Raw genomic sequence first — 57671 nt, forward strand, 5'->3', positions numbered from 1 at the left:
ACGTGCAGGCAGCGAAGGAGCTCGACCGATGACGGGACCGATGAGCAGCAACGAGTTCGGTGGGATCCTCCTGCGCTGGCTGAGCGAGAGCCGCAGCGGCAAGGCGTCCGTACTGCGCGACGGGGTTCGCAGCCAGGCCCAGGCATGGGGCCTGGAGCTGAAGGAGTACGCCGACTGGGACTGGATGCGCAAGGCCGCCGCCCTCGGCTTCATCGACGTGGACCTGCGGGCCGACCGCTGGTCGGTGGCCCCGCCGGTATTGACCCGACTGCCCCACGCCGACGGCCTCGCGTTGCTGACCGGTGCGCGTACCGCGCAGATCAGCGCGCGCGTCGAGGAAGCGGCACAAGAGTGGATGGAGCTGATCACCGTCCCTCACCGTCCGGAGGCCGGTGAGGCCCCGCTGCCCGACACCCTCCTGTGCCAGTACGAGGACCCGCGGTCCCTGCAGAAAGCCGCGGAGTTCCTCGGATCCCGCTACGTTCCCTGCGCCGCCATGCAGTTGACGGAGATGCTTCCGCAGGCGGTGCCGGGCCCCGAGTCCGCACCGCCCGGTGGGAGCACCAACACGCTGGAGAAGTACGAACTGCGCCTTCAGCGGTTTGTCCCCGTGGGAAGGGACGACGAGGACGGCCTGTACCGGTGGCGCGGAGCCGACTACGCACGTCTGACACGGGTCCGCCGCAACGGCGTCTTCCATGCAGTGGAACGCGAGACGGGCATCTATCTGGAGCTCGCCCGCCACCGCACTGGCGCGATGCGCTGGCGGCCGGAATCCGGCAAGGGCCGTGGCGGCATCGGCCGACTCTTCGTCGACCGGTACGCGCCCCTGCCTGCCCTGCACGAGCGCGCGGCCGTCCTGTGCAGCGGCTTTCCGCCCTCGGTGGGCAAGCAGTCGCAGACCCGCGCGTACGACAACGTGCCGAGGGCGCTCGCCGAAGCGATCGCCGCCTCGTTGCAGCAGAACCTGGAGACCATGCCGCGACCGGTGGCGGCCACCGGCGGGAGGACCCAGTGAGCGTCGAACAGCAGACAGCGGCGGTGACGAACATCGACGTCCAGGACGTCATGGGCACTTTCGGTGACCTGCGCAGCGCGCTCTTCCGCTACTACGACACCCCGTTCAGCGTCGATGATCGTTCCATCATGGAGGAACGGCGCAACCTCCTGGACCGGGACAACGGGGCTTGGCGCGACCCGCTGATCGAGCTGCGCCCGAGGTATGCCTCCCGGGGCGTCAGCATCGCGGAGTCCTTCGCCGAAGCAGGGGCGCACCCCGACGCGGCCGAGTTCGCACGCTTTACGCTCCCGGGTGGCGTGACCAGCCTCTACCAGCATCAGCACGACGCCTTGGTCGCAGCCTGCGAGGGCAAGGACTTCGTGGTCACGGCAGGCACCGGTTCTGGAAAGACGGAGTCCTTCCTGTTGCCGGTCCTCGCCGATCTGATCGCCGAGTCCGCCCACTGGCAGGGCACCCGAGCGGTGCAGCACGAATGGTGGCAGGGAGACGCCGACTACGCGCCCAGCCGACAGAGCGAGCACGGGCACCCTGCCGCCCTTCGTGTGCTGATCCTCTACCCCACCAACGCCCTCGCCGACGACCAGCTGGTCCGGCTCCGGAAGTCGCTGGACAGCCGCGAGGCCCGCGCATGGCTGGACCGGAAGCGCAACGGACACCGCTTCTACTTCGGCCGCTACACCGGAGCGACCCCCGTCTCCGGCAGCCGGGATTCCGGGCCGGCGAACTTCCGTCTCCGCCAGTACCTACGGGAAGTCCAGGAACGGCAGCGCAAGGCCGACGAGAAACTCAATGAGGAGCTTCAGTCCTTCATCCCGCGCCTCGGCGGAGCGGAGATGCACGCTCGCTGGGACATGCAGGCCGCGCCGCCGGACATCATGGTCACCAACTACTCGATGCTGAACATCATGCTGCTCCGCAAGCAGGAGGAGCACATTTTCCGTGCCACGAGGAAATGGCTGGAGGAGACCCCCGACGCCCGCCTCACCCTGATCCTCGACGAGCTCCACATGTACCGCGGCACGGCCGGCACCGAGGTGGCCTACCTGCTGCGCAACCTCCGGCACCGCCTCGGCCTCGACAGGAACCCCGAGAAGCTGCGTGTGCTCGCCGCCTCAGCCTCCCTGGAGGCCGGCCGGGACGACGAGTTCCTTGACGGGTTCTTCGCCCTGCCCGGCTCTCGGCGCGTGATCATTCCGGGAAAGGCGGAGGAGATTCTCGGCGAGGGCGACCTGGCCGCGCACACCGAACGCCTTGCGCAAGCCGCGAAGTCCCCCGTCACTCAGGACGAAGCCGTCGCCCTGGCTCGGGAGACCGGCCTCGGCCCGGCCCTCCAGCGCGCACTCACGCCCGGCGGCAAGCCTCGTGCTCTGCCCGCCCCCGAATTGGCGAAGAGCCTCTTCCCGGACGTGCCCGAGGAACAGCGGCAGGACGCTCTCCACGGAGTTCTGCGCACGCTCGGCTCCGCCCATGACCCCGAACTTCCCCAGCTCCGTGCCCACTTCTTCTTCCGGAACATCGAGGGCATCTGGGCCTGCTCCGACCCGCAATGCCCCGACATCGCCGTGGACCACGGCTCCGAACGGCGGGTCGGCCGGCTCTTTGCCGAGCCGACCTCCCGCTGCACCTGCGGCGCCCGCGTACTTGAGCTTCTCTCCTGCCAGGCTTGCGGCGACCTCATGCTCGGCGGGTACGCCAGCCCCAAGGACACTCAGCGGCGTAAGTTCACCGGTGCTCTCCACACCGACTTCCCGGACTTGGACCTGCTCCCCGACGAGGCCAGCGGCGCACCCACCGCGGCGAACTACGTCGTGTACTGGCCGCGCACCAAGGGCCTCGGACTCGATGACCCCGGCTGGCACGCGGGCCTGTCCGACGGGGGACCGCAGGTCGAGTTCGAGTTCCGCCGCAGCGCTTATCAGCCTGCCACCGGCCGTCTGGAGAATCGGGACGTCCAGCACACCGGATGGTCGTTCCACATCTCGGTGCCCCTGGACAAGGAGAGCAAGAAGCCGGCCTACGACCCGGCCCGGCTGCAGTCCTTCCCCACCCGCTGCCCCGCCTGCGGCGACGACTGGGAGATCAAGCACGACAGAGACGGCCGCTTCATCCCGCTGGAATCCCCCGATCGGCTGCGCAACGCGCCGGTCCGGCGGATGCGCACCGGTTTTTACAAGATCAACCAGGTGCTGGTGACCGAAGCCCTCGGCCACCTTCCCAACGGCCGGCGCAAGGCGATCGCCTTCTCCGACAGCCGTGACGACGCCTCCGAGCTCGCCAGCGGTCTTGCCCTCCGCCACCACCAGGACCTTCTCCGCCTGCTCACCGCCCAGGCCGTCGAGAACCAGGGGGATCCCTTCGGAGACCTTCAGCTGGTGAAGGCCCACTATGCCGGGGAAGCCGTCGATCGTACCGGTGCCCGTGCCGCCATGGAACGGTTGCGCGACCGCAACCCGGTGGACTGGGGGCGCCTGAAGGCGATCCTCGCCGACGACCTTGACGCCGAACCGGAAATCCTGCCCGACCTGGAACGGAAATTCTCCGAACTGCCCTCCCTGGACGACCTGGCCTCCGACCTTGAAGGCGTGCTGCTGGAGTACGGCACCAACCCCGCCGGTCCCGCGGCGTCGCTCCAGCAGACCTCGGCCGGACAGCCCTGGACCGCGCTCTACAACTGGGAGCGGGACAGGGAAGCGGTGGTGGAGACCCAGGCACAGGAGGAACTGCTCAACCGCATCCGCTCACGCCTCCGCCTCGAGACCATCGGAAGCCTCTTCTCCGGCGGTGGCCGTGACTTCGAATCGCTCGGACTCGGCTGGCTCTGCCTGCGCGACGACCGCTCGCCCGTAGAGATCGGTCCGGACAGCGATCAGGCCGTGGCCCGTGCCAGTCTGCGGATTCTCGGCTTGATGCGGCGCTTCTCCCGGATACGTGCCTCTCTGCAGAGGCCACCTGCGCCTCTGAAGCGTTTCTGGAAGCAGATCGCCGAACATCAGGGCACAGAATTGCAGGCGGTTGAGGACCGGGTGCTCGGCGTTTGGAAGGACGCCGTGGTCGACTACGTCATCAAGCCGGAGAAGGTGGCGTTCCGCCCCGGCGAGAACAAGACCTGGACGTGCCGCTCCTGCCACCGGCCACACCTTCACCCGGGCGCGGGGCTGTGCACCAAGTGCCTGACCTCGCTGCCCGCCGTGCCCCAGCAGTACAGCGGAGTCCTCGAAGACGACTACTACGCGTGGAAGGCCGCTCACCGCACCGGTGACTTCCCCCTGCGCACCGCGGAGCTGACCGGCCAGACGGACCGGCTGGAGGCCCAGCGTCGGCAGAGCCTCTTCCAGGACGTCTTCCTCGGCGACAACGACGTCCCGCAGGCCGACGGCCTGGAACTTCTCTCCGTGACCACGACCATGGAGGCCGGCGTCGACATCGGGCCCCTCAACACCGTGATCATGGCCAACATGCCGCCCACCCGCTTCAACTACCAGCAGCGAGTGGGGCGCGCAGGGCGACGCAACAGCCCGGTCGCCGTGGCCCTCACCGTCTGCCGCGGCCGCAGTCACGACGAGCACTACTTCGCTCGCCCGGAAGCCATCACCAACGACCCGACTCCGCCGCCCTACCTGGTCCTGGGCATGGTCTCCGTCTTCCGGCGGGTCCTGCTGGGAGAAGTCCTGCGGCAGGCATTCGAACCCCTGCAGCCGGAGGAGCGACGGAAGGGGGCGGACATGACGACCAACGTCCACGGACAGTTCGGTCTCGCCGCCGACTGGCCGACGCATCGTGGTGCCGTCCGACGCTGGATCGCGGAGCACCCGGACCGCATCAGAGCCGCTGCCGCCGCCTTCCGGGCTGGAACGCCGGAGAGCATCGCCGCCATCGATCCGGTGGCCGCCATTGACGAACTCCTCGGCCAGGTCGACGAGGTGGCAGCCAGGGCGGTCGGCCACTCCGACCTCAGCCAGCGTCTGGCAGAGGCGGGTCTCCTGCCGATGTTCGGCTTCCCGACCCGCTCCCGTCTCCTCTACCGGAGCATCCCGCAGAAGACCTTTCCCTGGCCGCCGGCGGACTCCGTCAACCGTGATCTGGCCGTCGCCCTCAGCAAGTTCGCTCCGGGCAGCGAGACCCCGCAGGACGGCCGTCTGCTGCGCTCCAGGGGAGTGGTCTCCCTCGTCCCGAGTGGTCGCGGAGTGCAGGCCGCCGAGGACCCGTTCGGACCGGAACAGTTGGTCGCCATGTGCCGGATCTGCTCTCACGTGGACCCGCAGGCCGCTCTCGACCCGGAAACCGGGAGCGCCGGCATCTGCCCTGCCTGCGGCGCGGAGAGCAAGTACTACAGAGCTGTCCACTTCCGGGAGCCCGCCGGCTTCCGGGCTGCCCACGAAGCACGGGACTACGACGGCTACCGGGAGTTCGGCTCCAACGCCACCAGCGCACGGACTGCCACCGACCTGGAGAAGACCGCCCCGCGCATCCACCGTGCCGCCGACGACTGGATGGTCGTTCACACCGGCAGCGGCGACCGCTACATCGTCAACACCAACGCCGGAAAGCTCTTCCGGTTCGTCAAAAATGCCGGCCCGTGGCGCGGATACATTGCTCTGGACAGCCCCAAGGCGGAAGCCGACCTGGAGATCGCCCTGGGCGCCACCCAGCATACCGACATGCTCTTCATCGGGGCCAAGGGTGCCCTCGACACGAGCCGGGGCCTCCGCTTCGACATCTCGAAGTCCCGGCAGATCGACGGCTTTCCCGAGGCCTACCACGGCCGGCGCGCTGCCTGGTACTCGCTGGCAGCCCTGCTGCGCCGTGCCGCCGCCCCGCATCTGGACGTGCAGCCGGAGGAGCTCCTCAGCGGCATCCACGGCTCGGACGCCCCGGTGGCCGCTCCCGTCATGGCCTACCTGGCGGACAGCCTCGACAACGGCGCAGGATTCAGCACCCACCTCGGTTCGGAGGCACACATCGAGAAGTTTCTCCAGGCTGTCGACCGGTACGTGCACGACCTGGAGACCGACCATCATGCACAGAACTGCCGCAGCTCCTGCTACGCCTGCCTGCGTGACTACTCAAACATGCGCCTCCACCCGCTGTACGACTGGCGGCTCGCCCGCGACCTGACCGACGCCCTGCGTGGCCGGAAACTGCAGATCGACGCGGACGAGCACACCGTCCTGCTGAAGGGCTGGGCGGATGAGGAGCTCAACGTCAGCCTGAAGGAGACCGCCGCCGGACCGGTGGCGCTCTTCACGTCGGACTTCACGGGCGATCCCGTCGCGGTCGCCGTCAAGCATCCGCTGGAGTCGGCCGGCGAGGAGTGCGAGAACGAACGGCTCCGAGCCTTGCGTAGCGAAGTCCGTGCCCATGGTCTCGCCACCAGGATCGCCTTCGCCGATTCCTACAGCTTGGACCGGACCCCTGCCGCGGTGATCGAGCAGGTGCGCATCTTCGCTGAGGAGCTCTGATGATGGCAGGAAACCCACTGGGGGCGGCCCAGGACGAGCAGGCCCGTCTGGAGGAACTGCGGCAGCGCGAGATCGCCCGCCGCCTCGCCCTCCGCCAGGCCCGCGCCCAGGGCCAGGCCGTTGCCGAAGCTCCGCCGGTCGCGGAAGCTACTGGCAGCCCTGCCCCGGTCGACCCGCAGCAAAAGCAGCCGGAGCCGTCCGTGGTGCAGCCGGTCCCCGAAGGATTCGCCGACCGGCAAGCCTGGGAGCGCGCCCGCTCCTTCGTCGAACTCATGCTGCCCGACGCGCTGGAGGCGGAGACTGGAACGCTCTCCGCACGGAAACTGACCCGGGCCGCGGCCGATGCAGCGTGCCGGCAGGACGACCCGGTCAAGGGCGTCTCCCTGCTCGTCACGGCACAGGAACATGGGCTGGACGTCTTCGATGGCCGGCTCAACGACCGCGCCCGCGCCCTTCTGGAGGACAAGCCGCTGCCGCTCTTGGGGCAGCCGGGAAGCATGTGGCAGATCTACCAGGACGACCGTCGCCTGATGGAGAGCAATCTGCCGGCTGCTCGGCAGAGGGCGCTTCTCGCGAAGCTTCCCCGGCCACTCCTCGACGACTACATCGAAGAGGAGTGGATCGGCACGCTTCCCGAGCGTGACGGCACCTCCCGTGCCGCCTACTTCCGTGCCCGCCTGGACCCGGCTTCCCTCACGGACGAGGAGATGGAACTTTTGGCCTGGCCGCTGGAACGGGAGCGCCGGGAGGCTGGCCCGGAAACGGAGCCTGGCCGTGACTGGCCGCAGGACTGGCGCCTGTTGGTGAGATTGCAGGCCAACGACGCCAAGGCCGTCGCCGAGGAGTGGACCGACCTGCTGCCGCCGATGCAGAAGCTCCTCGACGCCTTGCGCGAGGTGCGGCGAACCGGAGAGGTCCCGGACGACCTTGTCGCCGACGAGCGGCTATGGGTTCTTCTCGAGCGGATCCACCCTCGCGTGCTCAGCGCGAGCAACAGGAAGTTCAACGGCTGGATCGGCGTGCGGACCCTGATCAGGGCCGTGCGACAGATGCACGGTGCCTTCCTGCGCGGGGACGAGGAGACGGTGGAGCAGCGGAGAGCGGTGGCCCTCACCGTGGCCGCGAGGCTCCGGCACCACTCGCAGCCGGTGCGCTGGGAGGCCCAGAACATCCAGGCTTACCTGCGCGCCGACCAGGAGATGACGGAGGCTGTCGGATTTCTGAGGCAGGATGCCGAAGGCCGTCCCCCGGTGCAGGACGAGCTCGGTGGAGGTGCCGTGGCCACGCTGCGGAAGAATCGGACGTTCCTGGAGGGCCGTTTGCTCGGAGAGCGCGACCAGCCGCTCAACCCGTATTTGGTGCTTGGCGTGCCCGACGGGGCGGACAGCTGGAAGAAGGCCTGGCGTGCCTTGAGGAAGGAACTCGACGACAGCGGCCGTGTGCGGATCAATCGCGCCAAGGACATGATCGAAAAGGCCGAGCGGGAGCAGCAGGGAGTACCGTGGTTTGCCGCCCCGCTCGCCCCACACCGCTGGAAGGACCCCAACGGCGTGAGCCACCGGCTGGAACTCCCGCCCGCGCCTCTGCAAAGGCTCACCGGGCCGCCCACGGACAGCGACCGCGAATGGTCTCGTACCGAGGCGGCTCGCGAAATAATCATCAAGGCAACAGAACGCCTTTCCCCGGCTGCTGAAGACACCGCAGCCCTTGAAGACCCAGAGAGCAGCGCATCGTGAGCAACGGAGCCGGTAGGGGCGACAGTGGTTCTGGCCCCCGTGACGAATCTCGGCCGCACCGGGGACGCGGGCCGAACAACGGAAGCGTGCGGAATCGTGGGGAGCTCAGGGCAGCCGAGGTTGCTCCTTGGCGGTTTGCCGAGAGTCACCTGCCCGAGGTTGCCCCAGGGACCCTGGACGCTGCCGCGATCCTGAAGTCGGTCAACGAGACGCTCCTGCCCGTGGTGGAGAAGGAGCTGGAGGCGGCAGCGGAGAAGTTGGGGGCAGCTCTGGTCGGCATGGAGACCGAGGCCGATCTGGTATCGGCCTTTCAGGCCGAGCTGATGCGTCGAGTGCTGCCCCAGTTCACCGAAGCAGTGCGCAAGGGAGTGTTGGAGAGCATCCGGATGCGTCAGATGCACCTGGCCCAGCTGGCCGTCCTGCACCGGCAGGCGCTGGACGCGAAGTCCTTGAAGATGGTGCTGACCCGCATAGATCACGAGGTGGCGAAGGCAGGTCTGCAGATCGTCGGCGACGCGAGTGATCTGTCTCTGTTCAATGTCCTGGAAGATCAGTCCGGCGCGGTGCAGGCCCCGGTGGCCTTCGAGCTCCTCGTGCCGGCCTATGTCGACAGGGAGTCAGGGAAGCTCGTCGAACGCGGCTGGCTGAGGGCTGTCCCGGGCGAGCAACCAGTTCCTGCAGCGGGAATCAGCGGTCCAGGTACGGAACAAGCTGAAGATCCCGATGTTTTGTCAAGCGCAGAAGGCACGGCCTCGGCGTTGACCTACAGGCAGATGCTGCGCGCTGCAGTTGGCCGGCGGATCGGAATGACTTGGAGTGAACGGCGATGACTTTCGGTATCGACTTCGGCACCAGTAACTCCGTGGTGGCTCACTGGAACGGGCACAGCACCGAAGTGCTGCCGGTCGACGGCGACAACGTGCCTGCTCAGTGGCAGATGTCGGAGTTCGAGCAGCTCTTCCCCTCGGTGCTCTCGGTCCGCGACATCCAGCGCACCCTCTGCTTCGGTTGGGAAGCCAAGACCGGCACCAGCGAGCCGCTCGACGCCGTGAAGCGCATGCTTGGCACCCGCTCCGGTGCCGAGAAGGACGGCGACATCGGCGGCCTTGAGGTCGCAGCCCAGCTAGAGGAGCACCACGTCTGGATCGGCCCTGAGAAGTTTCACAGTACGGTCGCGGCCGCCTCCCTCTTCAGCCGTATGAAGGAAGGCGTCTCCGCTCAACTACTCGACCTCTCAGACGCGGTCGTCACCGTCCCCGCCAACGCCACCGGGGGTGCCCGCTACCGCACGCGCGCCGCGGCAGCGCTCGGAGGAGTGCGGGTCCGGGCTTTGCTCAATGAGCCCACCGCGGCGGCGATCTCGTACGTCCACGACGTACCGATCCCCGGCCGTTTCCTTGTCTTCGACTGGGGTGGCGGCACCATCGACGTCACCGTCCTCGAATACGACGACGGCCTTTTCGAGGAGCAGACCTCCCGCGGCATCACCGCCCTCGGAGGCTTGGAGTTCGACAATGCGCTGGCCCAGTCGATTCAGGAGAAGATCGGTCTGAACACGGACCAGCTCACCAAGGTCGAACGACGCCGCTGGCGCCGGTCGGTTGAGTTGACGAAGATTGCTCTGTCCTCCGTGCCCATCGACGGCGCGCTCTACTTCGACCTCCCGGTCGGCCTGGCCCCCTCGATCTCGAAGCGCGAGGTCAGGATCACCGTGGCTGAGTACACCGAGGCGATCGCCCCGCTCATCACCCGCGCTCTGGTGCCGGTTAAGCAGGCACTGGAAGACCTGGCCATCACTTCGGACGACATCGAATCGGTCCTGATGATCGGCGGCACCTCGCAGATCCCCCAGGTGCGTCATGCCCTGGGCACGCTCCTTGGCCATGACCGCATCGTCGACAGCGGCTTGTGCCGGCCGATGACTGCTGTCGCCCGGGGCGCCGCCATCTATGCGGCCTCCCTCGACGGCGAACTCGGCGACCACAGGGACTTCTCCCTGGTGACCAGCTACGACCTCGGCACGGCCGTGAGCGCTGGTGAGCAGAAGGGCTTCCGCACCATCATCCGGCGCAACGCCACGCTCCCCGCTGAGGGTTCGGCCAAGTTCTACCCGGACAGACCAGGCGCTTCCTCCGTACGGGTGCCGGTGATTGAAGGCGAGGTCGGCTACCCGGCCGACAGCGACCGTGCCTTCCCCCTCGCCAACATCGAGGTGCATCTCCCCACCCGTGAACAGGACATTCGCCGGAACAAGATCGAGATTAAGTTCCGCTACAACGAGAGTGGCATCCTGCGCTTCACCGCCACTCACGCAGAGAGCGGCGTCGTGCTTGCGGAGCGGGAGATCGACTCCTTCGGACCTGACGGCACCCCTCTGCAGCACGGCCTCGACGACGAACTGACTCGCCTTCTGGCGCACACAGTCCGCCCGTTCGCCGAGGCCTCGTCCAACGTAAGAAACCTCTCGGCAGCCGAGCTGGCCAACACACGCCCCGCACCTATTGACGTGTCCGTGCGCGTGGTGGAGGCCGACCCTGCGGTAACGGTCAATGGCGAGCCGCAGGGAGTGGTGACAGGGGGATTCTGACCAGCTCTGGGCTGACGAAGAATCGAGTGAGTACCCCGCACAGGGCCTCGTGTTGGTGCTCTGAGATTGGATTCCAACGAGCCGATCAGGACGTTCTACTCGTACATGCCGGGCACGTCGCCACCACATTGGGTGGCGGCGAGTTCGTACGCTTCCGGTCGTGTTGCCTCATGCTGCTTGAGAGCCGATCGTTCTGGGTCCCACACGCCACTGAATAGGGCCAACTCCAACGAGTCGGGGGTCTCAGACCACAGTGTCGTACAGGCGAGTTGCTCTGCTGCGCCATGAGCCCATCGCAGGTAGACGTTGTAACGGTAGGCGGTCCATCCGCCGTCGCTCCACAACCACTTGGCGAGCCTCGCCGGCTCCTCAAGACCGAGCTCCCCACCCAAGCGGGTCGCGTACGCGCGCACAACTCGGGCAATGCGCTGGTCGAGAATGAGTGGAGCGGGTCCAGCCAAGTCGGAAATTGCGCTACCGGCAAAATAGAGGAACTTGGTGAAGAACGCCGGCCCAAGGCCGCAAATTGCGCCGCGCAAGGCGTTGTACGCAACCACCGCACCGTCATTCGCGAGTACCTTGGTGGCCTCCGTCAGTACCTCCTCGGTTGCTGGGCCAAGGAGTTGACTCAACCGATAGGCGGCGTAACCGTTGCTCCCTTGCCCCCAGATGTAACTGGCTACGAACGTCTCCGTCCAATTGGATGTTTGCCACCCGGCGCGTGCCACCATCAGCACTTCAGCGCGGCTCAGGAGAGTTCGCTGTTTTTGAGTCCTGTCGGCCAATGACGCCGGCCATGCTTCGATGTCGGCCCAGGCAGCCGGTATATAGCCAACGGCGTGTGTACCGGTCCCGTGCGCGTAGAACGCACCGTCCCCGGCTAGCCAGGACTCAAGCGCTACGACCGCGTCTGGTGGCAGCGGACGTTCAAGCATCCCCGCGTCCAACGCCCTTGCACCTTCTCGCCACCCCATACATCCCCCTTCGTGATCAGACAGTGTGTCGCACTTTGGAGGAATGCATCGGCCGCATCGCGGATTTCGACCGGTGGCTGGTGAACTGCGGGCCGAGTGCCGTGCGGGCAAGCCTGCCCTTGCACGGCGCTTCGATGGGATGGGAACTCTCCGTTCCTGACCGGTCTCAGCGGTGCCCGCCGTCACTCCCCGCCTGTCGTGCCGGGGAGTGACAGCGGGCCGCGCCGGTGCTACGACAGGCGGAAGTAGTCGATGTTGAAGCCGCCCGTTTCGCAGAAGAGCCTGACCGTCTGGTCGCCCGCCGCGAGGGTGACCGGGACGTGGACCGACTGGTACGAACCCCAGCCGCCCGTGTTCGGGACGGAGGCCGTGGCCAACGTCGTGCCGGCGGCGTCGCGGAAGGAGAGGGCGTTCGGGACCGTAGTGCCGCCGCCCGTGGCGACGCGGAGTTCCAGGTCGTACGTGCCGGGCTTCGGGACGTCGACCCCGTAGTCCAGCCAGTTGCCTGCCGCCGTCCAGCCGACGTTCGCGCCGCCGCTGGCCCCGGGGTTGGACTCGATGAAGTTGGCGCCGCCCGATGTCCAGCCGTGCTGGGCCGCGTACGATTCCGCCTCGACCCGGACCCCTACCGGTGCGCTGTGCGGGCGCACCGTCACGTGCAGGGTCGCCTTCGTGCGCGCCGTGCCGTCGGTGACGTACACCGTCACCTCGTGCTCGCCCGCCACGGTCGGGTTGACCGTCACCACTCCCGTGGCGGCGTCGACCGTGATGCCGTCCGGGAGGTCGGTCGCGTAGAAGGCGAGCCGGTCGTCGTCGCGGTCGGTGGCCTTGAGGGGGACCTGCAGCGTGGCGTACTGGTCCGCCACCACGTCCGGTACGGGGGCCACCAGCGGCGCCCTGTTGTGGGTGTTCCGGGGGACGTGCTGCTTCCACTGGTACGTGGCGTACGAGCGCGCCGGGACCTTCACCGCGAACGACCTGTCGGCCAGCACCACCCGCACCGTGGAGTCCGTGCTGTTGGCGTTGCCCAGGACCGCCGTGAACCGGTCCGCGCCGTGCCGGTAGACGACGTTGCTCACGCCGTTCGCCGTCGTGCTCGACTCCAGCCGGACATCGCCGGGCGCCAGGTACTTGGCGAACTGCCCCATGGTGTAGAGCTCGTCGCGGACGGTGAAGTCCTTGGTCGTCGTGTTCACCTTGACCAGGCGGTCGGGCCACTTGGTGGTCGCGGCGACCTCGTCCCAGTCGATGTTGTTGTCCCGGGCGGGCGTCCAGTGGAGCGTGCCGCCGTCCTGGTCGGTGGTCTGCGCCCACAGGACGTACGAGCTGGCGTCGAGCCGGAAGTAGTTCAGGATGGTGGCCGCGGACAGGTCGCTGGTCTCCGTCATGTGGACCGGCTTGCCCGTCTGCTCGAACGCGTCGCGCATCACCGTCGGGTCGCCCCAGTAGGGGTGGAAGGCCACGGCGTCCGTCGCGTTCAGGACCTGCCGGCCGGTCACGGAGCCGTCCGGGGCGTCGTTGAAGATGCGGTAGTAGTTCTTGGTCGCCGTGCTGTTCGGGTCGCGCCAGTCCCAGAAGTTGAAGTCGTGGACGTACAGGCCGGTGTTCAGGTTTGCCTTGTGCAGCGCCTTCTTGATCGCGAGGGCGAGCTTCTGCTGCTGCGCGACGCTGATGTCCATCGCCGGGTACACCACGTCCATGCCGGGCTCGTTCAGTAGGGTCAGGGCGTCGACGCGGATCCCGTGCCGGGCGTACGCCTGGACGAACTTGACGTAGTAGCGGGCGAAGACGTCGATGCAGTCGTCCCGGAGCTTGCCCACCTGGTAGTAGTCCGTCGTGCTGCCGGGCTTGAGCGCGACCTCACCCGTGAACTGGTTGTTGGTCTTCATCCACGCCGGGGCGCTCCACGCGGACCCGAAGAAGGTGGCCTTCGGGTTGTAGCGCTGGATCAGCTTGATGGTGTCGATGATGTGCAGGTCGATGTCGCGCTGGATGGAGAAGTGCTTCAGCTGGAAGTCCTCGGTCACGCCGGGCGGAAGGTCGTCCTCGGACCAGAACGGCAGGTGCTCGATGAGGTCCGGGCTGCCGATCGTCAGGCGGAAGCGGTTGAGTCCGGCTCCCGTCTTCGGGTCGACGAGCAGCCGGACGGCCTTCTCACGCTCGGCAGGGGTCAGCTTCCACAGATTGGACACGCTCGTCTCGTCCAGCGAGAAGCCGATGCCCGAGTACTTCTGGCGGGTGGTGCTCGGGTCGACGACCACGGTCGCGTCGGCGGGCGCGCCCGGGCTCACCGACGGCAAGGGTCGCCACGCGTGGCCGGCGCCCGTGGAGTAGGTGCCCGTCACGGAGGAGTCGTGCTGGGGGACGGCGGCCGGGGCCGCTGACTCCGTGCCGACGAGAACGACCAAGGTGAGAGCTGCGGCTGCCCCGATGAGGGAACGTCTCACGATGTTCTTCCTTTCTGCTGGGATGCGCCGGTGGTCCGGTGACCCACTGTTGGCGAGGGTGGGTTCGGACGGTTCCGCCCTGTGCTGGGGAGCTCTCCTTCCTCGGGACGCGAGCAGATCCCAACAGCTTGTCGGTGTTCTGTCAAGACGTGAATTAAGGCGTGAGGAAAGTCTTCGTAAGCTCTGTGCGTACGTGCATTCCGCGTCAGGCCTTGTGCGCCAAGGCCTCCGGCCCTGCTCGCGACGCAGCCGCACCCGGCGCCGGTGGCCCCCTCTCAGGCGGACCGTGGACAATGGCCGGGCCGCTCCGGGCCGTCGTCCCGAGGCCGAAGCGGGGACAGCGATCGCGGTTGACGAGAGGCCCGGCGACATGGGTGCACCACCACTGCTCGAACTCAGCGGCGTCAGCCGGGTCTACGGCAAGCGCACCGCGCTGGCCACGATGAACCTGCGACTCCGGTCCGGGAAGTGCGTGGCGCTGCTCGGCCACAACGGCTCCGGCAAGTCGACCTTGCTGCGCATAGCGGCCGGCCGGGACAAGCCGAGCACCGGCACCGTGAAGTTCGACGGCAGGCCCATGAACGAGAACGACCCGGCGGTCCGGGCCCGGGTCGCGGTCGTCGGCGACACCGCGGCCTGTTACCCCGACCTCACCGTGCGCGAGCACCTGCAGCTGGTGGCGGTGGCCCACGGCGTGGAGGACGCCGGCGACTGGATCGGCCACGTCCTGGCCGAGCGCAAGCTGACCGACCACGCCGACGCGCTGCCCGGGGCCCTGTCCTCCGGGCAGCTCCAGTCGCTGCTGCTCGCCTCCGCGATGGTCCGGCCGCGCGACCTGCTGCTCCTCGACGAGCCGGAACAGCGGCTGGACCCGGGCGCGCGCCGGCAGCTGGCGGACCTGATCAAGAAGGAGACCGCGGAGGGCGTCGGAGTGCTCCTGGTGACCCACCACGGAGAGCTGGCCCGCGCGGTCGCCGACCAGGTCCTCGTCCTCAGCGACGGCAAGGTGGTGGCCGACGGCCACCCGGACAAGGTGCTCGCCACCGGGACCGACGGACTGACCTGGCTGGCCGAGAGCCCGGACGGTGCCCGGTGAGCACCCTCGCAGAGGAGACGGAGGAGGCCGGCGAGCACGCCGCGGCCTGGTCCTACGAGGACGACTGGACCCGGGAGACCCTGCGGCTCGTCCGCGACCTGCGCACCCCGCACCGCCGCAAGAAGGCCGGCCAGATCGGCTACACCGTCTACTGCGTGGCGCTGCTCCTCGCGGTGTGGGGCGGGCTGCCGAGCCTGGGGCTGTTCCTCGAGAAGTCGATGGGCGCCGACTACTCCGGTCACGGACCGGCGATCCTGGCCGCCCTGCCCGCCGGGTCCTGCGCGCTGGGGCTGGGATGGCTGCTCGTCGCCGCCTGGGACGCCCAGTGGCGCGGCCCGGTCGTGCCGCCGCGCGAAACCGTGGACTGGCTGCTCGCCCAGCCGGTGGACGCCGGCCGGGTGCTGCGGCCGTGGTTCTGGGGGGCGGCCGCGATCTCCGGCGGAGCCGGGCTGCTCGTCTCGGCCATCGGCACAATCGCGCTGGGCCTGACGGTCGGCGTGGGCCTGCCGGCCGCGTTCGGCTGGTGCCTGCTCGGCGGCGTCGGTCTGCCCCTGCTGGCGACCGCGCTGGCCACCGCGGTGGAGGGCAACGAGCGGGTGGCCCGCTGGGCCCGGCTGGCCACTCCCTACGTCGGCATGGCCGTGCTCGCGCTGGCGGCACAGACCGTGATGGCGGTCAACGGTCACCGGCTGCCGGGACTGGAACGGGTGGAGCTGTGGTCCGGGCCCTGGGGCTGGGCCGGGCTGGCCGCACTGGCCCCCACACCGGCCGCGCTGCCGGGCGGCCAGGTCGCGGGAGTCCTACTGGCGGTCGTGGTGGCCGGCGCGCTGATCGCGGCCCATCGCTACGCCGGGTCGCTGGCGCTGTCCGCCGTACGACGGCGTTCGCGCACCGCGACCGGGGTGATGGCCGCGCTGCGCACGGTGGAGTTCCGTACCGCGCGGCAGGTGGTCGCCGGGGTCACCGGCGGGAGCCGGTCGGCACGATGGCGGTTGCCCGCGCCCCGCTGGGCGCAGCTGGCCGTGCCGTGGCGGGACATGCTCGCGCTGCTGCGGGCTCCGGGCCGGCTGGGCCGGGCACTGGTGCTGGGGACCCTGGCCGTGCTGGGTGCGGTGCTGGCCGCCTCCGCGCACGGTGGCACGGGCGTGACGGCAGCGCTGGCCGCGCTCGTCTTCGGCTACTGGTCGCTGACCCAGCTGATGGAGCCGGCCCGCCTGGAGACCGACGACACCCGGCGCGCGTCATGGGCGCCCTACCCCTATCGGGACCTGATGCTGCGGCACACCGCGGTGCCCGTCGCGCTGGGGCTGGTGGGAACGCTGGTGGCGGCCGGGGTCCTGGCCGCGGAGGGCGCGGGGGCCCGCGCGCTGCTGGCGCCCGCCCTGGTGCCCGCGCTGGTGGGCGCGTCGCTGGTGAACGCCTGCCGGGGTGCGACCAAGCACCACCTGCTGATGTCGTCGGCCCAGTCTCCCGCCGGCAGCCTGGGCCCGGTGCTGTTCCTGGGCTGGTACGGCTCCGGGATGCTGGCGGCGGTGGCCCTGCTGGTCGTCCCGCTCCTGACCGCGCTGCATTCCGGCTCGGCCGAATCGATTGTCACCGCTGTCGCCGCGAGCGGCTTCGTCACCGTGATCATGGTGCGCTGGGCGGTCACGCGGATCGGGAACCTGACGGCGCCCTTGACGGACTGACGGGCGTGCCGGTGGCCTGGGTGGTGAACCTGCCGGCGTCCTTCATACCGGGGTACGGCGCGTCGATGGGCCCGGTCGACGGATCGGAAGGCACGTCCTCGCCCTTCGCCGAGCGCACGCACTCGCGGACCCACGACTACGGCAAGCTCCGGCGCTGCCCGGAGGGAGCCACCGGCCCGCGGGCGATCAGGACGTCGGCTGCGTGGTGCCAGCCGAGGGAGGAGTAGAGGCGCTGGCCTTCCTCGCTGGCGATGAGCAGACCGGTACGGGCACCGTGGGAGACGGCGGAATCCGCCAGAGCGCTCATGATGGCGCGGCCCAGGTCGCGTCGGCGGTGCCCGGGGTCGGTCTCGATGCGATCGGCGATCGCATCACCACCGACCACGGCGATGGATCCGTGCGCCGCCACCTCTCCTGAGGGGCCACGGAGGGAGACGACCGTGACGGATCCCTCCGTGCGTACGTCGCGCTCGTACGGCGCGAGGGCAGCGTGCCGCGGGTGCTCGGTCAGGTCGGTCGTCATGAACCACTCGGACCGGTGGAGCAACCCCAGTCCGGCGGCGCCCACGACGGCCTCGACTGTGGCCGGGCGCAGCGTGGGCACCGTGAGCCAGGTGATCTGCCGCGCGGCGGCGACTGCTGCCGCCAGTCGTGCCACGGACTCGGGTTCCTCGTCCGCACGCAGTGCGAACACCTCGACCTCGCGGCCGGGTTGGTCGCATGTGGACCGCAGGCCGTCCCCGGCAGGCTCGACCGGCTCGGCCTCGGGCAGGGAGCGGGCAACAGTCCAGCCATCCACCCAACGTCGTATCAGCTCTGATTCGATCTTTGTCATCCGGAGATTAGAACATGACCGCACCGGGCGGCCCGGGGAACAGCGGTCCCCCATGCGGCCAGGCCGGCCGCCCGATAGTCACGTGCGGCGCGGCAGGCTCCAGTGGTGCGGCGCGATCAGCTTGCGGACGCCCGGCTCCGGGCCCCATGAACCGGGCGCGTACGGCTCCACCGGTGGCGGGTTCTCCAGGAGCGGGGCCGCTGCCTCCCACAGGCGCTCGATGCCGTCGGAACGCGTGAACAGCGACTGGTCGCCCAGCATCGCGTCCAGAATCAGGCGTTCGTAGCCCTCCAGCGCGTGCATCGAGTCGAAGGACTCGGCATAGCTGAAGACCATCTCCGCCTCGCGCAGGCGCATCGCGGGGCCGGGGTCCTTCGCCAGGAAGCAGGCCGTGATGCGGCCGGGGTCGTCGAAGTCGATCATCAACTCGTTGCTCCGGACGCCGGCGCCCGCCCGCGCGGCCAGCGGGAACATGCGCAGGGCCGGTTCCCGGAAGCCGAGCGTCACCACGTGCCGCGCCTCGCCCAGCGACTTGCCCGAGCGCAGGTAGAACGGCACCCCGGCCCAGCGCCAGTTGTCGATTCCGACGCGCAGCGCGATGAACGTCTCCGTGTCGGACTTCGGGTCCACGCCGGGCTCGGAGCGGTATCCCTCGTACTGCCCGCGGACGACATGGGCCGGGTCGACCGGCTTGAGCGACTGGAAGACCTTCTCCTTCTCGTCCCGCATGGAGTGCGCCTCGAGCGCCGTGGGCGGCTCCATCGCGACGAATCCCAGGAGCTGGAACAGGTGCGTGACGATCATGTCCCGGAAGGTGCCCGTGCCCTCGAAGAACTGCGCGCGGCCCTCGATGCTGATGCTCTCCGGCACGTCGATCTGCACATGGCTGATGTGGTCGCGGTTCCAGATGGGCTCGAAGAGGCCGTTGGCGAAGCGGAGGGCGAGGATGTTGTCGACCGACTCCTTGCCGAGGAAGTGGTCGATGCGGAACACCCGCGACTCGTCGAAGACCGCGTGGATCGACGCGTTCAGCGCTCGCGCAGAAGCGAGGTCCGTACCGAAGGGCTTCTCCACGATGATCCGGGCGTTCTCGGCCAGCCCGCTCGCCCCGAGCGTCTCCACCACGGAGACGAACGCGCTCGGCGGCACCGCCAGGTGGAACAGGCGCCGCGGGCTGCCCCCGATGGCCTTCTCGGCCTCCTGCACGGCCGCGAGCAGCGGCCCGGCGGCTCCAGGGTCGCACGCGCCGAAGGAGAGCGTGGACTCGAACTCCTGCCACGCCTTGCCCTCGGGCTTGGACCGGCCGAACTCCGCGACCGCATCCCGCGCGTGCTTGCGGAAGTCCTCGTTGCTCAGCGTGCTCTTGGCCGGAGCCGAGCCGACGATCCGGTAACGGGCAGGCAGCAGCCCCGCCTTGGCCAGGTGGAACAGTCCGGGCAGCAGCTTGCGGCGGGCGAGGTCTCCGGTCGCACCGAACAGCACCACCACGTGGTCGTCGGGCACCGGGCCATGACTCGGCGAGGGGGAGTGGCGGGTCATCGCGCCCTCACCCGGTCTTCTCGACGTGGCCGCCGAACTCGCCGCGCATCGCGGACAGCACCTTGTCGCCGAACTCGCCCAGTCCGCGCGACGCGTACCGCTCGGCGAGCGCGGCGCTGATGACCGGGGCCGGGACGCTCTCGTCGATCGCCGCCTGGACCGTCCAGCGGCCCTCGCCGGAGTCCGAGACCCGGCCGGTGAAGGAGTCCAGTTGCGGCGAGCGGGCCAGCGCGTCGGCGACGAGGTCGACCAGCCAGGACCCGACCACAGAGCCTCGGCGCCACACCTCGGCGACCTCGGCCACGTCGATCTCGTACGGGTACGCCTCTGGCTCGCGCAGCGGCGCGGTCTCCGCGTCGACCGTCCGGTGGCCGAGGCCCGCGTCCGCGTGCCGGATGATGCTCAGGCCCTCGGCGATGGCGGCCATCATCCCGTACTCGACCCCGTTGTGGACCATCTTCACGAAGTGCCCGGAGCCGCTCGGCCCGCAGTGCAGATAGCCCTCCGGCGCGGTCCCGTCGGACCTGGTCCTGCCCGGTGTGGGCTCGGCGTTGCCGCGGCCGGGGGCGATGGTGCGGAAGATCGGGCCCAGCCGCTCCACGGGCTCGTCCTCACCGCCGATCATCAGGCAGTAGCCGCGTTCGAGCCCCCAGACACCGCCGGAGGTGCCGCAGTCCACGTAGTGGATCCGCCGCGGGGCGAGCTGCTTGGCGCGGGCCATGTCGTCGCGGTAGTACGAGTTGCCGCCGTCGATGACGGTGTCGCCGGGCTCCAGCAGAGGCGCGAGTTCGTCGAGCGTCGGCTGCACCACCCCGGCGGGCAGCATCAGCCAGACGTTGCGCGGCGTTTCCAGCTTCTCCACGAACTCCTGGAGGGAGCCGGCGCCCGTCGCGCCCTCCTTCTCCAGTTCCAGCACGGCATTGCGACTGAGGTCGTGCACGACGCACCGATGGCCGTCGCGCATCAGCCGGCGCACGAGATTCGCGCCCATCCGGCCGAGCCCGATCATGCCGAGCTGCATGGGTGAGTCAGTGGCCATGGTCGGTCTCCCCGTTCGTCAGCGGCGGCCTGCGCGGGCCGGACGTGGGTCTCGCGGTCGATGCCTGTGCGGGCGTCCGCGGTCCGGGCACCCGAGGCGGAATCTACCTATTCAGGGTGTTTGCCGCTCAGGGGATACCCGTCCCGGGACGGCGGTCCGCGGTCAGGCCCGGCCCGCGATCCCCCTCCGCGCCGGGGGCTTCGTTCTGCGAGGGACGCCCATGCCGCGCTGCGCCGTCCTGGTGACGTGTGACCGCGCAAAGACTCGTGCCGAGCGCCGAGCGCCGAGCGCCGAGCGCCGAGCGCCGAGCGCCGAGCGCCGTCGGCGTGGGCGGGTACTCCGGTGCGCGGTCGCCGTGCACGTGCCGCATCCGGGTGGGTGCCCCGACCCGATGTGACGGCGGCGGGAAGCTTGCGCCGCGCGTGGCGCCGGGTCCGTCCGGACGGACCCGCTCGGGCTGATTCCGGTGGACATCAGCGGCGCGGTTCCGCGGCCCGTTTTTCAGCTCGGCCGGGCGGGCGATTTTCGGTTCTTCAAGGTCGGCCCGCCGTGGCCGGTGCGGCAGTCTGAGGATACAGCACCGCGAAGATCCGTTCGAAGCGTGCCGTCATGTCGTCGGCGCTCTGCTCGGGGTGGTGGCGCCACCAGGCGACCGCGGCGCTCACGGTTCCGTACCACAGGTGCGTGGCGAGGTCGGTGTCGAGCGCCTCGCCCGCCTCCGAGGAGCCGAGGAACTCGGCTACGCCGACCGCTCCGAGGCGGTTCAGCTCCTGTCGGTAGACGGCAGCCGCCGCATGGAGGGGCCCGTCGGCCGGCAGCGTCGTGTCATAGACGAGAGCCCAGTCGTCGACACGGGGCTCCAGCCTCCGGAAGATGGCCTCGAGAGTGCGCGCGGCACGCGTGATGTCGGACGGACCCTCCTGCGCCGCAGCGACGGCTTCAACGAGGCGGGATCCGGCGTACTCCAGGCACGTCAGGTAGAGGCCGTCCTTGGAACCGAAGTACTCGTAGATCATGGGCTTGCTGATTCCGGCACGCGCTGCCACCGCGGCGGTCGACCCGCCTGTGTAGCCCTTGGCGCCGAACTCGTGTGCCGCCGCGTCCAGGATCAGCCTCTCCCGGTCGGCGCGGGGCATCCCCTTTGTCCCGGCCGTGCGGACGGCTTTCTCCTGCTTGTCCATGGTCCCATCCTATGCGAAAGTGACCGACGGGTAATTTACCCGGCGTTCAGATCGGGGGTGCGGCATTGGGCAGCAAGACGCGGTCGTGGTGGGGATGGGGAAACGTCGAGGACGCGGTGACGGGCGCGGAGCGTGCGGAGATCACCCGGCGCACCGCGGAGATGCTGCCGGGCGCCGACCTGACGGTGCACGAGGCCCCGCCGATCGAATCGTTCGAAGTGCGGGCGAGCCGCGTCCAGGCGCCGCCGGCTCTGGCGTCGATCGCGTCCGCCGATGTACGCGACCGGCTCGCACATAGCCACGGGCAGGCGTTCCGCGATGTCGTGAGAGCGCTGCTGGGGCGCCTGGCCCATGTGCCCGACCTCGTGGTGCGCCCGACATCCGAGGCACAGGTCGTCGATCTCCTGGACTGGTGCAGTGGCGCCAACATCGCGGCCATTCCGTTCGGCGGTGGTTCCTCGGTGGTGGGAGGCGTCGAACCGAGGGTGGGTGACGCCTACGCCGGGGTGGTCAGTTTGGACATGGGCGCGATGGACCAGGTCCTGGAGATCGACCGCACCAGCCGGGCCGCGCTCGTCCAGGCCGGGGTCCTCGGCCCGCACCTGGAGGACCAGTTGCGGCCCCACGGCTACAGCTTGAGGTTCTTCCCCCAGTCGTTCGAGTTCTCCACCCTCGGCGGCTGGCTGGCCACCCGCGCCGGCGGCCACTTCGCAACGAACCTCACCCACATCGACGACCTCACCGAATCGATGCGGGTCATCGCTCCCAGCGGGGTCATCGAGTCCCGCCGTCTCCCGGGCTCGGGAGCCGGACCGTCCCCCGACCGGATGTTCCTCGGCTCGGAGGGAGCGCTCGGCGTCATCACCCAAGCCTGGGTCCGCCTCCAGGACCGGCCGCGGTGGCGTGCGGGAGCCTCGGTGGGCTTCGCCGACCACGACGCGGGCGTGCGCGCGGTGCGCGCCCTGTCGCAGTCCGGCCTGAACCCCGCCAACTGCCGCCTCCTGGACCCCATGGAGGCGTTCATCAACGCCGCCGCCCCGACAGCCGTCCTGGTACTCGGCTTCGAATCCGCCGACCACCCCGTCAACGGCTCGATGGAACGCGCGCTGGACCTGTGCAGGGACCACGGCGGCACCCTGGCCGAGGAACCGCGCTACGCCGACACCGCGGAGCAGGACGCACGGACCGGGGCCGCCGACACCTGGCGCAACTCCTTCTTGCGCATGCCCTACCAACGGGACGCTCTCGCCGCTCAGGGCATGATCGTGGAGACGTTCGAGACGGCCTGCACATGGGACCGGTTCGACACCCTGCACGCCGCCGTCGACGCCGCTGCCCAGGACGCCATGCGCCACGTCGGCGCAGAAGGCGTCGTGACCTGCCGCTTCACCCACGTGTACCCCGATGGTCCGGCCCCGTACTTCGGTGTCTACGCCGCAGGGAAGTGGGGCAGGACGGTCGAGCAGTGGGACGAGATCAAGCAGGCGGTCTCCGAGGCGCTGATCAGCTGCGGGGCGACCATCACCCATCATCACGCGGTGGGGCGCGACCACCGCCCGTGGTACGACCGCCAGCGCCCCGACCTGTTCGCCGCCGCCCTGCAGGCCGGCAAGACGGTCCTCGACCCGGCCGGAATCCTCAACCCCGGCGTTGTCATCGATCCATCGGGTTCCAGCCGCGATGCACACGGCCCACGTGCCGACAACGCGCCCGGCAGATGATCGTCGCGCCGCCGTCGGTTCTGGCGGACACCACCCGGCAGGCGTCTCCGTAGTTTCCGTCTTGGGGGTTGAAGCGCCGGCGTAGGCGGCAGCGGATGAAGGCCCTTGCACACGTCCTCGCGGCTACTGCAGCTGACCAGCAAGCGCGAGACCGGTGCGTGTGTTTACGCCGTCACCAGCCTCGACGCCCACCAGGTACGTTGAACATTGCTGAACTCGGCCGGGTGACGTCGGGGCCGTGCGCGCGCATCCACGTCATGCAGACCTGCCGCCCGCGACGGCCGGGCGGTGCGCCGGGCCAGGCGGTGGCCGGACATCTCGTCAGCGTCTCCGACAGCACCCCGCGGGCCCGGTGCCCGTTCACCAGCCGGGGTAGCGGCTCAACCAGTGCTCGTCCCAGCCCCCGGTGTACTCGCCGCCGCTGGGTGCGTCGGTGAGCTGGGCGAGGAGGTCGCGGGCCAATGTGTCCAGGACCCAGGCCAGTTCGTGGCGGCTGACCAGGTCGACGGGCAGGGCCTCCACACCGTGCGCCGCGCCGAGCAGCGCGCCGGCTACGCAGGCGACGGAGTCGCCGTCCGGGGCCCCGGCGGCGAAGCGCAACGCTTCACCCACCTGCTCGCGCCGGGGGAAGGAGGCGGCGACGTAGACACCGCCGAGCAGGGCCGAGGGGGCGGTGGCGTCGGGTGCGAGCTGCGCGAGGCGCTTGGCGTCGCCCCGGTGGGCGACGGCCTCCCGAAGTGCCGCCTCGAGCGTGTCGAGTTCCTTGCCCGCCGGGCCGTGCTCGTCCCCGCGGAGCGCCTGGAGGCCATCACTCAAGGCCTCTCGCACCTGCCCGCCCGTCAGGCAGTGCCCGGCCAGTACCACCGCGTGGGCCGCCGCGGAGTGCGCGGCCGGGTCGCCGTGGGTGAGGGCGGCGATCTCGCGGGCCCACTGGGCCGCCCGTTCGGAGCCTTCCGCCGCGTCGAGCACCGCGAGGGGGAGGGTACGGGTCAGCGCGTGGCAGCCGCGGCTGTTCGTCGTCGGCCGCTTCACGCCGCCCTGCTCGATCTTGGCGAGGGCGGCCACGGTCGCCGGTGCCGAGCCGCGTCGTTCCGCCAGGACGGGAACGTGGGCGAGCCAGCCGTCAGGCCAACCCCCTTCGCCCGACCCCCGTCGCTCGGCCTCCAGACCTTGCAGCGCGGCCCACCTGCCGTAGGCGTGCCAGACCACCGACGGCGGGTGACAGATGCCCTTGTGGTCGCCGCGGACCAGTGCGCGGATCGTGCCCTCGACGGTGAAGCACGCCAGTTGGGTGCTGACGCCCGCCCGCAACGGGCCATCGGCCGGCAGCTTGCTCCCTGCACGGCCCACCGTGTCGCCCACCGCGAGACCGAGCAGCAGTCCGCGTACCCGGGACACCGACTCCTTCGACGTGAGCAACCCCCGCCGCCGCTCCCGCTCCGCGTCACGGCCCGGGTGCGGCTCCACGGACCTCAGATCGGCAGTGACACCGTCCGACCGGTCCGGCCCGCGCTCCTCCAGGACCCGCTGCCGGCGGGCCTCCTGATCATCCAGGACGGCCTGCGACTGCTCGGGGGTGACATCCTCGGGGTGGACGATCCACTCGATGCCCAACGTCCGTGTCCTCCCGGTGGCGGCGGACCCGGTCGGCCGGGGGCCGTCGCCGCCTTCGGTCCTGCCACTCGTCCCTGTCGGGCCGGCGGTCCCGGTGGTCAGTTCGTGGACCGCGGCCTGGAGTTCGGGGTGGGCGTGGAGGTGCCAGCCGCCGGTGAGTGCCGTGCGCAGGTCCCGCAGTGCGGTATCCGCGTCGGTTCCGTGAGCCAGGTGGCTGTAGACGGCGGCGACGGCCGGGGTGCGGCTCTGCCCGGCGAAGCAGTGGAGCAGGACCCGCTTGCCCTCCTGGCGCAGGCGCAGGACCTCGCGGGCGGCCTGGTCCACGGCGTAGTGGAGGTTGGCGTTCGATCCCTGGCTGTCCACCAGCCACACACGGACCTGCTCGATGTCGGTGCCCGTTCCGGGCAGCAGCGGGGCCGTGCCCACGCGGCACAGCGAGACCACGGCGTCGACGGCCACCGGCTCGGTGCCCTGGGCCAGGGCCAGGTTGCCCAGGATCACTCCGGGGTCGTGGGGGTGGGGTATGGCGAAGCTGCTGTGGTCGCCGGGCGGCAGGTGCGGCGACGAGGGCCAGCCGAGCTTGTCGTCCGCCCCGCCGCGCGCGGTGAGCACTGCCAGCCGCACCAGATCGGGCGCGGTCAGGCCCGGCCACCCGTTGACGGCCTGCTGCCACTCCAGCGGGACGCCGGAGCAGCCCCAGCGCGCGCCGAGCAGGGCGCCCGCGATCGCCGCGACGGTGTCGGTGTCCGTGCCTGCCCGTACCGCCGCCTCCAGCGCCCGTTGCAGGTGCTGGGCGGGGAAGCTGCCCTCGGCGGGCCTCAGTTCGGGCACCGTAGTGCGGGTGACGGCCGACCAGGCGGCCTGGAGGGCGTGGACGACCCATCCGTTGTTGGTGAAGTGGTGCGGCGGGTTGGCCTCGGCCTCGTCCAGGCGCTCGGCCCACGTCGCCCGGCGGTCGGCGGGGAGCAGGGCCAGGCCCTCGCGTACGCCGTCGAACGTGCCGTGCAGCACCGCCGTGCGGATGCCGGAGCACCACAGCACGCAGGCGTCGGCGCAGTCGGAGTCGGGATGGGTGAGCGCGCTGACGGCGACGGCGGCCTCGGCCATCGCGGCGGGGTCGCCGAGGTGGGCGAGGGCGACGATCCCGGTCCGCATCAACGAGCCGTTCCCCGCGCTGCGGAGGTTGCCGGCGGTGTACTCCCGGGCGGCGTCGCGCATCGCGGTGCCCGGGGTCCCGGGGGCGCGGGCGGCGGTGCTCAGGATCAGGCTGGTCTGGTTGCCGACGTCGCTGGCGCCCTCGCTCAGCCAGCCCTGGAAGTTGGCGGCGATCGCGTCCAGGGCCTCGGGGGTCCGCAGGTCCGCGCCGGTCGCCGCCACCTGGGCGATGCACACCTGCATCTGGGTGTCGTCGGAGTATTCGCCGGGCTCGTACGGTCCCAGGCCGCCGCCGATCATCTGCGGCTGCTGGTCCTCGCTCAGCGTCGGCTTGAACTCGTAGGGCACGCCCAGCGCGTCGCCGACAGCCGCGCCGAGCAGCACCCCTGCGGCCCGGTCCAAGACCCGCGCGCCCAGGTGGGAGTCGCTTGAGGGGGCGTGCGCCATGGGTGTCCTCCAGGTCGTCGGGTGGTACACGCAGGACGGGCCGCGGTCCTGATGTCGCGTCAGCCTCGCACGCCGAGGACTTATCGTCAATGGGACCTTATGGGGTGTCGATCGGTGCCTCAAGGAGCCTGCGAACGACCTGCTTTGGACCGCCGCCCCCCGCCCGCCCCGAGTCGACCATTCCGCTGCTTGTTTACTTTTGCTTTAACCCCGTTCATCTGTGCCGCCCAGGATCCGCCATGGGCATGTCGTGGGTCTTTCCCGACGTGCCCTTTACCTTGCATCGATCGGGAGGGGCAGTTCGTGAAGCGGCCAACACAGTGGCGCAGAGCGCCACATGGCGGATCCGGGGGATCAGGTGGCCGGCGGCTGCTCGGGGCGGCGCTCGCCTCGCTGCTGCTTGTGAGCGGGAACCTGACGGCGGCCTACGCCGCCGACTCCGCGCCGGAGCGCAGCGCGTCGGCCGACGCCCCGAGCCGGCCGACCCTCACACCCGGCGACGGCACGTACCTGGAGGGCACCCGGAAGCTCGTGGCCACGCCCACGGCCGCCGGTGACTCCATCCGCAGGATCACCGTCGACGGCAAGGGCATCGACGCCGAGCCGACGATCGGCGTGTCCCGGCTGAGCTTCGACGTCGGGTCGAACTCCACCGAGGCCCGCTACCACAACCACATCCTGGTCAACGGCGACTACCGCGCCGACATCGGCGACTTCGTCAACCAGCGCGGCACCATCGAGATCCCCAACGACCGCCTGCACAAGGGCGAGAACACCGTCGAGTTCTTCGCCGGCACGGTCGACAGCTCGTGCGGCACCAACTTCGACGACTTCGTGCTCTCCGACATCGGCCTCGACCTGCTCGGCGAGGTCGCGGACGGCGAGGAGAACGAGTACACGTACTCCTTCGGCGACGGCAGCTGCGGCAGCAACACCACGCTGCTGACGAAGGCGAAGCTGAGCTTCTTCGTCCTGGGCGACCCGCAGGCCACCACCGGCCTGTCCGCCGACGTCGACACCACCGGGCTGTCCAACGGCGAGCACGTCATCGGCGCGCGGACGGTCTCGGGCGAGTCCGTCAAGAACACCGTGACGGTCAACAACGCCCCGGCGGGCGCCCCCAAGCTGCTGCCCACGGACGGCACGCTGGTCAAGGGCCTCCAGCCGGTCTTCGCGAACTTCCCCGCGGGCGCGGCCGGCGACACCGCGGCGCTGACCGTGGACGGCAAGGTGCCCGCCACCGCCGCGCACCTCGGCAATGGCGCGGCGACGTTCTCCTTCGACGTCGGGTCGAACTCGATCGACGACAGGTACGACAACTTCCTGCTCGTCAACGGCAAGCGCATCGACCTCGGCGGCACCTGGGTGAGCCAGCGGGTCGACATCGCGGTCCCGGCGCGCTTCCTGGTCCCCGGCGACAACACGATCACCGTGGTCACCAGCGCGTACAAGGAGACCTGCGGCAACAACCGCGACGACTTCGACATCTCCGGGCTCGCACTGACCCTCGACGGCGGCACCGTCACCGGCCACGGCATCGCCGACTCCTACGCCATGGGCGACGGCAGTTGCGGCAACAGCGCCACCCGCCTGCGCGAGGCGGACCTGCACTGGACGATCGACGCCCCGGCCGTGCACGCCGAGCCGACCCTCGGCTCCGGCAACGCGACGCTCGGCTTCACCGTGGGCACCAACTCGATCGAGGCCCGCTACCAGAACCACCTGCTGGTGAACGGTCAAAAGCACGTGCTCGACGGCGACTTCGTCAGCCAGCGCGTGAACCTGGCGCTCCCCAACGAGTGGCTGGTCCCCGGCTGGAACACGATCGACTTCGTCACCGGCACGTTTCCGACGTCCTGCGGCGACAACCGCGACGACTTCGCCGTCTCCGACATCACCCTCACCCCGGCGAGCGGCACGGCCACCGGCCGCATGCTCAAGGGCTCGTACAGCCTGGGCGACGGCAACTGCGGCGACAACGTCAACCCGCTGACCGAGATCGACCTCGAGTTCTTCGTCGACGGCCCCGCCCAGGGCCTGCGCGCCGACCTCGACACCGCCAAGATCGCCGACGGCACGCACACCCTGGCCGCGACGTCGAAGACCGGCAGGACCGCCACCCGCGTCCTGGTCACCGACAACTCCGCGCCCGAGATCGCCTCCAGCGTCCCGGCGGCAGGGCAGCGAATCACTTCCTCGGTCGTCCTCGACGTCCGGCTGAAGGACCTCTCCGCCGTCGTGACCGGGCCGGTCGCCACCCTCGACGGCAAGCCGGTCCAGCTTGGTGCGGCGGTGGGCCCCGGCCTGTCCGCCGGTGAGCACACGCTGGCGGTGTCCGCCACCGACGGCGTCGGCAACAGCGCGAGCCGCGAGGTGCGGTTCACCTCCGCGGGCATCCCCGACGTCCCGACCGGCCTCTCCCCGGCGTCCGGTACGACCGACGCGGGCGGCAGCGTCCAACTGTCGGCGAAGGTCGCCGAGCCCGACGGCGGCGAGGTGACGGCGACGTTCTCCGAGACCGAGATCGTCACGCCCGACCACGTCTACCAGGGCACCGCCCCCGCCGTCCCCACCACGCTCAAGGTCGACGGCGAGCAGAAGCTGAAGGCCACCGGCATCGAGCCCGCCGACGGCGCGACGATCGACGCGCCGGCCGGTGACGCCGTCACCTACCAGCGGTTCGACGTCCGGGCCAAGGACCTCGTCGACGCGCCCGTGCTGCGCTGGGAGGGGACCATCGACCCCGAGCGGCTCGCGGCGCTGCGCGTGTGGAACTCCGCGACGGAGAAGTGGGACGTCCTGACCAGCGCCCGCGGCGCCGTCAAGGGCGACACCGTGCTGACCGCCGTTGTCGACCGGAAGTATGTCGACGGCACCAAGGTGCACGTCATGGTGACCGGTGAGGACCCGTTCGCCGACGACATCGACGCCGGCGACCCGAACACCTTCGCCGACCCCGACTCCTACGACTTCTCGATCGTCCACTACACCGACACGCAGTACCTCTCCGAGGGCGCGGTCGAGCAGGAGACGGCCGAGGAGCGCGCGGTCTGGGAGAAGGCGTACGGCGACGTCTCGCGCTGGATCGCCGACAACAAGGACAAGCGCAAGATCGCCTACGTCGCGCACACCGGCGACCTCATCGAGAACAACATCCGCAAGCCCGCCGACGAGGCAACGCAGCGCCAGGTCACCGGCGAGCTGGAGGTGTCCTCGAAGCAGCAGAAGATCCTGGACGACGCCGGCGTGCCCAACGGCGTCATCGCGGGCAACCACGACAACCAGTCGGGCACCGAGAACGGCCCGGGCGCCATCTACAACAAGTACTACGGCCCCGACCGCTACCAGGCGCTGTCCAAGGGCTGGGAGCACGCCGAGTACGGCGGCCCCTGGCGCGCGGGCGACAACCAGAACCACTACGACCTGTTCTCCGCCGGCGGCCTCGACTTCGTCGTGGTCGGCCTGTCCTACGGCGTGACGCGCGAGGAGGCCGAATGGGCCGACTCGGTCTTCAAGCGCTTCCCCGACCGCAACGGCATCCTGCTCTCGCACGACTACCTCGCGCCGAGCAGCAACGCCAACGGACGCGGCGCCCCGTTCTCCGCGCCCGACGGCTCGATGCTCTACAAGACCGTGGTCCAGGACAACCCGAACGTGTTCCTGATCCTCGCCGGTCACGAGCACGGCGTCGGCACCAACATCAAGCCCCGGGTCGGCGAGGTCGCGCACGACGTGGTCGAGCTGCTGGCGGACTACCAGTTCTACACGGTGTCCGCGGACCGGCTGGGCCTCACCGAGATCGGCGGCTACAAGCCCGACGACCAGCTCCAGTTCGGCGCGAGCTTCTTCCGGATGCTCCAGTTCGACGTCAGGCGCTCCCAGCTGACCGTCGACACCTACTCGCCGCTGCTCGACGAGTTCGGCGCGACCGAGTACGACACGGACCACCGGTACGACGGCACCGAGGACAACATGGTGCTGCCGATCGACCTCAGCAGCCGCAAGACGACCTTCAGGACCGACTCGCTGGCGCTCTACAACCCCGTGAGCGTCATCGGCGAGGCCAAGGCCGCCTCCGGCGGGGTCGCCTCGGTGACCTGGCGGGACCTGGAGCCGGACACGACCCACGCGTGGATCGTCACGGCGCGTTCCACCGGCGGCGGTGTCACCGGCTCCGAGCCGGCCGTGTTCGTGACCAAGGACGCCAAGGGCAGGGCCGGTTCGTGGGGGCCGGAGGACTCCGCGTACCCGTGGTTCGGCCCGTCCGCGTCCCGCGGGTGACGTGCTGACCGGCTGACCGCCCGCCGTCCCGGACCCCACCCGGTCCGGGGCGGCGGGCGCGCCGCTTCCACCCCCTTCGACCACGAGAACCGGGATCCCCATGCGTTCCGCCGCTCCGCGCCTGCCCGCCGCGCTCCTCACCGTCGTCGCGGCGCTCCTGACCCTGCTCGCCGCCGGCCTCGCCCGCCCCGCCCCGGCCGCCGCGCACGACGCGACCACGACCGCGTACGTCGAGGTGACGGGCACCGGCACCGCTGTCCGGGCGGAACTCGACCTCGAGTACGACCTGCTGATGAAGTCGGCCTGGCTGTACGAGGAGGCGTACGGGGCGAAGGACCGCGCCGAGCAGCTGCGCCAGCTCAAGGCCAACGCCCAAGCCGTGAACGCGTACGTCACCGGTCGCTTCGCCCTCGCCCACGCCAGCGCCGCCTGTACGCCCCGGCCGGCCGGGGACGCCCGCGTCCACACCCGCGGCAGCCGCCCGTTCGCCGTCCTCACCCTGGCCTACGACTGCCCCGGCGGCGCGGGCGGCAGCTACACGGTCTCCAGCGCCCTGTTCCCCGACGCCGAGAGCTTCGTCCACAGCACGGAGACGATCGTCCACTACGACCTCGACGGGCAGCGCGGCTCCCAGGTGCTCACCGCCGCCGAGCCGACCCTGACGACCGGGGGACACCACCAGTCCCGCCAGATCGCGGACTTCTTCCTGCTCGGCATGGAACACCTGCTGTTCGGCCTGGACCACATCCTCTTCCTGCTGTCGCTGCTCATCGGCGCCCGCGGCCTGCGCGACGTGCTGCTCGCGGCGACCGCCTTCACCGCCGCGCACAGCGTCACCTTCCTGCTGGCGGCCATGGGCGTCGTCACCGTGCCGGCGGCGGTCGTCGAACCGGTCATCGCCGCCTCGATCGCCGTCATGGCGTGCGCGGGCATTTTTCTGCGGGACCGCGAGGGCACCGGGCGCTGGCGGCTGCCGGTGGTCTTCCTCTTCGGCCTGGTGCACGGTCTCGGTTTCGCGGGGGCGCTCGGCATCGACGAGAGCTGGTCCTGGGAACTGCTGCTGTCCCTGCTCAGCTTCAACGTCGGCATCGAGGCGGTCCAACTGGGCGTCATCGCCGTGGTGTTCCCGCTGCTGGTGCTCGTGCGCAGGACCCCCGCGCACCGCTGGGTCCTGCCCGCGCTGACCGCGCCGATCGTGGTCGTCAGCCTGTACTGGTTCTGGGACCGGGTGACCGCCGTCCCGTCGTGAGCCCGGGCGCGGGATTGGTGAATGGCCATTCACTCGATAAGGTGAATGGCGATTCACCGATCCGCTGCCTCGTCTGGAGACGTCATGGTCCAGCCCGCCCCGGTTCCCGACACGACCAGGACCGGGCCCGTGCCGGGCGGCCTGCGCAAGCGGCTGACCGTGCCGGTGCTGGCCTTCGGCGGCATCCTCATGGCCGTCATGCAGACCGTGGTCGTCCCGCTGCTGCCGGACCTGCCGCGGCTCACCCACTCCTCGGCGGGCACCGTCTCCTGGATGGTCACCGCCACCCTGCTGTCCGGCGCCGTGCTCACCCCGGTGCTCGGCCGCGCCGGCGACATGTACGGCAAGCGCCGCGTGCTGACCGGGGCCCTGGCCCTGATGACGCTCGGCTCGGTGATGTGCGCCCTGTCCTCGCAGATCTGGGTCCTCATCGCGGCCCGGGCCCTGCAGGGCGCCGCGGCCGCCGTCGTCCCGCTGTCGATCAGCGTGCTGCGCGACGAACTGCCGCCCGAGCGGCGCGGTTCCGCGGTGGCGATGATGAGCTCCACGGTCGGCATCGGCGCCGCGCTCGGCCTGCCGCTGGCCGCCCTGGTCGTGCAGTACGCGGACTGGCACACCATGTTCTGGCTCACCAGCGCCCTGGGCGCGCTGGGTGTGGCCGGTGTCTGGTGGGCGGTCGCCGACGCCCCGGGGCGCATGCGCGGCCGGTTCGACGTCGTCGGGGCACTGGGGCTGGCCGCCGGGCTGATCTGCCTGCTGCTCGGGGTGTCCCAGGGCGGGCAGTGGGGGTGGGGCAGCGGCCGGATCGTCGGCCTGTTCGCCGCCGCGGTGGCCGTCCTCGTGCTGTGGTGGCTGCACCAACTGCGCACCGCGCAGCCGCTGGTCGACCTGCGCCTCGCCTCCGGTGCCCGGGTCGGGCTCTCCCATGTCGCGGCGATGCTCACCGGCTTCGCCTTCTACGCCAACTCGCTCGTCACCGCGCAACTGGTGCAGGCGCCCAAGGCCACCGGGTACGGCCTCGGCCTGACCGTCTTCGAGACCGGTCTGTGCCTGCTGCCCGCGGGCCTCACCATGCTGCTGCTGTCGCCGGTCTCGGCCCGCATATCCGCCGCCCGCGGTCCGCGGATCACGCTGGCCCTCGGCGCGGCCGTCATCGCCTTCGGCTACGTGATACGCGTCGCGGACAGCCGCGACCTGTGGGTGATCCTGGTCGGGGCCACCGTGATCTCCAGCGGCACCACGCTCGCCTACTCGGCGCTGCCCACCCTGATCCTGCGGGCCGTGCCCGCAGAGCAGAGCGCCTCCGCCAACGGCGTCAACGTCCTCATGCGCACCATCGGCCAGGCCGCCTCCAGCGCGGCGGTGGCCGCGGTGCTCGTCCACCACACCAGCCCCGTCGCGGGGGTCCCCGTGCCGACACTCGCGGGTTACCAGGTCGCGTTCGCCATGGCCGGCTTCGTCGCGGTCGTGGCGATCGCCGCCGCGCTGTCGATCCCCGGCGACCGCGCGGCGCGCGGGGCCCGCAAGAGCGCCGGGACGGCGGAGCAGGCGCCGAACACGACCCTGGAGGACGCGTGAGCGCCCACGACACCGGTGCCGACGCCGGTGCGGGCGGGCGCCGCGACGCGGAGGCGACGAGGGCCGCGATCCTGCGGGCCGTGCGCTGGTTCCTGGCCCGCCAGCCGCACGCCGACATCACCTTGAAGGCGGTCGCCGAACGGGCGGGCGTCAGCCCGCCGTTGGTCCTGAAGTACTTCGGCAGCAAGGAGGCCCTGTTCGCCCGGGTGCTGTCCTTCGAGAGCGACGCCGACGCCCTCCTGGGCGCGCCGCTGGACCGGCTGGGCCACCACATGGTGCGCCATGTGCTGGAGACCCAGCGCCACGACGGCACCGACCCCGTGCTGCGGATCGCGTTCGCACCGCTCCACGGGGACTCCGGGGACGTCCTGCGCGCCAACTTCCACGCACAGGTGATTGATCGGCTCGCCCAGCGGCTGACCGGCCCCGATGCCGGGCTGCGCGCGGAGCTCGCGCTGGCCGTGCTGCTCGGTTTCGGCGTCATGTACGGCATCGCGCGGGGTCCGGCGATGCGGGAGTCCGGCACCGACGACCTCGTCGCGCGGTACGGGCCGTTGGTGCAGGCCCAGTTGACGCCGGACGCCGGATGACGACGTGAGGCCCGGACGGCCGCCGGCGAGGTGCCGGCGGCCGTCCGCGTCCGTGCCGTGACGGGTCAGCGGCGGCCGAAGATGCCCTTGGCCGAGCCGAGGCGGAGGAAGACCGTCTCGCCGGTGGCGTCCGCCAGGCCGTCGTTGTCGGTCACGGCGTAGACCTCGCCGTCACCGCCCACGGTCAGGCCCTCCAGCTTCTCCTGGGTCCAGCCCTTGGTCGCGCGCAGGTCGGGCAGCACGTCGTGGGCGAGCCTCTTCTGCAGTACCGGCACCGTGCCCGCCGGGGCGGCGGACCCCGGCATGTCGACCGTGTAGATCCGCTTGACCGCGGCGGCCGGGCCGTTGAGCTTGTCGCGCTCGATGAGGGCGAGCTTGTCGCCCACCGCGGTGATCTCGGACAGGCCGATCCAGTCACCGGGGACGGTGGTCGTGCCGATCCGGTAGCCGTACCAGCTCCAGGTGCCGGTCTGGACGTCGTACCGGCCGATCCTGACGACCCCGGCCGGGTCGCCCTTGACCTCGCGCTGCAGCGTGGCCCAGACCACCTCGCGGCCGTGCCGGTCGGTGGTGGCGGTGACGCCCTCGAAGCCCTGCTTGGCCAGGCCCGCGGCGACGTCCGCCGGGAGCGCGACGACCTGCCGGGTCACTCCGTCGCGGTCGAGCCGCACCAGCTTGTTGCCGTCGCCGGTCGCGCCCTCGACGGCGAGCCAGAAACCGCCCTGGGGACGGGCGAAGACGCCCTCGGCGTCGTAGCCGACCGGCTTGCCGTCCGCGTCCTTGACGGTGAGCGCCCTGGTGACGACCGCGGGCGAGCACGAGGTGTCGACGGTCAGGATCCTGGTGACGGCGTAGGCGGCGTCGGTGACCGTGTACAGCTCGTGCGACCGGCCGGGCACGGCCGACAGCGCGCCCAGCGCGCCCCAGCCGATCGGCGCGCCGGTGGAGTCCGTGGCGGAGACGACGGTCGGGAACGACGGGGTGCCCTTGCCCAGCTGGAACAGGCTGACCGAGGCCCGCACGTTGACCGAGGCGTCGTCCTCCTCGCTGGAGACCGCGAGCAGGTCGCGCGACGGGATCGGCAGCAGCCCCTCGGGGCCGTTGGTCGCCGGCAGCACCTGGCGGAAGACCGGGGCGGTCGGGCGGCTCAGGTCGTAGACGGCGACGAAGTTGCTGCGCTCGGAGCCCACGAACGCGTAGCGCACCCCGTGGAAGGCGGCGACGACCACGCCCTCCGGCTCGGTGCCCTTCTTGCCCGCGCGGTCCTCGTTGTGCAGGCCGTGGCGGACGGCGATCCGCTCGAAGCTGTTGCCCGCGTCCCAGGCGACCTTGCCGGTGCGGCTGTCGAAGACCGACCAGCCACGGGTGCCGCCCTTCCAGTCGCCCTCGTTGGCGGTGGCCAGGTAGCGGTCGTCGATCCAGTTGACGGCGTCGGGCTCGCGGCGGACGTCGGTGATCGAGCCGGTCTGGTCGATCACGCCGTCCTTGACGGTGTCGATGCCGCGGACGCCGGCCGTGCCGGCGCTGAAGGCCTTGGTGATGCGGCCGGTCGGCAGGTCGATCAGGACGATGCCGTTGTTCTCCTGGAGGGTCACCGCCAGCTGGTTGCGGCCGTTGACGGTGACGTACTCCGGCTCCGGGTCCGTGGGCTCCGCGATCCCGGCGCCGGCCAGCGCGGGCAGCGCCGAGCCGTCGGCGCGGGTCAGGGGGACGGCCCGGGTGCTCCAGTGCTGCGGCGCGGAGCCCTTGAGGTCGACGATCTGCACGAATCCGGCCGGGGCCTGGGGCAGGTCGCCCTCGTCGCCGCCGGGCGGCGTCGCCTCCTCGTCGCGCTCGTTCTCGATCGCGATCGCGGCGTACCGCTTGTCCTTGGAGATGGTGATGGAGTCCGGCTGACCGCCGAGGTCGATGCTCCTGACCCGCTTGCGGTCGCGCAGGGATATGACGTCCAGGCGTCCCGAGGGGCTGGTGTAGCTCGCGCTGGTGTTGACCACGACCAGGACGTACTGGCCGACGACGGCCACGGAGGTCGGCTCGTCCTCGGCGTTGCCGAGCCCGGCCAGTGACAGCGTGCCGAGCCCGCGCGGGCTGTCCGGCCTGCTGATGTCCAGGAAGCCGATGCGCTTGGCCAGCGCGTCGGTGTAGACCAGGGTCCGGCCGTCCTCGCTGACCGCCGAGATCTCCGCGACGGTCGCCGTGGCCGGGTCCTCGCCGGCCGGGCGGTTCTGGAACACCGGGTACGTGGCGGTGCGGTGGAAGACCGGCGCCTGGTGGTGGTGCTGCTTCTGGTGCGCGTCCGCCTGACCTGCGGTCGCCAGCGTGCCGGCGGCGACTGCCATGGTCGCGAGCACGGCGTAGGTTCTCTTCGGTGGCATTCTCTCTCCGTAACGCAGCGGGCACAGAAGGCAGATGCTCACATCTGTGGGCAATCAACGGGTAAACAAACAGCAAAGAGCGACGCTGTTGTCACACCGTTGAACCGACGCACCGTCACGGAGGGGGCGGCCGTGTGACGATCCGTCGAACTCCCGCTGCTGCGGGCGCTGTTCACGCCCACGCCCGTGCGGTGGACGTGGGCGTGAACAGCGCCGGGGGACACCCCGTCAGGACGCCGTGGGGGTCGCCGCCCGCTCGTGCGGGGCGTCGTCGAGGAAGCCGCCCGACTGGTGCTGCCACAGCTTCGCGTAGGCGCCCTCCGAGGCCAGCAGGTCCAGATGGGTGCCCTGCTCGACGATGCGGCCGCGGTCCAGGACGACGAGCCGGTCCATGCCGGCGACCGTGCTCAGCCGGTGCGCCACCACGAGTGCGGTGCGCCCCTCCATGAGTCGCCACAGCGCCTCCTGGACCAGGACCTCGCTCTCGGAGTCCAGGGCACTGGTCGCCTCGTCGAGCAGCAGGATCGGCGCGTCGCGCAGGATCGCCCGGGCGAGGGCGACCCGCTGGCGCTGCCCGCCGGAGAGCTTGACCCCGCGCTCGCCCACCATGGTGTCGAAGCCCTCCGGCAGCGCGTCGGCGAACTCCGTGACGTGCGCCGCCTCGGCCGCCCGCCGGATCTCCGCCTCCGTGGCCTCCGGCCGCGCGAACGCGATGTTCTCCCGCAGCGTGCGGTGGAACATCGCCGGGTCCTGCGGCACATAGGCGATCAGGCTGCGCAGGTCGGCCTGGCGCAGGCTGCTGATGTCCTGGCCCCCGACGAGGATGCGGCCGGACTCGATGTCCTTCATCCGCAGCAGCAGCCGTGTCAGCGTGCTCTTGCCGCCGCCGGACCGGCCGACGAGGCCGATCTTCTCCCCGCTCGGCACCGCCAGGTCCAGGCCCTCGAAGAGCGGCTCCGCGCCCGCGTGGGCGAAGGTCACCTCCTCGAAGCGGACCTCGGCGGACCCGTGCGAGGGGTGCCGCAGCGGTTCCGGCGACGCCGGGTCGAGCACCGTCGCCGGGGTCATGAGCAGTTCGGTGAACTGCGCCGCCTCCGTCATCGAGCTCTCCAGGCGGCGGTAGATCTGGTTGAACTCAAACATCATGCGGGTGGCGTTGCTGTAGTACGTGAAGGCCACCACGATCGCCTCCACATTGTGCGCGCCGCTGTGCCCGCTGCTGCCGAGGGTGATCGCGAGCAGCAGGCCCAGGCCGTTGGTCAGCACGGACAGCGGCGCGACGAGCGTGTCGATGCGCAGGTTGCCGTAGTCCCACGACCGCAGGGTCAGCCGCCGCGACTCCGCCACACGCGACCGGTGCTCCGCCGCCTCGCGCTCCTCGGCGGCGAACGCCCGGACCGTGTCCATGTTGGTCAGGCTGTCCGCGACATGGCCCGAGACCCGGGCCACCGCCGCCTCGCGCTGGTTGACGAGCGCCTGGCGGCGCCGGATCAGCGGGGTCACGCACAGCGCCGTCAGCGCGATCATCGTCACGAGGCCGACCACGAGGAGCGGTTCGTAGCGCCACAGCACCACCGAGCCGAACAGCAGCGGTACGAGGGTGCCGACGATCTGGAAGGTGACCGTGTCGACGACCTCCTCGAACCGGGAGGCGAAACTCAGCACCCGCTTGGTCAGCGACCCGGCGAAGTTGTCGTGGAAGAACGCCGCGTCCTTGGCGAACAGCTCGTCCATGCCGACCACGTACAGATGCTCGATGCCGAGGGCGTCCAGGCGGTTCAGGCAGTGCAGGCCGATCCGCCACAGGGTCTCCGCGAGCAGCAGCGCGCCGGCGAAGGCGAGGACGTACGGCAGGGCCGTCGCGAAGCCGATGGCGGTCCCGTCGGCGACCCGGCCGACGAGCTTGGCGACGACCAGCGGCGCCAGGTAGTTGATGCCGACGTTGCCGAGCGCCGGCAGGAGCATCGCGGGCACCGTCAGGAGCCGGAGCCGGGACAGTTCCCTTCCGTAATAGCGGAGCGCGAGCATGACCGAGCCCCGGCCCGGTGCGCTCGCGTGTGCTTCAGACAGTCCCATCACAACCCCGTGTCCCTGGTGTCGTACGGCGGCTCACGGCATGCCGTTCCACGGGCCGTGCCGAGCCTGGTTCCGGTTCGAGCGATCGCCCCGACGGAGGAGGTGCGGGGGAGGGGAGTCTCCCGCGCCGGAATCCCCGGCGTCCAAGGATTTTTCCCGTATGGACTACTTTCGGCCCCTGGTGCGGCGACCGCCGTCGACCGCCGTGAGGACGAGCCAGCCCCCGGCGGCGCCGATCGCGTACCAGAGCAGATCGGGCGCGTTGAAGGTGGAGCCGAGCACCAGGCGGGCCACGGTGCTCCGCGCGGAGAGCTCTGCCGGCACGTCGCTGAGCTGGAGGAACTCGACCGCCCAGCTGAGGGCCAGCGCGCTGCCGGCGGCCACGCGCGGGGAGACCCGCGGCGCCACCAGGACGACGAGCGCGACCAGCAGCAGGGTGTACAGCGCGTCCCCGCCGTACTTCGCCACGTCCCCCGCCGCCACGGCCCGCAGCCCCAGGCCCGCGCCGACGGTCGCCACCGCGGCGGCGGCCGCCGCCGGACGGGCGAAGGACGCGCGCGCCTCCAACAGCCCCTCCTCGTCAGGGGTGTTCACGCCCGGGGCGTCCACTCGCTCGCGAGCAGGCCGAGGACGGCCTCGTCCGCGTACCCGCCGTACACCCAGGCGGCGCGCCGCAGCGTCCCCTCGCGCACGAAGCCCGCGCGCGTCGCGGCCGCGATCATCGCGGCGTTGTCCGCGAGGGTCTCGACCTGGAGTCGCTGCAGGCCGCGGACGGTGAATCCGTACCCGCACAGCGTGTGCAGCACATCGGTGCTGAACCCGCGGCCGCGGAACGCGGGGCGCAAGGAGATGCCGAGGTGGGCCGACCTGTTGTGCAGATCGATGCCCCAGACCAGGGCGGCGCCCGCCAGCTCCCCGGACTCCAGCTCCACCACGGAGAACAGGGCCACGCTGTCGGACGGTTCCGCCACCGCGAAGGGCGACTGCCCGGAGCCGTGCGGGACCGGCTGCCAGGGGCGGGAGACGGTGCGCGCGTGGGTGGCCACGTCGTTGTACAACTCGGAATGCAGAACCGGTACGTCGCTGTCCTGCCGGGCGCGCAGCCCGGTCTTCTCGCCATGGATCACGTAGGTATTGCTATCCGAGGGGAGGCGGTCGATCAAGCGCGCGGCAGCGCGCACAGGGCAAAGGCAAAGGCAAGGAGATCAGCCGCTCCTTGCCACTTTCACCTTATAGCGCAGCGGGGGCCTTGCGGCAAGGCCCGGGTGGTGCCGCAGAATCTCCGGCCGAGGCCCAGGACCTGCCTCATGTGGGGGATTTCGTGATCGACGTGATGGACGTGATCGTCGCGGGCGGCGGCCCGACCGGCCTGATGCTGGCCGCGGAACTGCGCCTGCACGGGGTGCGCGTGCTCGTGCTGGAGAAGGAGGCGGAGCCGCCCGCGTTCGTCCGCGCGCTCGGTCTGCATGTGCGCAGCATCGAAGTGCTCGACCAGCGCGGTCTGCTGGACCGGTTCCTCCCGCTGGGCAGACGGCATGCCGTCGGCGGCTTCTTCGCCGCCGTCACCAAACCCTCGCCCGAGGGGCTGGACACCGCCCACCCGTACGTCCTCGGCATCCCGCAGCCCGTCACCGACCGCCTGCTGGCGGAGCGTGCCGCGGAACTCGGCGCCGACATCCGCCGCGGCCGCGAACTGACCGGCCTGAGCCAGGACGACGACGGGGTGACCGCCGAACTGGCCGACGGCACCCGGCTGCGCTCGCGCTGGCTCGTCGGCTGCGACGGCGGCCGCAGCACGGTGCGCGGGCTGCTCGGCGTCGGCTTCCCCGGGGAGCCCACCAGGGTCGAGACGCTGCTGGGCGAGATGGAGGTGACCGCGACGCCGCAGGAGGTGGCCGCCGTGGTGGCCGAAGTCCGCACGCGGCAGCTGCGGTTCGGCGTCGGGCCGATCGGGGACGGGCTGTACCGCGTCGTGGTGCCCGCCGACGGACTCGCCGCCGACCGCTCGGTCCCGCCGACCCTCGACGAGGTCAGGCGGCAGCTGAGGGCGGTCGCCGGCACCGACTTCGGCGCGCACTCGCCGCGCCGGCTCTCCCGGTTCGGCGACGCCACCCGGCTCGCCGAGCGCTACCGGACCGGCCGGGTGCTGCTCGCCGGCGACGCGGCCCACATCCACCCGCCGGCCGGCGGGCAGGGCCTCAACCTCGGCCTCCAGGACGCGTTCAACCTCGGCTGGAAACTGGCCGCGGAAGTCAACGGCTGGGCACCGCCGGGGCTGCTGGACAGCTACCACACCGAACGACACCCGGTAGCCGCCGCCGTGCTGGAGAACACCCGCGCGCAGATGGAGTTGCTGTCCCCCGAACCGGGCCCGCGCGCGGTCCGCCGGCTGCTGTCGGAACTGATGGACTTCGACGAGGTGAACCGCTACCTGATCGAGAAGATCACCGCCATCGCGGTCCGCTACGACCTCGGCGAGGGCCATGAACTGCTCGGCCGCAGGCTGCGCGACGTCCCGCTGGAGCGCGGGCGCCTCTACGCACTGACGCACCGGGGCCGCGGACTGCTGCTCGACGGCACCGGGCGGCTCTCGGTCGACGGCTGGGCCGACCGCGTCGACCATGTCGCGGGCGCCAGTGCGGAACTGGACGTGCCCGCGGTGCTGCTGCGGCCGGACGGCCACGTGGCGTGGGTGGGCGAGGACCAGGAGGAACTGCTCGGCGTACTGCCCCGGTGGTTCGGCGCGGCCGCGGGCTGAGGCCGCGCGGGCCGCCCCCGAGTTGCGTCCGGTCTGAACCACTGGTCCCGGGCCCGGTCCGCCAAGATTCGCCGCGCCGTCAGCGAACTGCCACCGGCCATTCCTCCGGGCCCCTTCTCATGGCCCGGACGGACATTCATGCGCCATGCATGCAGATATGACGGGACATACATGACCAGAATGACAGGGCGGGCCCGTACGGCGGCCGCGTCCCTCGCGGCGACGATCACGATGAGCGTCATGGTCCTGGGCGCCGGGGTCACCCAGGCGGACGCGGTCGAGCGGGTGCGGCTGGCGGAGGACGTGACCGTCGCCCCGGGCATCACGTACCAGGCCTTCTCGGTGGCCGCCTCGCACGGCAAGGTCACCGGTCACGTGATCACCGCCGACCTGAGCGACAGCCGGGTCTCGGTCGGGATGCTGACCCCCGGCAAGGTCGCTGCGCGCGCGAAGCTCTCCCAACTGGTCTCGGCGCAGGGCGCGGTGGCCGGCGTCAACGCCGACTTCTTCAACATCGACGAGACGCAGCACCCCGGCGTGCAGGCCACCGGTTCCGCGGTCGGCCCGGCCATCGACAACGGTGTGGCGCTCAAGTCCGCCGTGCCGAACGGCCAGCGCTTCGGACCGGGCCTGGCGCCCGGCACGTCCACCCGTGATGTCATCGGGGTCGACTACAAGAACCGCGCCCACATCGACTCGCTGAGCGTCGACGGCTCCATCAAGGGCCACCGGGACAAGGAGCTCGGCCTCGACGGGTTCAACCAGTACGCGATCCCGGTCGGCGGGATCGGCGCCTTCACCTCCCAGTGGGGCGACGTCTCGCGCAAGCGGGCCACGTGCGGCACCGACACCGTGCGGGCCGGCGCCTGCAGCACGGACGTCTACGAGGTGACCGTGCGCAACAACCGCGTGGTGTCCGGCTCGGACACGATCGGGGCCGGCGCCGTCGACGCCGACTCGGTGGTCCTCGTCGGCCGCGAGGCCGGCGCGGCGGAGCTGCGCTCGCTCGAGATCGGTGAGCACATCCGGGTCGACGAGGACCTGGAGTCCGCCGGCGGCAACCGCCTGAAGTTCGCGGTCGGCGGCGCCCCGGTGCTGCGCGACGGCAAGCCGCTCGCGGGCCTGGACAACAAGGCCGTGGCGACCCGGACCGGTGCGGCCTTCGGCGACGACGGCCGGACGCTGTACCTGCTGGTGCTGGACGGCACCGCGGAGAGCGGCGCCGGTCTGACCATCGCCGAACTCGCGGGCGTCTTCCAGAGCGTGGGCGCCGACAACGGTGTCAACCTGGACGGCGGCGGTTCCTCCACCCTCGTGACCCGTGACGAGGTGACCGGCAAGCCGGTCGTCCGCAACCACCCGACGGGCGGCGCCGAGCGCCCGGTCCCGGAGGGCATCGGGCTCTTCTCCCGCGCCTGACCGGACGGCCCGGGCGGCGTCGCCGACGCCGCCCGGGCCGGGCCCCGTCAGTCCTCCAGCCGGACCGGCATCAGGAGCGAGAGAGTGTCCTCCGCGTCCGGCCGGCGGATCGCCACCGGAGCGGTCGGGGCGCCGAACTCCAGGATCAGCCGGTCCCGGGCTCCCGCGGCCAGCGCGTGCAGCAGGAAGTCCCGGTTGACGGCGACGTCGCCGGTGTCCGTACGGGCCTCGGCGCCCCCGTCGCCGTCCGCGACGACCCGCACCGTGCCGTCGCCCGCCAACGAGAGCACGACGATGTCGAAGGACACGCCGTCCTGGTCGCGCACCTCGCTCGCGCGGACGGGCCCGGCCTCCACCGCCGCCCGGAGGGCCGCGACATCGACGAGGGCGCGCCGCCCCGCCGGGACGCGCACGAGTCGGCGGTAGTCGGGGAAGTCGTGGTCGAGGCGCCGGCCGGCCGCCTGGCGGTCCCCGGCCTCCAAGGTCACGCGGTCGCCGTCCACGGTGAGCCGCACGGACCCGCCGTCGTTCAGCAGCGCCCGCATCGCGTCGGCGAGCGGGGACGGCACGACCACCTGCGTGCGCGGTCCGTCGTGGCCGGCGGCGGCGGCTTGTGCGACCGCCATCCGGTACCGGTCCGTGGCCACGACGCGGAGCGCCGCGTCCTCGATGTCGAAGAGGACTCCGCCGAGCATCGGCAACTCGGGGTCGGTACTGACGGCGAAGCGGACCGCGTCCAACGCGGCGGCCAGTTCGGGCGCGGGTACGGCCAGCCGGGCTGCGGCGGGGGCACTGGACGACGTCATGGGGTTCTCCCTGCGTTCGAGAAGGGCTCGGACCGCGGAGAACTCGACACGCGCATCGGACAGCGTCCGTTCGAGACGGCGCAGATGCGCCGCGAGCAACTGCCGCACCAGGTCCGTGTCCTGGCCGGACCAGCCGGCCAGCACCAGCCGGATGTCCGCGAGCGGCATCCCGGCCCCGCGCAGCCGCGCCAGCAGGCGGGCCTCGTCCAGCTGTTCCGCGTCGTACCAGCGGTAGCCGCTCAGGGGATCCACCCAGGCCGGGACCAGCACGCCGGCGCGGTCGTAGAACCGCAGGGCGCTCACGCCCAGTCCACTGTCCCGGGCCAGCTCACCGATACTGCGCATCTCGCTCTCCACACCCGGAACCCTGGGCCCTCCACCAAGTCGAGGGTCAAGCGCCGCCCCTCCGGGACCGAACGGGGACGGTCCGCACCGTTCGGGGCGCCCCTTCACGGCGAATTCACCGGGTGAGTCTACCCGCGTAGTGGTGAGTGTGTTGTCATGAACGCGATCAAATTCGGGTGTTTCGGTCGTCCCATGACGCCGACACGCCCGCCGGACCCGGCACCTCGCAGGCGCCGGCCGCCCGACGTCCCCATGCTCCCCCGATCGAGGAGAGAAGGCTCATGACCACCGGAGAACACGCACCCCGCGGCCTGGACCGGCGCGCCCTGCTCCGCGGCGCGGCGGGCCTGACGGCCGCGGCCGGCATGGCGGCCGCCGTCAACCTGGCATCGGCGACCCGCGCCTCCGCCTACGGGTGGACGCGCACCCTCCAGCAGGGCGCGACCGGCGCCGACGTCACCGAACTCCAGATCCGCGTCGGCGGCTGGGCCGCCGCCGGCGCCAGTCAGACCTTCATCGCCTGGGACGGCGACTTCGGCCCCGCCACGGCCGCCGCGGTCAGGCGCTTCCAGTCCGCCTACGGCCTCCCGGCGGACGGCATCGCCGGCCCGCAGACCCAGAGCGTGCTCAACAGCCTGGAGAGCGGCGACGGTTCGACCGCGCACTTCGAATGGAGCGAGTTCCAGTCCAACGACGGCACGGGCTTCGGCAGCGGCAAGGTCGGCGCCACGCAGGTGAAGGAGAACGTGCGCCGGCTCATGTACAAGCTGGAGGCGCTCCGCAAGAAGGCCGGCAACAGCGCGATCACCGTCAACTCCGGCTTCCGCAGCGTCGCCCACAACGCCTCCGTCGGCGGCGCCTCGAACAGCATGCACGTCTACGGCGTCGCCGCGGACATCGTGGTCGCCGGCCACTCCACCCTCCAGGTCTACCGGATCGCCGAGACCTGCGGATTCTCCGGCCTGGAGGCCTACACGCACTCCTGGCAGCACGTCGACAGCCGCGTCCAGTACCCCTCCTACGGCTCCGGCTCGTGGTGGTGGGAGAGCGGCACCGTCTGACAAGGGGCCGGGGAAAGGAACGGCAGGTCCTCCACAGGGAGTCGGAGGGCCGTTCACCTCGCGGTCACAGCTCCGCCAGGGGACCCCACGAAGATCGTGGCCGTTCCCGACCCCGCCCCCAGGAGGAATCCTCATGCTGCGCCGGACCCTGTCCGCACTCGCCGTCGTCGTCGCGCTCACCACCGCCACCACCACAGGGATCGGCCAGGCGTCGGCCGCGGAGGGCAGAGGCGCGCGCGTGCTGGACGTGATGACGTTCAACATCCACCACGGCCAGGGCACCGACGGCGTGCTCGACGTCCGGCGCGTCGCGGACGTCGTCCGCAGGAGCGGCGCCGACGTGGTCGGACTCCAGGAGGTCGACAACCACTACTCCGGGCGCAGCGACTGGGCCGACCAGGCGGCGGACCTGGCCGCGCTGCTCGGCTACCACGTGGTCTTCGGCGCGAACATCGACAACGAGCCGCCGGCCCCCGGCGGGCACCGGATCCAGTACGGCACGGCCATCCTGTCCCGCTACGCGATCACCGAGTCGGACAACACCTGGCTGTACAAGTCGCCCGGGCAGGAGCAGCGCGGACTGCTGCACGCCACGCTCGACGTCCGAGGCAAGGCCGTGCACTTCTACTGCACCCACCTGGCGGCCAGTTCGCAGACCGACCGGCTGCAGCAGACGCCGCAGATCGTCGGCCTGATCGGCGACACGAAGCCTGCCGTCCTCGTCGGCGACTTCAACGCCGTCCCGGCCGCGCCGGAGTCGCAGCCGCTGCAGAGCGCGTACACCGACGCCTGGGCCTCGTCCCTGCACGGCCGCGGCGACGGGGCGACCTACCCCGCGGAGGCGCCGACCGAGCGGATCGACGCGGTCTACACCACCCGCAGTGTGCAGCCGCTCGTCACGCGTGTCGTGCACGCCGACCCGACGGCGTCCGACCACCTCCCCCTGCTCAGCAAGGTCGTCGTCGCCCCCTGATCAGGCGCCGGGCCGCAGCCGGTCGATGACCGAGCGGAGCTGGTCGCGGTCGAGCTCGTACACCGTCTCGCCCGCCCGCGGGTCGCGTGCCTGGAGCACGTGGAACAGCGGGGCGTACGGACCACCGAGGTCGATCAGGGTCGCCGAGGCCCCGCGAACGGCCCGCTCGGTCCCCGGCGGGGCCGTCAGGTCGATCCGGCTGAGGACCCCCGGGGTCGCCCACACCGGGACGGACGCGAGGTGGCCGAAGAGCTGGAGGTGGAAGTGGCCGCACAGGACGAGCCGCACGTCCGTGCCGCGCACGGCGTCCGCCAGCTCCTCCGCGTTCTGCAGGCCCAGGGCCTGCTGCACCTCGACGTCGAGGGTGACCGGCGGGTGGTGGAGGACCACCACGGACCCGTGGGGCGCGGGCGTGGCCAGCACCTCGCGCAGCCAGTCCAGCTGGCGGGCGCCGACCCGTCCGTGGACCTTGCCGGGGACGAGCGAGTCGAGGGTGATGAAGCGGTGGCCGTCGATCGTGCTCACGGCCGCCCGCTCGCCCTCCGGGGACTCCACGACGGCCGAGGCGCAGTCGTCCCCGCCGGCGCCGATGTGGCCGCTGCCGAGGATCTTGGCGAAGGCGCCGCGCTCGTCGTGGTTGCCGGTGCAGAAGACCACCGGGGCCCGCTTGCGGGAGGCGAACGCGCACACCATCTCGCGCGCCACGGTGTACGCCTCCGGTGAGCCGTCGTCGGCGACGTCCCCGCTGACGACGACGGTTCCGACGCCGGGCACCGCTTCCAGGTCGGTGAGCATCCTGCGCAGCGACTCCCTGGCGTTGATGCCGCGGGCGTTCGGCGCGTCGTCGGGGCCGATGTGGATGTCGGACAGGTGAAGGATCCGCATTCCGGCCACGGTACAGAGACCCTGACGTGACGTCACCGGCCCGCGAGGGCGCTTTTGGGTCGTGTCACCGAGGCGGGGGAGGGAGTGGCGCCCGTCGTCCGGGTTGTCCTCTTGCGTCGTCAAGAAGTTAGAGTGAGGGTGTGTCCCCCGCAGAGCAGTCACCGCCGCCGCAGCCACTGCGCCCCCTCAGCGCGAGCGAGGAAGCGTTCGTGCGCGAGCTGAGCAGGGTGATGCTCGTGCTGCCCCGCGTGGTCGACAACGACCTGGTGCGCGAGGCGGGGCTGCCGCTCTCCGAGTACACGTCGTTGATGCACCTGTCCGAGGCCCCCGAAGGGCACTTGCGGATGAGCGAACTCGCGGACGCCTGCAACCTCTCCCTCAGCGGCGTGACGCGGGTCGTCATCCGGCTCGAGAAGCAGGGCTGGGTGGAGCGGGTGAAGTGCGCCGAGGACGGCCGCGGCTGGAACGCCGTGCTGACCGACGCCGGCCTCGCCCGGCTGGAGCGGGCCTGGCCGACGTTCCTTTCCACCGTGCGGCAGCACCTCGTGGATCACTTCGACGGCCATGACCTGGCCCCCCTCACGGCCGCGCTGCGGAACGTCGCCGTCGAGGGCCCGGGGCACAACGGCTGATCTCCCGCACGGACTCCCGGTAGGACCGGTCCTCCGCATCCCCTTCCCTTTCATGCGTCACCGCCTTGACAGGTGACATTCGCGTCGGCCATGCTCGTCACCAGTCAGACCGGTGACACACCTCCTCACGGAAAGATGGATGACGACGATGGACCTGAAGCTCGAAGTGCTCGTTCTGCCCGTCTCCGACGTCGACCGCGCCAAGCACTTCTACGAGGAGGCCATGGGCTTCCGGCTGGACGTCGACTACGCCGACGACAAGGGCTTCCGGGTCGTGCACCTCACGCCCCCCGGATCGCAGTGCTCGATCCTCTTCGGCGACGACGTGACCACCGCGGCCCCGGGCTCGGCCCAAGGCCTGCACATCGTCGTCACCGACGTCGAGCAGGCGCGGGCCGAGCTCGTGGAGCGGGGCGTCGAGGTCAGCGAGGTCTTCCACGACGCAGGCGGCGTCTTCCACCACGCCGGCGACAAGGACCGGGTCGCCGGACCGCACCCGGAGCGCGCGAGCTACGGCTCGTTCGCGGCGTTCAGCGACCCCGACGGCAACGAGTGGGTGCTGCAGGAAGTGACCACCCGCCTCCCCGGCCGTTGAGCGGACCGTCGCGACACCGGAAAGGCACAGGAGACCCGATGACCGAGACCGAGACCGCGACGGAGACGTCCCGCACCTATGACGTCGTCGTCATCGGCGCCGGCCCGGTCGGCGAGAACGTCGCCGACCGGACCCGCGCCGCGGGCCTGAGCACCGTGATCGTGGAGAGCGAACTCCTCGGCGGCGAATGCTCGTTCTGGGCGTGCGAACCCAGCAAGGCGCTGCTGCGGCCCGTGCTGGCGCGCGCCGACGCCCGCCGCGTACCGGGCCTGCGGCAGGCGGTCGAAGGCCCGCTCGACGTGGCGGCCGTCCTCGCGCACCGCGACGCCATGGCCAACCACTGGCACGACGACGACCAGGCCGACTGGCTGGCCTCCGTCTCCGTCGACCTGGTGCGCGGCCACGGCCGGATCGACGGCCCCCGGCAGGTCGTGGTGCACACCCCCGACGGCGGGACCGTGCGGCTGCACGCCCGCCACGCGGTCGCCGCGTGCACCGGCACGGGCCCCGCGCTGCCGGACCTCCCGCACCTGGACGAGGCCCGGCCGTGGACCAGCCGGGAGGCGACCAGCGCCGCCCAGGTGCCCGGCCGGCTCGCCGTCGTCGGCGGCGGGGTGGTCGCCGTCGAGATGGCGACCGCCTGGCAGGGCCTCGGCTCGCAGGTCACCCTGCTGGTCCGGGGGAACGAGGGGCTGCTCCCGCGCATGGAGCCGTTCGCGGGCGAGATGGTCGCCGACGCCCTCCGGGAGGCGGGCGTCGACGTCCGCCTCGGGGCCTCGGTCACCTCCGTGACACGGGACGAGGGCGCCAGCGGGGAGGTGAGCATCACCCTCGCCGACGGCGAGAGGCTGGCCGCCGACGAGATCCTGTTCGCGACGGGCCGGGCCCCGCGCACCGAGGCGATCGGGCTGGAGACCGTCGGCCTTACCCCCGGGGACTGGCTGACCGTCGACGACACCTTCCAGGTCACCGCCGTCACCGGCGGATGGCTCTACGCCGTCGGCGACGTCAACCACCGCGCCCTGCTGACACACCAGGGCAAGTACCAGGCCCGGATCGCCGGCGCCGTGATCGCGGCGCGCGCAAAGGGCGAACCGGTGGACCTCCGCCGCTGGGGCCCGCACACCGCGACCGCCGACACCGTCGCCGTGCCGCAGGTGGTCTTCACCGACCCGGAAGTCGCGGCGGTCGGCCTGACCACCCAGGAGGCCCGGCGCACCGGACGCCGGGTGACCGTCGTCGACCACGACTTCTCGGCCGTCGCCGGTGCGCACCAGTACGCCGAGGGATACCGCGGCAAGGCACGCATGCTGGTCGACGCCGAGCGCGGCACCGTGGCCGGCGTCACCTTCGTCGGTCCCGGCGTCGGCGAACTGCTGCACTCGGCCACCGTCGTGGTGACCGGCGAGGTGCCGGTGGACCGGCTCTGGCACGCCGTCCCCCCGTTCCCCACGATCAGCGAGGTCTGGCTCCGCCTCCTGGAGACCTACCGCGGATGACGACTCCCCTTCCGGGGCCCTCCGGCTGAGGTGGTGCCGCGCGCATGCGCTTCCCCGTCGGGTGGGGCGCCGCGCTGTTGCCGTGGGTCGATGCCGGCCCCCGCCCGAGTTCTCCGTGCCGGGCGGGGGCTTCGCGGTTCCCTGACGGTCCGGGGAGGGCGTTGGGGGCGAGGCGCCCCGCGCCGCGCGGGTTCCGGCTGGTGGGCCGGGGCTTCGCGCGGCTGCGCTCTCGCGGCTCCGTGAGGAGTGGGACGCTCCCTGGCGGGGATGTTCGCCTGGCCCTGGCATGTTGCTTCCGCCGATTTGGCGAGGCCTTGCAGGGCTGCGCTTCTCGCCGGGTGGCGCCTCCCTGCCGCCGTGGGTCGTTGCTTCGTACGGTAGGGCGCATGGGGCGGGGTGCCCCCATCAAGGTGAGCCTCAGAAGGACCGGAAGATACCGGCGGGGTCAGCTTGGGCAGCGTCGACGACGTCGGCGAAGTCCAGGTTGGCGATCGACAGGTTTGCATGGATTTCGCCGATACCGGCGGGAACCGTCCGGACAGCCCCGCTGTACGCCTCGAACTCCTCGTCGCTCTCGCACTCCTCCCGGGACAGCACGGCCACCGCCAGGAGCGCGTGGTCGTGGCCGTCCATCGTCAGGTGGTCTGCCAAGTAGACGACGCTCAGTTCCTCGTCCCCGGAGAGGGCGGTGATCACGTCATCGGTCGTGGCCCCCGCCCAGGCCGGATCATCGACGATGTGCAGGCGAGACTCGATGTCCCCGTCGGCGAACTCCCACGGTTTCGACAACTCCGCCAGCACGGCCCGCCAGCCTTCCTCGTTGCCGAAGTCGGTTCTGATGATGAGCGCGGCGGATTCATCGCGGTCGGCAGTGGCGGGCAGCATCGTCGGACTCCGGTCTCCAGGAGGGCGTACGTACCGCACACACCATGCCAGCGTGCGCCGACAGCCCGGTCAATTGCCGGGGCAGGACGCGGGAGGCCTGGGCGGATGGGCGCGCGGCCTGCGCTCGGGTTCCGGCTGGTGGGCGGAGGCTTCGCGTGGCTGCGCACTCGCGGCTTCGCGCGGAGTGGGACGCCCGCCCGGGTTTTGCGGGCCGGGCGGGCGCCCGAGGTCTGCCACGGGTGGGCCCCCGCAGGGGAGGGGCGGGGCCGGACCGGGGTCAGGCGATGCCGGCGGGCTCCGCGTCGTCGTCCGTGCTGAACTGCGTGCGGTGGAGTTCCGCGTAGCGGCCCCCCGCCGCCAGCAGTTCGGTGTGCGTGCCGCGTTCGACGATGCGGCCGTCCTCGACCACGAGGATCAGGTCGGCGGCCCGCACGGTCGACAGGCGGTGGGCGATGACGACGGCGGTGCGGTCCTCCAGGGCCTCGTTCAGGGCCTCCTGGACCGCCGCCTCGGAGGTGTTGTCGAGGTGGGCCGTGGCCTCGTCGAGGATGACGATCCGCTGCCCCGCCAGGAGCAGCCGGGCGATGGTCACCCGCTGTCGCTCGCCGCCGGAGAGCCGGTACCCGCGCTCGCCCACCACCGTGTCCAGCCCGTCGGGGAGTTCGGTCACGAGGTCCGCCAGCCGGGCCCGGCGCAGGACCTCCCACAGTTCGTCCTCACCGGCCTCCGGCCTGGCCAGCAGCAGGTTCGCGCGGATCGTGTCGTGGAAGAGGTGGCCGTCCTGGGTGACCATGCCGACCGTGGCGCGGAGCGAGGCCGCGGTCAGGTCGCGCACGTCGACGCCGCCGACGCGCACCGCGCCCTCGTCCACGTCGTACAGCCGCGGCAGCAGCTGCGCGATGGTCGACTTCCCCGCGCCCGACGAGCCGACCAGCGCGAGCGTGCGGCCCGCCTCGGCGCGGAAGGAGATGCCGCGCAGCACCTCGCCGCCCGCGCGGGTGTCCAGGCTCGCGACCTCCTCGAGGGAGGCGAGCGAGACCTTGTCGGCGGACGGGTAGCCGAAGCGCACGTTCTCGAACTCGACCGCGAGCGGTCCCTCCGGCACCTCGCGGGCGTCCGGCTTGTCGGCGATGAGCGGCTTCAGGTCGAGGATCTCGAAGACCCGCTCGAAGCTGACCAGGGCGCTCATGGTGTCGACCCGCGCGCCCGCCAGGGCCGTCAGCGGGGCGTAGAGGCGGGTGAGGAGCAGGGCGAGCGTGACCACGGAACCGGCTTCGAGGGCGCCGGTGAGCGCGTAGTGGCCGCCGAGTCCGTAGACCAGCGCGAGCGCTAGGGCGGAGACCAGGGTGAGAGCGGTGATGAACGCCGACTGCGCCATGGCGGTGCGCACCCCGATGTCCCGTACGCGGCGCGCCCGTTCGGCGAACTGCGCGGACTCGTCGGCGGGCCGGCCGAAGAGCTTGACGAGCGTCGCGCCGGGGGCGGAGAAGCGTTCGGTCATCTGGGTGCCCATCGCGGCGTTGTGCGCGGCGGCCTCCCGCTGGAGGCGGGCCATGCGGGTGCCCGTACGCCGCGCCGGGACGACGAAGACCGGCAGGAGCACCAGGGCGAGCAGCGTGACCTGCCAGGACAGGGCGAGCATGACGCCGAGCGTGAGCAGCAGGGTGACCAGGTTCCCGACGACCCCGGACAGGGTGTTGCTGAACGCCCGCTGGGCGCCGATCACGTCGTTGTTGAGCCGGCTGACGAGCGCGCCGGTGCGGGTGCGGGTGAAGAAGGCGACGGGCATGCGCTGGACGTGGTCGAACACGGCGGTGCGCAGGTCGAGGATCAGGTTCTCGCCGAGGTTCGCGGACAGCCAGCGGTTCAGCAGCCCGAGACCGGCCTCGGCGAGCGCGATGACGGCGATGAGCACCGCCAGGGTGGGGACCCGTCCGGAGCGGTCGCCGGAGACGATCGCGTCCACGACGCGTCCCGCCAGGATCGGCGTCGCCACCGCGAGCAGCGCGGTGACCACGCTGAGCAGGACGAACCACGCGATGTGGCGGCGGTGCGGCCGGGCGAACGCCGCGACGCGCCGCAGTGTGTCGCGGGCCAGGGGGCGACGGTCCGTCGTGGCGTTCATGACGCTGTGCAACTGCATCCAGGCGGTGGTCTCCATGCTCATGTACGGACCGTAGAACCTCGACCGCCGTCGAGGTCAAGAAAACAGCCGGAAGGAATCCCTCCGCAGCGAGGCGCGGGCCCGGTGGACCGAGGGCCCGGGGCTCAGGCCGACGGCACCCGCCGCGTGGCGTCCGTGCCCCAACTGGCCAGCAGGCGCAGTGACTCCGCGGCCGGCGACCCCTGCTCGGCGTGGAACGTCACGAGGGTCATGTAGGCGTCGTCCGCGAGCCGGAACTGCTCGAAGTTCAGCTGGAGTTCCCCGACCAGTGGATGGTGCAGGCGTTTGACGCCGTGGCTCCGCTCCTTGACGTTGTACAGCGCCCACAGGCGGCGGAACTCCTCGCTCCTGACGGAGAGCTCACCGACCAGGGCGGACAGTTTCGCGTCGTCGGGGCAGTGGCCGGCGTCCATGCGCAGCGCGCACACGATGTCGATCGCCTTCTGCTCCCAGTCGACGAACAGATCGCGGTACTCGGGACGCAGGAACACCAGCCGCGCCCAGTTGCGCTCGGCGGGGGGCAGCTCCGACCAGTCGCCGAAGAGGGCGGCCGCCGCGCGGTTCCAGGCGAGGATGTCGGAGCGCCGTCCCACGATGTACGCCGGCACGCCGTGCATCGAGTCCAGGAGTTGCCACAGCGCCGGCCGGGCCTGCGGCTGACGCGCCACCGGCTTCTTCTTGTGCGGCTTCGGCTTCACCAGATGCGTCAGGTGCGCGTACTCGGCGTCCGTCAGGCGCAGTGCGCGGGCGACGGCGCCCAGCACCTCCGCGGAGACGTTGCGGCCGTTGCCCTGCTCCAGGCGCGTGTAGTACGCGACCGACACCCCGGCCAGCTGGGCCAGCTCCTCGCGGCGCAGACCGGGCACCCTGCGGTGCCGTCCGGCGACGGGCAGCCCGACGTCCTCCGGCTTCAGCCGGGCGCGTCGGGTGCGCAGGAACTCGCTCAGCTCGTCCCGCCGGGTCAGCGGCCGGCCGGCGGATCCTTCGGGTTGCTGCTCCATACCACCAGTATCCGTGCCGTGAGCTGGTCGTACGCAGGGCAGCCTGACCCCGCCAGTAGTAGGCACGGCAGTCGTACGAAAAAGCGTGTGAACGCTGATCCGCGCGGCTTCGGGCAGGCTCGGAGGTGCTGGAAGTCGTGCCCGCAAGGCAAGGCACCGGGCACGCAGACCACGAGGAGAAAACCCCCGCATGACGACTGTTGCTGCATACGCCGCGCCCACCCCCAAGGCACCACTGGAGAGGACCACCATCGAGCGGCGCGCGGTCGGCGAACACGACGTCCTGATCGACATCAAGTTCGCCGGTATCTGCCACTCCGACATCCACCAGGCCCACGACGGCTGGCGCCCCGGCATCTTCCCGATGGTCCCCGGCCACGAGATCGCCGGCGTCGTCTCCGAGGTCGGCCCCGGCGTGACGACGTTCGCCGTGGGCGACCGCGTCGGGGTCGGCTGCATGGTGGACTCCTGTGGGGAGTGCGCGAACTGCAAGGACGGAATGGAGCAGTACTGCACCGACGGCGGTCCGGTCTGGACGTACAACGCCACCGGCAAGGACGGCCTGCCCACCCACGGCGGCTACTCCGAGAAGATCGTCGTCCGCCAGGACTTCGTCGTCCGCATCCCGGACGCGCTGCCGCTGGACGTGGCCGCCCCGCTGCTGTGCGCCGGCATCACCACGTACTCGCCGCTGAAGCACTGGAACGCCGGCCCCGGCAAGAAGGTCGCCGTCGTCGGCCTGGGCGGTCTGGGCCACATGGGTGTGAAGATCGCCCACGCGCTCGGCGCCGAGGTCACCGTCCTGTCGCAGTCCCTGCGCAAGAAGGACGACGGTCTGCGCCTGGGCGCCGACCACTACTACGCCACCGCCGACGAGGAGACCTTCGGGAAGCTGGCCGGCACCTTCGACATCATCCTGAACACCGTGTCGGCGGGTCTGGACTTCTCCGCCTACGTGTCGCTGCTGCGCAGGGACGGCGCGATGGTCAACGTCGGCCTCCCCGAGGAGTCCGTGCACCTCGACCTGAAGGCCCTGAACGGCCGGCGCCGGGTGATGACCAGCTCCAACATCGGCGGCATCGCCGAGACCCAGGAGATGCTCGACTTCTGCGCCGAGCACGGTCTCGGTGCCGAGATCGAGGTGATCCCCGCCGACCGGATCAACGAGGCCTTCGAGCGCGTCGAGGCCGGCGACGTGCGCTTCCGCGTCGTGATCGACACGGCGACCATCTGAGGGACCGGTTGGAACGCCTCCGGGATGCCGTGGCCTGTTCAACCGGCCGCGGCGTCCCGGCGCTCCGCGGAGTCGTCCGGCGGGATCCGCAGCGCGACCGTGGTCCCCTCGCCCGGCGCGCTGCGCAGCGTCAGACGGCCGTTGATGAGATCGGCGCGCTCGCGCATCGCGGACAGCCCCATCCCGCGCTGGTACGGCGCCGGCCGGTCGGCGGTGGGTCCGGACATGCCGCAGCCGTTGTCGGTCACGGTCAGCCTGGTCGCGCGGCCGTTGCCCTCCACGGTCACCACGATGCGCGTCGGCTCCGCGTGCTTGACGGCATTGGTGATCGCCTCCTGGACGATCCGGTACACCTGTGCCTGCGTTTCGGGCGCCAGCCGCCCGCAGAGCGCGTCGCCGTGGGAGGCGACGCGCAGGTCCGTGCGGATCCCGAAGGTCTCGGACGTGTGCCGGCACAGCGCCTGGAGGGCCGGTTCGAGGCCGAGTTCGTCGAGCACCACCGGGCGCAGGTCCACGATGAGGTGCCGCAGGGAGACGATCTGGTTGCCGACCAGGGCCCGCGCCTGCTCGATGGCGCTGCTCATCGCGGCGGGCCCGCCGTCCGCGGCGGCGGAGGACAGCACGACCTGCACCGCGCCCAGCTCCTGGAGGGTGTCGTCGTGCAGTTCGCGCGCCCATCGTCGGCGCTCGCGCTCCTCCCCGTCGTGGCGGGCGCGCACCCGCTCCCGTCTCAGCTGCGTCTCCCGGCGCGACGAGGCACGGCTGGCGATGATCGCGTAGCCCGCCAGGAGCAGCGGGAACACGTGCAGCAGGTTCAGCAGCGGCTCCTGCGCCACCCGGACCATCCCGGCGACCGTGAGCATCAGCGCGACGGCGGTGGCGATCAGCAGCCAGATCCGCTGGCCGGCGGCGCACAGCGGCAGCATCAGCAGGTACGAGGCGGCCGCGACGAGCGACAGCACCAGTTCCCAGGACACCGACCGGTCGGTGACCTCCATGACGACCGCGGCCGCCAGGGAGGCGGTGCCGAGCACCTCGAAGCCCAGGCGCAGCGCGGCCCGTCCCGGCCCGGTCACGGTCAGGCCACCAGTCCGCGTTCCCGGGCGACGGCGATCAGTTCGGCGCGGCTGTCCTTGCCGAGTTTGTCGCGGAGCCGGGAGCGGTGCGTCTCCACGGTGCGCACGGAGACATAGAGGCGCCGGGCGATCTCCTGGTTGGTGTGGCCGAGCGCGAGCAGGGTGAGCACGTCGGTCTCCCGGTCGGTCAGCGGCTCCTCGCCGTGGCCCGGGAAACCGAGGTTCTCGACGGCCAGCCGCGCCCCCAGCGACGGCTGCACGTACGTGGCACCGCCGGCGACCTGGCGCACGGCGGCCAGCAGTTCGTCGGCGGCGGCCTCCTTGAGCAGATAGCCGGCCGCCCCGGTGCGCAGCGCCTCGCGGGCGTACGCCGGGTCCTCCTGCATCGTCAGGACCAGGATCCTGGTGCCGGGGGAGGCCGACAGCAGGCCAGGGATCGTCGGCAGGCTGGACCGGCCGGACATGGTCAGGTCCAGGACCAGTACGCGGGGGTGGTGCTCGCGCACGGCGTCGAGGGTCTCCGGGACGGTCGCGGTCTCCGCGACGACGTCGAAGGCCGGTTCCGCGGCCATCAGCAGGCGCATTCCTGCCCTGACCACGAGGTGGTCGTCGGCAAGCACCACCGTGGTCGCGGCGGAAGGGTGCCTGCCGTCGGGGCGGCGGGGGACTTCCATAGGTGCAACGGTAGATCCGCGCCGGGGAAGGGGCAGCCCGCGCCGACGGCGTTGCGGGAGACCCGCAGTCAGGACTGCGGGCCGCCACGGATGACGACTGCGGGCCCGGCGGGATGCGGTGGGACCGCCGCCTTGGCAGGCTCGTAGACAACGACTGAAAGCCGTCACAGCCGACGTACCCGTCCAACCGAGGCAACCGACATGTACCGCGTCACCGACCAGCCCCCGTCCGTCCCGCCGGACCAGCCCCAGTCGTACGAGGCGGCCCAGCAACTCGCCGACGCCGCCGTGCCCGCGGTGGCCGACTACGCCGCCGTCGAGGTCTCCGACGCCACGGTCAGCGAACGGGCGGCGATGTCCGGGCTTCCGGCGACCGTGCTCGACTTCCGGCGCGGTGCCTTTCGCGCGGTCCGCCCCGACGTGATGCTCCACGCGTACGAGGTCGGGGAGGTCAGCGAACTGCCGCCGCGCACCCCCTATCGCGCGTCGCTGGTCGACCTGCGCCCGCGCATCGTGCTCAATCTGCACCCCAGGACCTCCTGGCTGCTGCGCGACCCGGTGCGCGCGCGGCTGATGCGCGGCAGCCGCACGCACTCCGTGCTCGTGGTGCCCCTCGACGTCGGGGGTGTGCTGCTCGGGCTCGCGGCCTTCTACCGCACGGCGGGGTCGCCCGCCTTCTCCCAGGCCGACCTGCGGGAGGCCGGGCGGCTGGGCCGCCGCGCCGCCCTGCTCCTGGACCACGAGCGGCGCCGGCTCGTCCACGAGGCCGCCGCGCGGATCCTCCAGGAGGCCCTGCACGAGTCGGACACCCCGGCCGTCAGCGCGCTCGACGCGGTGCGCGGGCACGTCCCGGAGTCGTCGGCGCCCGGGTCCTGGATCGACGTCGTCCCGCTCCCCAGTGCCCGGGTCGCCCTGGTCACGGGCACGGCCGGGGGCTCGGGGGTCACCGCCACGGCCGGCATGAGCCAGGTCAGGG

Annotated in this window: 40 protein-coding genes (2 of these 40 running past the window's edge); 22 read left to right on the forward strand and 18 right to left on the reverse strand. The window is 71.2% G+C overall.

The genetic code is table 11. The features are described 5' to 3' along the window. From ABZ883_RS00415 to ABZ883_RS00440, 6 genes are all read left to right on the forward strand, one after another. On the forward strand, positions 1 to 32 hold the end of the coding sequence (locus tag ABZ883_RS00415) for a hypothetical protein (RefSeq protein ID WP_360899030.1). Its footprint begins 2029 nt before the window's first position; the window shows 32 of its 2061 coding nt (coding positions 2030-2061); its start codon lies beyond the left edge, outside the window; it ends in the stop codon at positions 30 to 32. Then, positions 29 to 1018 (forward strand): hypothetical protein, encoded by a 990-nt coding sequence (locus ABZ883_RS00420; protein ID WP_360899033.1) that lies wholly within the window; start codon positions 29 to 31, stop codon positions 1016 to 1018. The genes ABZ883_RS00415 and ABZ883_RS00420 overlap by 4 nt, the downstream gene beginning before the upstream one ends. Further along, a complete protein-coding gene (locus ABZ883_RS00425) occupies positions 1015 to 6480 on the forward strand; it encodes a DEAD/DEAH box helicase (RefSeq protein WP_360899036.1) in 5466 nt (1821 codons plus the stop codon). The genes ABZ883_RS00420 and ABZ883_RS00425 overlap by 4 nt, the downstream gene beginning before the upstream one ends. Beyond that, on the forward strand, positions 6480 to 8216 hold the full coding sequence (locus tag ABZ883_RS00430; RefSeq protein WP_360899039.1) for a hypothetical protein: 1737 nt from the start codon (positions 6480 to 6482) through the stop codon (positions 8214 to 8216). The genes ABZ883_RS00425 and ABZ883_RS00430 overlap by 1 nt, the downstream gene beginning before the upstream one ends. A 221-nt stretch (positions 8217 to 8437) precedes the next feature. Next, the gene (locus ABZ883_RS00435; protein ID WP_360899041.1) at positions 8438 to 9046 is read left to right on the forward strand and encodes a hypothetical protein; all 609 of its coding nucleotides are present in this window, start codon (positions 8438 to 8440) and stop codon (positions 9044 to 9046) included. Continuing rightward, the gene (locus ABZ883_RS00440; protein ID WP_360899044.1) at positions 9043 to 10803 is read left to right on the forward strand and encodes an Hsp70 family protein; all 1761 of its coding nucleotides are present in this window, start codon (positions 9043 to 9045) and stop codon (positions 10801 to 10803) included. Before ABZ883_RS00435 ends, ABZ883_RS00440 begins: the two co-directional genes overlap by 4 nt. Before the next feature lie 95 nt (positions 10804 to 10898). Here the strand turns inward: ABZ883_RS00440 and ABZ883_RS00445 are convergent, their stop codons facing one another. Next, on the reverse strand, positions 10899 to 11750 hold the full coding sequence (locus tag ABZ883_RS00445) for a hypothetical protein (protein WP_360899047.1): 852 nt from the start codon (positions 11748 to 11750) through the stop codon (positions 10899 to 10901). A 257-nt stretch (positions 11751 to 12007) separates the two neighbouring features. After that, the gene (locus ABZ883_RS00450; RefSeq protein ID WP_360899050.1) at positions 12008 to 14224 is read right to left on the reverse strand and encodes a carbohydrate-binding protein; all 2217 of its coding nucleotides are present in this window, start codon (positions 14222 to 14224) and stop codon (positions 12008 to 12010) included. 370 nt (positions 14225 to 14594) lie between these two features. Here ABZ883_RS00450 and ABZ883_RS00455 point away from each other — a divergent pair, with 370 nt between their 5' ends. Together ABZ883_RS00455 and ABZ883_RS00460 are read left to right on the forward strand one after the other, a co-directional pair. Further along, the gene (locus ABZ883_RS00455) at positions 14595 to 15320 is read left to right on the forward strand and encodes an ABC transporter ATP-binding protein (RefSeq protein ID WP_360899053.1); all 726 of its coding nucleotides are present in this window, start codon (positions 14595 to 14597) and stop codon (positions 15318 to 15320) included. Next, a complete protein-coding gene (locus ABZ883_RS00460; RefSeq protein ID WP_360899056.1) occupies positions 15317 to 17008 on the forward strand; it encodes a hypothetical protein in 1692 nt (563 codons plus the stop codon). The genes ABZ883_RS00455 and ABZ883_RS00460 overlap by 4 nt, the downstream gene beginning before the upstream one ends. A 136-nt stretch (positions 17009 to 17144) precedes the next feature. On the opposite strand, the gene ABZ883_RS00465 is transcribed toward ABZ883_RS00460, so the two are convergent. From ABZ883_RS00465 to ABZ883_RS00480, 4 genes are all read right to left on the reverse strand, one after another. Next, complete coding sequence (locus tag ABZ883_RS00465; RefSeq protein ID WP_360899059.1) at positions 17145 to 17843, reverse strand: GNAT family N-acetyltransferase; 699 nt, start codon at positions 17841 to 17843, stop codon at positions 17145 to 17147. Positions 17844 to 17921: 78 nt separating this feature from the next. Next, positions 17922 to 19382, reverse strand: a complete 1461-nt coding sequence (zwf, locus tag ABZ883_RS00470) for a glucose-6-phosphate dehydrogenase (RefSeq protein ID WP_360899062.1) — start codon at positions 19380 to 19382, stop codon at positions 17922 to 17924. Positions 19383 to 19389: 7 nt separating this feature from the next. Continuing rightward, the gene (gene gnd, locus ABZ883_RS00475; protein WP_360900175.1) at positions 19390 to 20403 is read right to left on the reverse strand and encodes a phosphogluconate dehydrogenase (NAD(+)-dependent, decarboxylating); all 1014 of its coding nucleotides are present in this window, start codon (positions 20401 to 20403) and stop codon (positions 19390 to 19392) included. A gap of 551 nt (positions 20404 to 20954) precedes the next feature. Further along, the gene (locus ABZ883_RS00480; RefSeq protein ID WP_360899065.1) at positions 20955 to 21602 is read right to left on the reverse strand and encodes a TetR/AcrR family transcriptional regulator; all 648 of its coding nucleotides are present in this window, start codon (positions 21600 to 21602) and stop codon (positions 20955 to 20957) included. Between the two features lie 65 nt (positions 21603 to 21667). Here ABZ883_RS00480 and ABZ883_RS00485 point away from each other — a divergent pair, with 65 nt between their 5' ends. Then, the gene (locus ABZ883_RS00485) at positions 21668 to 23323 is read left to right on the forward strand and encodes an FAD-binding oxidoreductase (RefSeq protein ID WP_360899068.1); all 1656 of its coding nucleotides are present in this window, start codon (positions 21668 to 21670) and stop codon (positions 23321 to 23323) included. 360 nt (positions 23324 to 23683) lie between these two features. Here ABZ883_RS00485 and ABZ883_RS00490 read toward each other — a convergent pair whose 3' ends face one another. Next, complete coding sequence (locus tag ABZ883_RS00490; protein ID WP_360899071.1) at positions 23684 to 26539, reverse strand: ADP-ribosylglycohydrolase family protein; 2856 nt, start codon at positions 26537 to 26539, stop codon at positions 23684 to 23686. Between the two features lie 402 nt (positions 26540 to 26941). Between ABZ883_RS00490 and ABZ883_RS00495 the strand changes: the two genes are divergently transcribed. From ABZ883_RS00495 to ABZ883_RS00510, 4 genes are all read left to right on the forward strand, one after another. Continuing rightward, positions 26942 to 30820: a metallophosphoesterase gene (locus tag ABZ883_RS00495; protein WP_360899074.1), complete on the forward strand. Its 3879-nt coding sequence runs from the start codon at positions 26942 to 26944 to the stop codon at positions 30818 to 30820. A 100-nt stretch (positions 30821 to 30920) separates the two neighbouring features. Beyond that, positions 30921 to 32069 (forward strand): HupE/UreJ family protein, encoded by a 1149-nt coding sequence (locus ABZ883_RS00500; RefSeq protein WP_360899077.1) that lies wholly within the window; start codon positions 30921 to 30923, stop codon positions 32067 to 32069. 84 nt (positions 32070 to 32153) lie between these two features. Next, complete coding sequence (locus ABZ883_RS00505) at positions 32154 to 33647, forward strand: MFS transporter (RefSeq protein ID WP_360899080.1); 1494 nt, start codon at positions 32154 to 32156, stop codon at positions 33645 to 33647. Further along, positions 33644 to 34237, forward strand: a complete 594-nt coding sequence (locus tag ABZ883_RS00510) for a TetR family transcriptional regulator (RefSeq protein ID WP_360899083.1) — start codon at positions 33644 to 33646, stop codon at positions 34235 to 34237. The genes ABZ883_RS00505 and ABZ883_RS00510 overlap by 4 nt, the downstream gene beginning before the upstream one ends. A 65-nt stretch (positions 34238 to 34302) precedes the next feature. Here ABZ883_RS00510 and ABZ883_RS00515 read toward each other — a convergent pair whose 3' ends face one another. The 4 genes from ABZ883_RS00515 to ABZ883_RS00530 form a co-directional block, all read right to left on the reverse strand. Further along, on the reverse strand, positions 34303 to 36612 hold the full coding sequence (locus ABZ883_RS00515) for an esterase-like activity of phytase family protein (RefSeq protein WP_360899086.1): 2310 nt from the start codon (positions 36610 to 36612) through the stop codon (positions 34303 to 34305). Positions 36613 to 36840: 228 nt separating this feature from the next. Continuing rightward, positions 36841 to 38688 (reverse strand): ABC transporter ATP-binding protein, encoded by a 1848-nt coding sequence (locus tag ABZ883_RS00520; RefSeq protein ID WP_360899089.1) that lies wholly within the window; start codon positions 38686 to 38688, stop codon positions 36841 to 36843. Between the two features lie 165 nt (positions 38689 to 38853). Continuing rightward, the gene (locus ABZ883_RS00525; protein WP_360899092.1) at positions 38854 to 39282 is read right to left on the reverse strand and encodes a DUF2809 domain-containing protein; all 429 of its coding nucleotides are present in this window, start codon (positions 39280 to 39282) and stop codon (positions 38854 to 38856) included. Continuing rightward, positions 39279 to 39815: a GNAT family protein gene (locus ABZ883_RS00530; RefSeq protein ID WP_360899095.1), complete on the reverse strand. Its 537-nt coding sequence runs from the start codon at positions 39813 to 39815 to the stop codon at positions 39279 to 39281. Before ABZ883_RS00530 ends, ABZ883_RS00525 begins: the two co-directional genes overlap by 4 nt. 203 nt (positions 39816 to 40018) lie before the next feature. Between ABZ883_RS00530 and rox the strand changes: the two genes are divergently transcribed. Together rox and ABZ883_RS00540 are read left to right on the forward strand one after the other, a co-directional pair. Next, on the forward strand, positions 40019 to 41446 hold the full coding sequence (rox, locus tag ABZ883_RS00535) for a rifampin monooxygenase (RefSeq protein WP_360900178.1): 1428 nt from the start codon (positions 40019 to 40021) through the stop codon (positions 41444 to 41446). Positions 41447 to 41617: 171 nt separating this feature from the next. Further along, positions 41618 to 42865, forward strand: coding sequence for a phosphodiester glycosidase family protein (locus ABZ883_RS00540; protein WP_360899098.1), 1248 nt, complete (start codon positions 41618 to 41620; stop codon positions 42863 to 42865). A 47-nt stretch (positions 42866 to 42912) separates the two neighbouring features. Here the strand turns inward: ABZ883_RS00540 and ABZ883_RS00545 are convergent, their stop codons facing one another. Further along, a complete protein-coding gene (locus ABZ883_RS00545; RefSeq protein WP_360899101.1) occupies positions 42913 to 44016 on the reverse strand; it encodes a MerR family transcriptional regulator in 1104 nt (367 codons plus the stop codon). Between the two features lie 281 nt (positions 44017 to 44297). Between ABZ883_RS00545 and ABZ883_RS00550 the strand changes: the two genes are divergently transcribed. Beyond that, positions 44298 to 45077, forward strand: coding sequence for a D-Ala-D-Ala carboxypeptidase family metallohydrolase (locus ABZ883_RS00550; RefSeq protein WP_360899104.1), 780 nt, complete (start codon positions 44298 to 44300; stop codon positions 45075 to 45077). 133 nt (positions 45078 to 45210) lie between these two features. After that, positions 45211 to 46050, forward strand: coding sequence for an endonuclease/exonuclease/phosphatase family protein (locus tag ABZ883_RS00555; RefSeq protein WP_360899107.1), 840 nt, complete (start codon positions 45211 to 45213; stop codon positions 46048 to 46050). Here ABZ883_RS00555 and ABZ883_RS00560 read toward each other — a convergent pair whose 3' ends face one another. Next, entirely contained in the window at positions 46051 to 46935 is an 885-nt protein-coding gene (locus ABZ883_RS00560; RefSeq protein ID WP_360899110.1) for a metallophosphoesterase, read from the reverse strand. A gap of 140 nt (positions 46936 to 47075) precedes the next feature. On the opposite strand from ABZ883_RS00560, the gene ABZ883_RS00565 reads away from it, so the two are divergent. From ABZ883_RS00565 to ABZ883_RS00575, 3 genes are all read left to right on the forward strand, one after another. Further along, positions 47076 to 47567 carry a MarR family winged helix-turn-helix transcriptional regulator gene (locus ABZ883_RS00565; RefSeq protein WP_360899113.1) on the forward strand — a complete coding sequence of 164 codons (492 nt, stop codon included), beginning with the start codon at positions 47076 to 47078 and terminating at the stop codon, positions 47565 to 47567. Positions 47568 to 47715: 148 nt separating this feature from the next. Further along, a complete protein-coding gene (locus ABZ883_RS00570; RefSeq protein ID WP_360900182.1) occupies positions 47716 to 48162 on the forward strand; it encodes a VOC family protein in 447 nt (148 codons plus the stop codon). 38 nt (positions 48163 to 48200) lie between these two features. Beyond that, on the forward strand, positions 48201 to 49661 hold the full coding sequence (locus ABZ883_RS00575) for an NAD(P)/FAD-dependent oxidoreductase (protein WP_360899116.1): 1461 nt from the start codon (positions 48201 to 48203) through the stop codon (positions 49659 to 49661). Between the two features lie 417 nt (positions 49662 to 50078). Here ABZ883_RS00575 and ABZ883_RS00580 read toward each other — a convergent pair whose 3' ends face one another. The 3 genes from ABZ883_RS00580 to ABZ883_RS00590 all read right to left on the reverse strand — a co-directional run bounded on the left by ABZ883_RS00580 (position 50079) and on the right by ABZ883_RS00590 (position 53711). Next, positions 50079 to 50546 carry a hypothetical protein gene (locus ABZ883_RS00580; protein ID WP_360899119.1) on the reverse strand — a complete coding sequence of 156 codons (468 nt, stop codon included), beginning with the start codon at positions 50544 to 50546 and terminating at the stop codon, positions 50079 to 50081. Positions 50547 to 50823: 277 nt separating this feature from the next. Beyond that, on the reverse strand, positions 50824 to 52713 hold the full coding sequence (locus ABZ883_RS00585) for an ABC transporter ATP-binding protein (RefSeq protein ID WP_360899121.1): 1890 nt from the start codon (positions 52711 to 52713) through the stop codon (positions 50824 to 50826). 101 nt (positions 52714 to 52814) lie between these two features. Next, positions 52815 to 53711 (reverse strand): helix-turn-helix transcriptional regulator, encoded by an 897-nt coding sequence (locus ABZ883_RS00590; RefSeq protein ID WP_360899124.1) that lies wholly within the window; start codon positions 53709 to 53711, stop codon positions 52815 to 52817. Between the two features lie 190 nt (positions 53712 to 53901). Here ABZ883_RS00590 and ABZ883_RS00595 point away from each other — a divergent pair, with 190 nt between their 5' ends. Beyond that, positions 53902 to 54945 (forward strand): NAD(P)-dependent alcohol dehydrogenase, encoded by a 1044-nt coding sequence (locus tag ABZ883_RS00595; protein WP_360899126.1) that lies wholly within the window; start codon positions 53902 to 53904, stop codon positions 54943 to 54945. A gap of 38 nt (positions 54946 to 54983) precedes the next feature. Here the strand turns inward: ABZ883_RS00595 and ABZ883_RS00600 are convergent, their stop codons facing one another. Further along, the gene (locus tag ABZ883_RS00600; RefSeq protein ID WP_360899129.1) at positions 54984 to 56021 is read right to left on the reverse strand and encodes a sensor histidine kinase; all 1038 of its coding nucleotides are present in this window, start codon (positions 56019 to 56021) and stop codon (positions 54984 to 54986) included. A 2-nt stretch (positions 56022 to 56023) separates the two neighbouring features. Then, entirely contained in the window at positions 56024 to 56695 is a 672-nt protein-coding gene (locus ABZ883_RS00605; RefSeq protein WP_360899132.1) for a response regulator transcription factor, read from the reverse strand. Positions 56696 to 56896: 201 nt separating this feature from the next. Between ABZ883_RS00605 and ABZ883_RS00610 the strand changes: the two genes are divergently transcribed. Continuing rightward, on the forward strand, positions 56897 to 57671 hold the start of the coding sequence (locus ABZ883_RS00610; RefSeq protein ID WP_360899135.1) for a SpoIIE family protein phosphatase. The gene runs 839 nt beyond the window's last position; the window shows 775 of its 1614 coding nt (coding positions 1-775); the start codon lies at positions 56897 to 56899; its stop codon lies beyond the right edge, outside the window.

Origin of the sequence: Streptomyces sp. NPDC046977 (assembly GCF_040644455.1) — a bacterium.
Classification (GTDB): Bacteria; Actinomycetota; Actinomycetes; order Streptomycetales; family Streptomycetaceae; genus Actinacidiphila.

Excerpts from the sequence above, each read along its gene's own strand:
- ABZ883_RS00420 (WP_360899033.1), top strand. The coding sequence starts at position 29 with ATGACGGGACCGATGAGCAGCAACGAGTTCGGTGGGATCCTCCTGCGC.
- ABZ883_RS00430 (WP_360899039.1), top strand. The coding sequence starts at position 6,480 with ATGATGGCAGGAAACCCACTGGGGGCGGCCCAGGACGAGCAGGCCCGT.
- ABZ883_RS00440 (WP_360899044.1), top strand. The coding sequence starts at position 9,043 with ATGACTTTCGGTATCGACTTCGGCACCAGTAACTCCGTGGTGGCTCAC.
- ABZ883_RS00455 (WP_360899053.1), top strand. The coding sequence starts at position 14,595 with ATGGGTGCACCACCACTGCTCGAACTCAGCGGCGTCAGCCGGGTCTAC.
- ABZ883_RS00465 (WP_360899059.1), bottom strand. The coding sequence starts at position 17,843 with ATGACAAAGATCGAATCAGAGCTGATACGACGTTGGGTGGATGGCTGG.
- zwf (WP_360899062.1), bottom strand. The coding sequence starts at position 19,382 with ATGACCCGCCACTCCCCCTCGCCGAGTCATGGCCCGGTGCCCGACGAC.
- gnd (WP_360900175.1), bottom strand. The coding sequence starts at position 20,403 with ATGCAGCTCGGCATGATCGGGCTCGGCCGGATGGGCGCGAATCTCGTG.
- ABZ883_RS00480 (WP_360899065.1), bottom strand. The coding sequence starts at position 21,602 with ATGGACAAGCAGGAGAAAGCCGTCCGCACGGCCGGGACAAAGGGGATG.
- ABZ883_RS00490 (WP_360899071.1), bottom strand. The coding sequence starts at position 26,539 with ATGGCGCACGCCCCCTCAAGCGACTCCCACCTGGGCGCGCGGGTCTTG.
- ABZ883_RS00500 (WP_360899077.1), top strand. The coding sequence starts at position 30,921 with ATGCGTTCCGCCGCTCCGCGCCTGCCCGCCGCGCTCCTCACCGTCGTC.
- ABZ883_RS00505 (WP_360899080.1), top strand. The coding sequence starts at position 32,154 with ATGGTCCAGCCCGCCCCGGTTCCCGACACGACCAGGACCGGGCCCGTG.
- ABZ883_RS00515 (WP_360899086.1), bottom strand. The coding sequence starts at position 36,612 with ATGCCACCGAAGAGAACCTACGCCGTGCTCGCGACCATGGCAGTCGCC.
- ABZ883_RS00520 (WP_360899089.1), bottom strand. The coding sequence starts at position 38,688 with ATGGGACTGTCTGAAGCACACGCGAGCGCACCGGGCCGGGGCTCGGTC.
- ABZ883_RS00540 (WP_360899098.1), top strand. The coding sequence starts at position 41,618 with ATGACCAGAATGACAGGGCGGGCCCGTACGGCGGCCGCGTCCCTCGCG.
- ABZ883_RS00545 (WP_360899101.1), bottom strand. The coding sequence starts at position 44,016 with ATGCGCAGTATCGGTGAGCTGGCCCGGGACAGTGGACTGGGCGTGAGC.
- ABZ883_RS00550 (WP_360899104.1), top strand. The coding sequence starts at position 44,298 with ATGACCACCGGAGAACACGCACCCCGCGGCCTGGACCGGCGCGCCCTG.
- ABZ883_RS00555 (WP_360899107.1), top strand. The coding sequence starts at position 45,211 with ATGCTGCGCCGGACCCTGTCCGCACTCGCCGTCGTCGTCGCGCTCACC.
- ABZ883_RS00560 (WP_360899110.1), bottom strand. The coding sequence starts at position 46,935 with ATGCGGATCCTTCACCTGTCCGACATCCACATCGGCCCCGACGACGCG.
- ABZ883_RS00570 (WP_360900182.1), top strand. The coding sequence starts at position 47,716 with ATGGACCTGAAGCTCGAAGTGCTCGTTCTGCCCGTCTCCGACGTCGAC.
- ABZ883_RS00575 (WP_360899116.1), top strand. The coding sequence starts at position 48,201 with ATGACCGAGACCGAGACCGCGACGGAGACGTCCCGCACCTATGACGTC.
- ABZ883_RS00580 (WP_360899119.1), bottom strand. The coding sequence starts at position 50,546 with ATGCTGCCCGCCACTGCCGACCGCGATGAATCCGCCGCGCTCATCATC.
- ABZ883_RS00585 (WP_360899121.1), bottom strand. The coding sequence starts at position 52,713 with ATGAGCATGGAGACCACCGCCTGGATGCAGTTGCACAGCGTCATGAAC.
- ABZ883_RS00590 (WP_360899124.1), bottom strand. The coding sequence starts at position 53,711 with ATGGAGCAGCAACCCGAAGGATCCGCCGGCCGGCCGCTGACCCGGCGG.
- ABZ883_RS00595 (WP_360899126.1), top strand. The coding sequence starts at position 53,902 with ATGACGACTGTTGCTGCATACGCCGCGCCCACCCCCAAGGCACCACTG.
- ABZ883_RS00605 (WP_360899132.1), bottom strand. The coding sequence starts at position 56,695 with ATGGAAGTCCCCCGCCGCCCCGACGGCAGGCACCCTTCCGCCGCGACC.